Genomic DNA, 42,406 nt, shown 5'->3' with positions numbered 1-42,406 from the left:
GGCGCTGCCGCCAGATCCTCAGGTGCTCTGGCTTACTGAAGACCGCCCCAAGACAACCTCCCGCTGCACTGTGCCACACAGCTTAACCGGCCTCCGGCCGCCCCTGGCGGGGCGGCCGGAGGCAAGCCGGGCCTGCCTGGCTTACCCCACGGTGCAAGGTGATGTGCAGCATCTCTATCTCTCAGTGGCTCAGTGAGCGGTGCGTTTCGCCTCGCGTCACGCTTGGTGTAGCCATGTGTTATATCTGACACGAAGACAGCACGATCTCATCGTGCCCAACGGCTTGGCTCGTGCCACAATAGCTGAGCTTAAAACCTGGTGTGCATGCTGCAGGCGCTATCGTCTCGCAGTCATGCAGAAATCATCCCTGGCAGCGCAGCCTGCTGGAGGTGGCGGCGGCTGGCTGCCGCATTTTGCAATGGCGCTGCGACCTTCATTTTTTTATGCTTGCGACAACTCCGCCTTCTTCCCATTCCGATCGACTGGTACTGCTCGTTGAAGACGAGCCAGGTATTTCCAGCGTGCTGGATGCTTACATCCGGCGCGATGGCCTGCGTTGCGCGACGGCGGCAGACGGGCTGGAAGGATTGCGCCTGTTCCGCACCATGAGGCCGGATCTGGTGCTGCTGGATATTCATTTGCCAGGCATGGATGGTCTGGATCTGCTCAAGGAGATTCGCAGCGAAGGCCAGACACCGGTCATTATCGTGACGGCTTTGGCGGATGATGTCGATAAGCTGCTGGGCCTGCAGCTGGGGGCTGATGATTATGTCGTCAAGCCGTTCAACCCTGCGGAAGTCGTGGCCCGCATACGCGCCGTGCTGCGGCGGACCAGCGCCCAGCCGGAGCAGGCGCCTATCCGTGTCGGCAGTATAGAAATCGACGAGCAAGGGCATGTGGCCATGGTTCACCTGGATGAAGGGCGCGCGGTGCCGCTGCCGCTGACCCTGACGGAGTTCCGTTTGCTCGCTTGCCTGGCGGCGCAGCCCAGGCGTTGTTTTTCCCGCTCCTTTTTGATCGAGCATTGCCTGCCGGAAAGCGAAGCGCTGGAGCGGGTGATTGATTCCCATATTTCTAAGCTGCGGCGCAAGCTGCAAATCGCCGGGCAAGGGGATTTGATCGAAGCCGTGCGCGGTATCGGATATCGTCTATGGCGAGAAAGCTAGACCGCATCTGGGTTCGTTTCGGGCTGGCGATCGCTGTCACCATTGTGGTGAGCATGGCGGTGCTGGCCGGTATTCTGGTGCTGTTCTGGGAGCTGGACTACAACAGCTTCTATAACACCTTGCCTACGAATATCCGGACGGAGCTGGATGAACTGAATGCATTAGGCCTGGATGAAGGGCCGCGCGCCATGCAGATTTATGGCGAATACTGGGAAGGCGACCCGATTCGCGGAGAGATGCTGGCACTGATTTTCGCCATGCTGCTGGGTTTGCCCTTTGGCATGGGAATCGGGTTTTTTGTATCCCGGCTGGTGACCAGGCCATTGGGATCCATGGCTGAGGCCGCCAACCGTGTGGCCGTCGGGGATTTCACGGTGCGCGCTCATCCTGGCCATGCCAAGGGTGAAATGGCGGATATGCTCAACGACTTCAATCATATGATTGATTCGCTGGCCGCGCTGGACGAAGAACGCCGTCTGACGGTCGCATCACTGTCCCATGAACTGCGCACCCCTTTGGCTGTGCTGAGCGCGCGGCTGCATGGTATTTGTGATGGCGTCATTCCTGCGACTGACGAGGAAATGCATGGTCTGCTGGAGCAATCGCTGCATTTGGGCCGCTTGATCACGGATTTACATACGATTTCCTTGGCAACGACGGGCCGTTTGTCCTTGCAGTATGAGCAGCTGGACCTGGCGGTGCTGGTGCAGGATGAGATGGCGCAGTTCGCTGCGCGCTTGCAGGAGCAGGATTTCGAGCATACGGTGGTTCTGCCGAAGCCAGAAGATAGTGCATTGATCCTTGCTGATCCAGACAGGATGAGGCAAGTTGTGGCAAATTTGTTTGAGAACGCGCTGCGCCACGCCGCCAGCGGCCGCTGGATGGGTGTGGCGGTGCATAAAGAGCAGGACAGGATGCGGCTGGAAGTCAGCGATGCCGGGCCAGGTTTGCCCGAGAGCATGAAAGACAAGCCGTTTGAGCGTTTTCCGCATCGCAGTGTCGGCGCAGCATCAAGTTCCGGTCTGGGGCTCTCTATTGTGCATGCGCTGGTCGAGCAACAAGGCGGCTGGGTGTATGCCAAGGCGTCCGAGCGCGGCGGCGCCTGCATCGGGGTCAGCTTCCCGATTGCCGCCCAGGGCACCGACTAGGCCGCGGGGCGCCAGCGCTGTTGGCCTTCATTGTTGGCCCCCCCCGTTGGCCCCCCTCGTTGGCCTCCCTGGTTGGCTTTCCTAGCCCCTCTCCATCATTTCTCCATCATTCTTGCATGCCTGGTCAATGTTACAGGCGCATCGTGACAGCTTCTCCGTTTTGTCTGCGGCTGCGGGATTTTCCCCTGCGGCCTGAGAGCCGTGCGACCTGTGTTCCGGTATTCCGATGTGTCCGTTTTCAGCCGTCGTTGCTGCGTGGCGCTGGTGTCTGCCTCGCTGGCGGGGTGTCTGGCCGTGCAGGTGCCGGATTTGCCGGATCAAACACCGCTGTCCTGGTCGGAGCCGCCAGCGCCGCAACATGCGGAAGTCAGCCTGACCCATGGGTGGCAGGCATTTGACGACCCGCAACTGGATGCCTTGGTAGAGCAAGTCTTGCGGCAAAACCTGGATTTGCAGCAGGCGGCGCTGCGGTTGCGGGGTGAGCAGGCCGTGGCGGAGCGCTGGCAAGGCGCCTTCCTGCCCAATCTATCGGCCAATGCCAGGCCCTTGCAGGATGTCGCCGCGCAGGACTCCTACTTCCATGCCAGTATCGAAATGAGCTGGGAATTGGGCTTATTCGGCGCGGCAGAAAATGCAGAGCTGAAAGCGATGGCCGATGTCGGTTATGCCAAGTCCAGCTACGACGCGGTGATGGTGGCCGTGGTGGCGGATGTGGTGCGTAACTACCTGGATCTGGGCGTCGCGCGCGCCCAGATGGCCTTGCTGGCTCAGACTGAAGCGCTGGAACAGCAGGCCGTCCGCCTGGCGCGGATCCGGCAGCAATACCATCTTGGCGAGCAGGACGAATTAACGCAGCTGCTGCAGCAGCAACAACGCGCGCGGGCCGCCTATGCCGAGATGCGCGGAACGGCTGACCGGGCGGCGCGGGGCCTGGCGCTGCTGCTGGGGCAGGATACGCCCGACCCTGCCTGGCAGGCGATAGGGCAGGCGCCTGTGCTGGCGCCATTTTCCCTGGCGCAAGTGCCGGCAGACCTGCTGCGCACCCGGCCGGATATCCGTTCCGCCGAAGCAGAAGTCATGCACGCGGCGCCCAGCTGGAAACCCGTCTGGCCTTGGGGCTGGATAGTGACTTTGATCAGTTGGCCTGGCAGCGCGAAAAATTGGCGGGCCAGGGCGAGCTGCTATGGGCCGAAGCCGGGCGCTCACTGGCTTTCGTTGCCTTGTTCAAGGCGCTGGGCGGCGCGCCCTTATCGCCGCAGGAAACGCGCTGATGATTGCCTTGGCGCGCAAAACCCTGATCTATGAATGGCGCCGTTTCTTGCCGGTGCTGCTGGCCGTGTGCTTTTCCGGTGTGCTGCTGATGGTCCAGGCGGCTCTGGTGCTTGGAATTTTCGGCACGGCGGCCTTGTATGTCAAAGCGTCCTCGGCGGATCTTTGGGTGGGCTTTCCCGGCACGCAAAGTGTGAATTTCGGCCGCAAGATAGATGCCGATGTGGAAATGCGTTTGCGCATGGATCCCGCCGTCTTGCAGGTAGAACCTTATCAGTGGGTGGATGGCGACTGGAGTTCCGGCAAGACAGAGGCCGGCAGCGTGTCTATCTATTTATCGGGTATTTCGGTGCAGCCGGACGCCATGATGTTTTCCAAAGTGCTGCCGGACCGGCTGCGGCAGCTGCTGCGTGAACCTGGCGCAGTGATTGTGGATAGCGCGGATCTGGAAACTCTGGGTCTGACCGGCAAAGGCGGACGCGCCTGGATCAACACCCATCCGGTGCAGGTGGTGGCCGTTGCGTCGGGCTTGCGCGGGCTGGGCGGCGTCAATGTCCTGGCATCGCTGGATACGGCACGGCAGATTGCCGGCGCGGACGCGGAGGGTGGCAGTACCTATTATCTGGCCAGGCTGGAAACCCCGGCACAGATACCGGCAGTACGCGACAGGCTGAATGCGCAGGCCGGGCAGGCTGGCCCGATGGAGGCCTGGGGGGCCGGGGAGTTTGCCAGCCGTTCGCAGCGCTATTGGCTGCTGGATACCGGCGCGGGGATGGCTGTGCTTTTCATGGCAGTGATCGTCTGCCTGGTCGGGGCGGTGATTACCAATCAGTCGTTTGCGGCCGTGGTGGCTGGGTCAGCGCGCGAATATGCCACGCTCAATGCGCTGGGCGCCAGCCGTGGCGCGCTGGCGCGTGTCGTGGTCGAACAATCCTGTCTGGTCGGCGGCCTGGGAATGCTGCTGGCCGCGCTGGTCAGCGGAGCGTTGTTGTTGCTGGCGGGCGCCTACCGGGTGCCGGTCGCGATGACGCCATGGGCGGCCTTGGGATGCGTGGTGCTGGTCGCCTTGATGGCTTTGCTGTCCAGTGTCATGGCGGTGCGCGGCTTGTTGCGCACCGACCCGGCTTTGCTCTTGCGCTAAGGACGGGACAAGGAATGCAATCATGTTGAGCAATGACACCAGAGCTACGGAAGGCTGCGCTGCGCCACGGGACGAACGGCGGGCGCCCAGTCTGGTCGCCCGCAACCTGAGCAAGGCTTTTTTGAGCGGCGTGGTGCAGGTGCAGGTGCTGCGCGGTTTATCCCTGAGTGTTTATTGCGGTGAGTTGACGCTGGTTGCTGGGCCTTCCGGGTGCGGCAAAAGTACCTTATTGGCCTTGATGTCCGGCTTGCAGCAGCCGGACGAAGGCCAGGCTGGCGCCTTGGGGCAGGAATTGGGCGAAATGAGCCGGCGCGAACTGGAGAAATTCCGTTTGCGCCATACCGGTTTTGTCTTCCAGGGCTTCAATCTTTTTCCTGCCCTGACCGCATTGGAACAGGTGCAGCTGCCGCTGGGCTATCTGGGTATGCATAGGCGTGACAGTGAAGTGCTGGCGCGCCGCGCGCTGGAGGAAGTCGGGCTGGCCCACCGGGCCCACATGCGGCCTGCGCAACTGTCAGGCGGAGAAAAGCAGCGTGTGGCGATTGCCCGGGCGATCGCCAAGGAGCCGCCGCTGCTGTTTGCCGATGAACCCACCAGCGCGCTGGATGCGGAAAACGGGCAGCGGGTGGTGGATATCCTGCATCGCTTTGCCCGCCAGCATCAGGCAACAGTGCTGTGCGTGAGCCATGACCCTCGCCTGGTGCGCCATGCCGACCGGGTCGTCAGTATGGAAGATGGTGCGATACGCAGCGACCGGCGCGGAGAGGCGCATGAGAGGGAAATTCAGCATGGATGACAGGCAAGTGCGAAGAGATCAGCGCCGCCGGCAGGCGCGCGGCCTGGGCGGTGTTTGCCTGCTGGCGGCTGTGTTGCTGCTGGGCGGGTGTTCGGATGAGCGCGCGGCGGCATCAGGGGCAACATCAGGGGCGGCATCAGAGCCTGCATCTGGGTCATACCCCGGCGCGGCGCAAGCGGCCAGTGCGCCGACGCCGCGCTTGCAGAAGGTGGCTGTGGCCCGCGGCAAGATAGAAGTCGAAGGGGGGCTGATCGACATGGCGGCGGCCAGCAGCGGCACGGTCATGCAGCTGTCTGCGCATGAAGGGGAAACCGTGGCTGCCGGAACGGTATTGCTGCGCCTGGATGATGGCGTGGGTGAGCAGGCGGCAGGTGTTGCCGCGGCGGAAGTCAGGCTGGCACGCGAACGGGTTCGCGCCGCCGAGGGCCGTGTGCCGGAGCTGCGGGCCAGCGCTGCCCGCTATGCGCAGGCCGCGCGTGAGGGCGCGGCGCCACGGCAGCAGGCGGATGGGGCGCAGCAGCGGCTGGCGGATGCTCAGGCGGAAGCGGCGGTGGCCCAGGCCGAATTGGCCGTGGCGATACAACGCCTGGAGCTGGCCAGGGCCATGCAGGCGCAGCGGGTGTTGAAGGCGCCCGAGGCCGGGACCATCGTCCGCCTGATGACGCAGCGCGGCGCTTATGTGCAGGCTGGCGCGGCGGTGCTGACCCTGCTGCCCGAGCAGCCATTGATCGTGCGGGCCGAGCTGAATGCGGCCTATGTGGATGCCGTGAAAGTGGGCATGCAGGCAACGGTCGTGCCGGATATGGATGGTGATGATGACAGCCAGCGGCTGCCCAAGGCCAGGGTGATACGCATCAGCCCTATGTATGGCCAGGGGCGTTTGCAGGAAGAGGCGCAACGCGGCCCGGTGCGCGTCGTCGAATGCGTGCTGGCTTTCGAGCGTGAGCCTGCGGCGCGGGTCGGACAGAATGTGAGGGTGATTTTTCATGAGTGAAGGGCTGAGGCAGAAAGTGGAGCCGCCAGGCAGGCAAGCCGGTGCGCCTGCGTGGGTGATTCAGTGTGATTTCGATGGCACCATCAGCCGCCGGGATGTCATCGACAGCTTGCTGCTGCGCTATGGCAAGGACGGTTGGCGGGCGCTGGAGGAGGCCTGGGAGCGCGGCGAGATCGGTTCACGCGAATGTATGCAGCAACAGGTGGCCTTGCTGGATATGAGCCGCGAAGAATTGCATGCCAGTTTGGCGGAGATAGCGCTGGACCCCGGTTTTGCGCCGTTTGCCGCCGCCGCCCGCGCCGCCGGGATTCCTGTGCAAATTATCAGCGACGGCCTGGACTATGCCATTCAGGTCTTGCTGGGCCGTGAGGGCTTGCAGGATTTGCCTATTTTCGCCAACCATTTGCTGGAAGCGGGCACGCGCGGCTGGCGGCTGGAAAATCCCTGGCGGCAGCCGGGATGCGACAGCGGCAACTGCAAGTGCGGGCATTGGCAGGCGCAGGCGGCAGGCGGCGCGCGGGTGCTGTATATCGGCGATGGCCGTTCCGATTTCTGTGTGGCTGGGCGGGCGGATTTTGTGCTGGCCAAGGCTTCGCTGCTGGCGCATTGCCGCCAGCAGCGCCTGCCGCATGCGGCCTTTGAAGACTTCCATGAAGCCCTGGCGCTGCTGCCGGGCATTCTGGCGCCCGCCGCCAGGCCGGAGCTGGTGTCATGAGCACAGCCTGGATCCATCCGCGCAGTGACGCGCGGGAGGCGGTTGCCAGCCCGCCAGCCGCCGGGCGCCAGGCATCGCCAGCCAGTGCAGAAGAGCGCTTGCTGCCCCATGAATTCCTGCTCGAAGGAACGGGAGCGCCGGGGCGTACCGGGGTCTTGCTGATTCATGGCCTGACCGGGACGCCCAACGAAATGCGGGTGTTGGCCAAAGGCCTGCACCGCCGCGGGTTTACGGTCTATGCCGTGCAATTGGCGGGGCATTGCGGCACGCAGGACGATTTGCTTGCAACCCGCTGGCAGGATTGGCTCGATAGCGTTTGCCGCGGCGCGGAGCTGTTGGCGCGGCGTGTGGACCGCGTGGTTGCCGGCGGGCTTTCCATGGGGGCTGTGCTGGCCTTGGCGCTGGCGCAGGCCAGGCCGGATCTGGTGGCTGGCGTGGTGGCTTTGTCGCCCACCTTCCGGCATGACGGCTGGAGCATGCCGCGCTATACCCGTCTGGCGTTCCTCCTGCCGTGGCTGCGCGCCCTGGGGATAGGACGCCAGCGCATGTTTCTGGAACAACCGCCTTACGGCATCAAGGATGAAGCCTTGCGGGCGCGCGTGCTGGCCCAGATGAATGCCGGGGATAGCGCGGCTGCCGGTTTGCCGGGCAATCCCTGGTGGTCGGCGGCGGAAATGCATGCCTTGGCCGCCGGGGTGCGCGCCCGTCTGAAGCTGGTGGCGGCGCCGTGCCTGGTGATTCATGCGCGTCATGACGATATCGCGTCGGTATCCAACGCCTACGAGATTGTCCGTGGCGTGCGCCATGCGCCGGTGGAGCTGCTGTTGCTGGAAGACAGCTATCACATGGTGACCATAGACCGTGAGCGCCGCAAGGTGATTGCGCGGGTGGTGGGTTTTGTGGAAGCGCTGGCGGGCGTGGCCGGTTCCGGGGAGGATGAGCATGAGCAATGAGCTGATGTCGCCGCTGGTCATCGTGCTGTGGATACTGAATGTGCTGGTCGATAGCGGCGGGCAGCTGGCGTTCAAGGCGGCGGCTGCCGACCCGCGCGCGGGTGACGGCCTGGCGCGCTGGCGCTGGATGATGCGCCGGCCCTGGCTCTGGATAGGCGTGGGCTGCTATGTGGTGGAGTTCGTGCTGTGGCTGGCGTTTCTATCGCTGGTGCCGCTATCCAATGGCGTTTTGCTGGGTTCCATCAATATCGTGGCCGTCATGATCTTTGGGCGCATTCTTTTCAATGAGAAGCTGACGGGTCTGCGCGTGCTGGGCATTTTGCTGGTGTCGATTGGCGTCGGGATCGCGGGCTTGAAGGGGTAGAGATACGATGCGGCGCTTCTATCTAATTGGTTTTCTGGTGCTGACGGCTTTCGATACGGTGGCTCAGATCAGTTTCAAGCTGGCGGGCGAGCAGGCTTTGCCATTGGAGTTTTCGACAGCCTGGTTTGCCAGGGTTTTCGGGCAGCCCTGGATTTATGGCGCATTGCTGGGCTATGTGGGGACGTTTTTTACCTGGCTGACCTTGCTCAAGCATGCCCCTATCGGCCCTGCTTTTGCCGCGTCTTATTTGGAACTGGTCGTGGTGCTGATCGTGTCTGCGCTCTGGTTTGGCGAGACGGTCGGCTGGCCCCAGATATTGGGAACCGTGTTTATTCTCGCAGGCATCGCCTGCCTGGCAGTCAGTGAAGCCGCAGCGGCGCCAAAGCTCAACGAACGCGAGCCAGCTGCGCCAGCAGATATTGGTTGAACTCGGCCTGGCGTGCTTGCCAGGCTGGCAGTTCAGTACCGGCCTGGGCCGTGTCCTGGCCGTCGGCTGCGCTCAGCCAGCGCTTCCAGGCGTCGCGGTAACGCCAGACCGAGACTTCGCCGGTGACATCGCTGCCGATGATCTGCCCGCGCAGCGCGTCCAGCAAGGTTTCCAGATGAGCAGGCAGAAAGCGGCCCTGATCCCAATTGGTGCGTACGACCTCGGGGGCAAAGACGTCTTTATCTATGCTCAGATAGCAAGGAAACGGCTGTGAGGCCAAAGCCAGGCTGAGTGCCTGAACCAGAGCGTCAGGGCCGGGAAAAACATGGAACTGCTGGGAGAGCCCCAGCCAGGCGGCCCAGCGGGTATCGACACCCATGCACCAATAACTCAGTTTGCCGGCGCGCAGTGCCTGCAATTGATGTTCCCAGGCGTGCGCCAGCCCGACATCATGGGAGGTAATCCCGGCCACATGGACATGCGCCACTTGGGGGTGCATGGCCAGGCGGCCAACCCAGGACCCGCAGTGTATCCCCCACGGAAAGCGCATATTGTCGGGGTGGTTGTCCAGGACCAGGACACGAATGCGGCCCTGGCGCGCGGCCAGGCAGCGTTCGATGAGCGGCCAGCTCAGGTGATGGAAGTCGCCGCTGCCCATGAACAGGGTGCCATGCTTCGTGGCGGCGGGCATTTGCTGCATGGCTTGCTGCATCCGTTCACGAAAGACACGCAGGCGGCAGCCAAAGCGAACTGCCTCGCGCCAGTCCTGGGGCAGGGCCAGCCTGATTTCGCCCGGCAGGATGCCTACCGAGTCATCGGTGTCCAGAACCAGCGGCGGCAACTGGGCCGGCGGGCTGGCCGAGTTCAGGGCGGCCCTGCCGCTCGGGCCGTCAGAGGCGGGCAGGCAGCTCATGTCCGGGGCGGCGGGGAGGGCGCGGGAGGGTTGGCAGGGATCCACTCGCTATCCTTGACGAAATGATGGGACAGGCGGCGCGCCAGTGCGCGCAGCAGCGGCTGGCGGATGTAAACAGCATGCCGGGTCGGTGTGAAGCGGGCGCCCAGCAGCGCCTTGACGGCCGGATCCGTCCAGCCTGCGACATAGTGGCTCAGGCCCCGTTCCAGCGCGTATTCCAGATTTTCCATCCAGCTGACGAAATACAGGCCGGCCTCGCGGGCAGCGGGATAGGACAGGCCTATGTATTTATCCACCAGCCGTCCATTTTCCTCGAAACAGAGGTTCCAGCCCAGGAACTCACCCGTGGCGCGATGGTGGTATTCGAAGACGATACCGGGCATGGTGGCGTCGCGCAGCACGGCGGCGAAGAAGTCGCGGGTCAGGTGGTCGAAATGGATATCGCTTTGCGCATAGACCGCGGCATAGAGCGCGTAGTAGCGGTCCACAATCTGGTCGCAAGCATAGGCCGGGCCGGTCGCCTGGCGCCGGACTTCGATCTGCGCGCGGTCACGCAGGCGGCGCTTGATATAACGCCGTGCGTCTTTGGCCAGGCTTTGCAGATAGGCATCGCTGTTGGCCATGTCCAGCGGCAAATAGGCCAGCGCCTGTCCATCCATCACGATAAAGCCTTCTGCCTGGCAAGCCTGCGCCAGGCGGTCGGCATAGCGGTTGTCATCCGCAGACAGCAGCGGCGACTGGCAAGGCAGGTCTTTGATGATGGTCAGCGTGTGCCGGCGCCCCAGTTGCTGGCGCACCTGGCGGGCCAGCTGCGCGGGATCCAGCGTCTCTGGCAGCAGCGCATATTCACTGACGGTTGTACCGACGAAAGCCGTGCGCAGAGTCAGCCAGTTCGACCACCAGCGGTAGCCGGGCCAGGCCTGTATCCGCGCCTTGAAGGCATCGTCAGCCGTGGTCAGGAGATTGAAGGGCGCGATGAATGCGGGGGCCGGGCTGTCGTGGACACAACGAAAGCCCGTCGGAGGCTGCGCGGCAAAATGCAGCGGCAGCGCAGCCGGTTCCAGCGCATTGCGCAGCGGTTGGGCTGCTGTCATTACACCTGTTTGGCGCGGGTCAGCAGTTGATCCAGCAGCGCCATGGCTTCGTCGGTTTCAGCGCGGCTGATCATCAGCGAGGGCGCAAAGGTGATGACGTTTTTGTAGTACCCGCCAACATCCAGCACCAGGCCGCGTTTTTCGCCTTGGTAGCTGAGCTCGCCCGCCAGGCCGATATCGACCATTTTATCCAGCAGCGCCTTGTTGGGCGTGAAGCCGTCTTCCGTGCAGATTTCGGCGCGCAGCGCCAGGCCCAGGCCATCCACATCGCCAATTTCGCGGTGGCGTTTTTGCAGGTCGCGCAGGCCGTCGAGGAAATACGCGCCGGCTTCGCGTACCTGGCGGCCGAAGTCGATCTCATGCGTCATCTTCATGACTTCCAGGCCGACCGCCGTGCCCAGCGGGTTGGCGGCGAAGGTGGAATGGGTCGAGCCCGGCGGGAAGACTGTCGGGTTGATCAGTTCTTCCCTGGCCCACAGGCCGGACAGCGGGTTCAGGCCATTGGTGAGCGCCTTGGCAAAGACCAGAACGTCCGGTTTGACACCGAAGTTTTCGACAGACCACAGCGTGCCGGTACGCCAGAAACCCATCTGGATTTCATCGACCACCAGCAGGATGCCGTGCTCATCGAGGACACGCTTGAGGCCGGTGAAAAAGTTGGCGGGCGGAACGACATAGCCGCCAGTGCCCTGAATCGGTTCCACATAGAAAGCGGCGTATTCGCATTGGGATGTCTTGGGGTCCCAGATGGCGTGATATTCGTTTTCGAACTTGCGCTCGAATTCGCGCACGATGGAGTCCGAATATTCTTCCGCCGTCATGCCTTTGGGGCGGCGGAAGGGATAGGGGAAGGGGATGAACTGAGCGCGGTCACCGAAGTGGCCGAAACGGCGGCGGTAGCGGTAGCTGGAAGTAATGCTGGAGGCGCCCAGCGTGCGGCCATGGTAGCCGCCTTCAAAGGCGAACATGAGGCTCTTGCCCTGGCTGGCATTACGCACGACCTTGAGCGAGTCTTCGATCGCCTGAGCGCCGCCCACGTTGAAGTGCACACGGCCTGCGTGGCCCCATTTCTTTTCGGCGTCCTGGGCAATGAAGCGGGCCAGTTCGATTTTGCTGGGATGCAGGTACTGGCTGGCAATTTGCGGCAGGGTATCGAGCTGGCGGCGCATGGCATCTTCCAGGCGCTGATTGCGGTAGCCGAAGTTCACCGCTGAATACCACATCTGCAAATCAAGATAGGGCGTGTCGGCAGCGTCGAACATATAGCTGCCGTCGCAGCGGGTGAAGATCTTGGGCGGATTGACATAGTGCACCGTATCGCCGAAGGAGCAATAGCGGGCTTCGTCTGCCAGCAGGCTGGCGGTATCGAGAGACATGATTCAGGGGACTCCAACAGGGAAACACGGTTTTCAGGCAGTTTGCGCTGCCAAGGTGGACTCTGTGTTGATGGATTGTGTAGGGAGTGTGGAGCGCCTGGCCGGTATGCCGGGCGCTCCATCATTTCTCCATACAGCCGCGACGAAATACGCATGAAAGGACACGAGAATCCTGGCTCGGGCGGTGTTGTGTCTGGCGCTGCCGTTTCAAGAGAAGGTGGGTATGAAGATGAGTCGCATGGCGCGCTGGCAGTGGCTGGCGTTGATACTGATGGCGGGGATGCTGGCGGCATGCAGCCGGCAGGGAGAGGAACCGCAAGTGGCGGCGCTGCCCAAGGTGGCCGTGATGACGATGGCGCCGCAGGACGTGACGCTGGCGGATATTCTGCCGGGCCGCGTGACGGCAGTGCGCACGGCGGATATCCGGCCCCAGGTGACGGGCGTGGTGCAGCGGCGCTTGTTTGAACAGGGGGCGCGGGTCGAGGCGGGCCAGGTGCTGTATCAGATCAATGCTGCGCCGTTCCGGGCGGAGCAGGAAATGGCGCGGGCCGCGTTGCAGCGCGCGCAGGCGGTGCTGGCCCATGAGCAGGCGCAACTGGCGCGTTTGCAGCCTTTGATGCGGGCCGGGGCCGTCAGCCGCCAGGAATTCGATGATGCGGCGGCGCGCCGTACCCAGGCGGCGGCTGATGTGGAACAGGCGCGTGCCGTCTTGGCACGGCGTGAATTGGATGTGCAGTTTGCCAGCGTCGAGGCGCCCATTGGCGGGCGTATCGACCAGGCCATGGTGACGGAAGGGGCGCTGGTCAGCCCGGGCGATACCGCGCCGCTGGCGCGCATCCAGCAGATCGACCAGGTGTATGTCGATGTGCGCCAGCCGGCGGCGGCCCTGGCGGATTTGCGTGCCCATATGGCCGGGCAGGGCGAAGCTGCCAGGACGTTGCCGGCCGAAATCTTGCCGATCCAGGCGGGCGCTGCGGCCTTGCCCGGACAAGTCCTGTTTTCCGGTATCAGTGTGGATCCGGGCACGGGCGATGTCCTGCTGAGAATTCTGGCGGACAACCCGGCGCAACAGCTCTTGCCCGGCCTGTATGTGCGAGTCAAGGTGCCGCGCGGCCACTACCGCCAGGCCTTGATGCTGCCGCAAGAGGCTGTGGTGCGTCAGGGGGGCGGCACCAGCGTGTGGGTCGTTGACGAGGCCGGGCAGGCGCAGCGGGTGCCGGTGCGCCTGGGCGGTTTGCAGGAGCGCCAGTACCTGGTGCTGGATGGGCTGTCTGCCGGCCAGCGTGTGGTGATTGTCGGGCAGGAGCGTCTCGGTCTGGGCATGACGGTGGCGCCGCAGCCCTGGCAAGGGCCGGCTGCCCTGCCGGTGTCTGAGTTTTCTCGGGAGACCCGCTGAAGCGGGGATGTGTATGTCTCAGTTTTTCATCAGGCGCCCGGTGTTTGCCTGGGTGATCGCCCTATTCATTGCCTTGCTCGGGCTGCTGGCGATTCCGCAACTGCCGATTGCGCGTTATCCGTCAGTGGCGCCGCCCAGCGTCAGTTTGTATGCCAGCTATCCGGGGGCGACGCCGCAGACGCTGAATGACTCCGTGATCAGCCTGCTGGAGCGCGAACTGTCGGGCGTCAAGCATTTGCTGTATTTCGAGTCCAGCGTGGATACTTCCGGCTCGGCCCAGATCACTGTGACCTTCGAACCGGGCACCGACCCGGAAATGGCCCAGGTGGATGTGCAGAACCGGATCCGTGCCGTGGAGTCGCGCTTGCCGCAGGCGGTTCGCCAGAATGGCATACAGGTGGAGTCCGCATCGTCCAGTTTTCTGATGCTGGTGGGCCTGGTCTCGCCAGACGGCAGTTTTGACGAAGGGCAGCTCAATGACTACATGGCGCGCAGCGTGGTCGAAGATCTGCGCCGGATTGATGGCGTAGGCCGCGTGCAGCTGTATGGCGCGGAAAGCGCCATGCGGGTCTGGGTGTATCCGGCCAGCCTGCTGGCTTATGGCTTGGGCCTGAGCGACATTACCCGCGCGATCGAACAGCAGAATTTGCAGATCGCGCCGGGCCGGGTCGGGGATGCGCCTGCGGTGCCGGGGCAGCGCGTGTCGGTGCCGCTGACGGTACAGGGCCAATTGACGGATGTGGCGGCGTTCGAGCAAATCGTCCTGCGTGCCGGGGCGGATGGCGCGCGCGTGTTGCTGCGCGATGTCGCGCGGGTGGAGCTGGGGTCGCAGGATTACAGCTTTGGCACGCGGCAAAATGGCCGCTATGCCACGTTCGCGTCGATTCAGATGTCGCCAGGCGCTAATGCCGTCAGAACGGCCCAGTCGGTGCAGGACAGACTGGAAGAATTGCGCTCTACCTTGCCGCCAGGCATGGAACCGGCCATTGCTTTCAACACGGCGCCGTTCGTCAAAATATCCATCGAAAAAGTCGTGCAGACGCTGCTGGAAGCCATGGCCCTGGTGTTCCTGGTCATGCTGCTGTTCCTGCAGAATATCCGCTACACGCTGATCCCGGCGATAGTGGCGCCGATAGCCCTGCTGGGCACCTTTGCCGTCATGCTGGTGCTGGGCTATTCCATCAACGTGCTGACCATGTTCGGCATGGTGCTGGCGATCGGGATCATCGTGGATGATGCCATCGTGGTGGTGGAAAATGTCGAGCGGCTGATGGCGGAGGAGGGGCTGGCGCCGCCAGCAGCCACGGCCAAGGCCATGCGGGAGATCAGCGGCGCGGTGGTGGGAATTACGCTGGTGCTGACAGCCGTCTTCATCCCCATGGCTTTTGCCAGCGGGGCGGTCGGGGTGATCTATCGCCAGTTCACGGTGTCGATGGCAGTGTCCATCCTGTTTTCCGCGTTTCTGGCACTGAGCCTGACGCCGGCACTGTGCGCGACTCTGCTGCGTCCGGTCAGTTCGCGCCCGGACGAGCGCAAAGGGGTGTACGGCCTGTTCAATCGGGGCTTTGCGCGCATGACGGCTGGCTATGAGCGGGGAGTGAAACGATTGGTCCGGCGCAGCGGCCGGATCATGCTGCTATGGGGATTGCTGTGCGTGGGCGTGGTGCTGGCGTTCCGCGCCGTGCCGACCGCATTTCTGCCCGAAGAAGATCAGGGCTATTTCATGACATCCATACAGCTGCCTGCCGAGGCCACGCGCGAGCGCACGCTGGAAGTTGTGCAGCTGTATGAAGCGCATGTGGCGGCACGGCCGGGCGTCGAATCCAATTTGTCCATTCTGGGATTCAGTTTTTCCGGTTCGGGGCCGAATGCCGCGATGGCTTTTACCTCGCTGAAGGATTGGCGCGACCGGCCAGGCCTGCATGTGTATGAAGAGGTGCTGCGCGCCAAGGCCGCCATGGAAGAGGCGCCCGAGGGCATCATCATCAGCCTGATGCCGCCAGCCATTGACGAGCTGGGGACGTCATCCGGCTTTACCTTGAATCTGCAGGACCGGACGGGCCTGGGACAGCAGGCGCTTTATGCGGCGGAGCAGCAGTTGCTGGAGTTGGCGCGCCATAGCCCGTTGTTGCAGGAGGTGCATACCGAAGGGCAGCCGCCCGGCCAGAGCGTGCGCTTGGTGATAGACCGGCAAAAGGCCCAGGCGCTGGGGGTCGCCGTGACGGATATCAGCGATACCCTGTCAGTGGCCATGGGCTCGCTGTATGTGAACGATTTTCCTAATGCCGGGCGGATGCAGCAGGTGATTGTGCAGGCCGACGCCGAATCGCGCATGCAGGTGGATGATGTCTTGCGGCTGAATGTCCGTAACCTGGCCGGGGGCATGATGCCGCTGAGCGAAGTGGTGACGGTTGAATGGGTGGAGCAGGCCTTGCAGTTGCAGCGCTTTCAGGGCATGCCCGCCGTGCGGATTGCCGGTATGCCAGCCGCAGGCGTTTCCAGCGGTGATGCCATGGCGGAAATGGAACGGCTGGCGCGCAAACTGCCGCCCGGTTTTGCGCTGGCCTGGTCGGGGGAATCCTTGCAGCAATTGCAATCTGCTGCCGATGCGCCCGCCCTGATGCTGCTGTCCATGCTGGTGGTCTTTCTGGTGCTGGCCGCCTTGTACGAAAGCTGGACGGTTCCGCTGGCGGTGATGCTGGTGGTGCCGCTGGGGATCCTGGGCGCGCTGCTGGCCGTTCTGGGGCTGGGGATGAGCAATGATGTCTTTTTCAAGGTAGGGCTGATCACCATCATCGGCCTGTCGGCGAAGAATGCGATTCTGATCGTGGAGTTTGCGCGCCAGCTGCTGGAACAGGGGCATGCCCTGCGGGAGGCGGCGGTCATGGCGGCGCGGCTGCGCTTGCGCCCCATTTTGATGACCTCGCTGGCGTTTGCGCTGGGTGTGCTGCCGCTGGTGCTGGCCTCCGGGGCCAGCGCGGAAACGCAGCAGGCCATCGGCGTCGGGGTGCTGGGCGGGATGATCAGCGGCACGGTGCTGGCGGTATTGGGTGTGCCTGCCTTTTTCGTGTTTGTCGTGGGCAGCCAGCGCCGTTGGCGCGCTGCCCGGGCCCGCCGCGCCTGACGCTGGCCGCCGCCGGCCGCATCGCGGCTGGCGGCTGGCAATTCGCGATTAGCGATTAGCAGTTCGCAATTCGCGATTGGCAATTGCCGCCTGCCACTTGCCAGACGGACGATCAGCGTGAAAGGGGCAAGCTCAGGATATGGTCCCCGACCTCGTCGGATTCGCCGGTGTGCGTCCAGCCCAGGTGGCGGTAAAAACCGTAGGAGCGGACAGCCGGATCGCTGGAGCAGGCCAGGAACAGCTGCCGAAAGCCCAGCGCGGCAAACGTTTCAACGAGGCTGGCCAGCAGGCGGCGCCCCAGGCCCTGGCCTTCATATTGCGGCAGCAGCGCCAGAACCATGATTTCGCCGCTGTCACGATCGCCGAAACAGTAACCCGCCATGGTCTGGCCATCCCAGGCGATCTGCCCGATGAGTTCGCCGCTTTCAATGCCTGCGCGCCAGCTTTCCACGGTAATGCCCAGCGCCGCCAGTTCGTCGGCGCTGAAGGCGTTTTCACGCGTGAGCGCCCGGATGCGCAGGCATTCGGCAGCAGTATCCGGGGTGGCGGGGCGAAGCAGGATGGCAGACATGAGGCTGGGCTTTGAAAAGAAGGTAAGAATGGCGGTTCCGTCCCGCTGGCGGGAATTTTAGAATTGCCCGCCCAGCGCTTCGCTGATTTGGCGGGCCGCCAGCTGGACGACGGGGATGAGAGACTGCATGCGTTCATCATCCGTGTAGGGGGCGGTGCCGGTGACGCTGATAGCGGCAATGATGCGGTTGCTGATGTCGCGCACCGGTGCCGCCACACAGCGGATGCCCGCGGCATTTTCTTCGAGGTCCATGCTGTAGCCGCCTTGGGCATAGCGTTGCATCATGCGCATCCACGCTTCCAGCGGAATCTGGATGTCGCCCCGGCTGGCGTCATGTTCGTAGCGCAGCCGCCATTGCTCTTCGGTTTCGTCGAGGATCAATGATTTGCCGACACCAGTGCCGCAGATGGGCTTGCGCCCGCCGATGCGGGTGTTGACCTGCACCGGGCGCTGGCCGCCGATTTTGTCCAGATAAATGATGCCATTGCCATCCAGAGAGGCCAGGTGCACGGTGTCCTGTGTTTGCTCCGCGAGCCGTTCCAGATGCGGGCGGGCGCAACTGGTGAGGGTGGATTCACGGTAGGCGGCAAAGCCCAGTTCCAGCAGACGGTTGCCAAGACGGTAGCCGCGGCGCGGTTCGAAGTGCAGATAGCGCGCCTGCACCAGCGCAGAGGCCAGCCGGTGGGTGGTGCTGAAACTGACGCCGGTACGCGTTGCAATGGCCTGCACGGTGACGCAGCCATCGGCAACGGCATCAATGATGTCCAGGCCGCGAAACAGGGTTTGGCTGGCCAGGGAACGGGGGGCAGGGGCAGTCGTTGACATAGTGGGGGCTATTCTACCCGGGGGCGGGCAGCCTGAACGGGACGCGAAACGGAACATGAAAAAGCAAAAGCCGGTGCAGGGCGGCACCGGCTTTTTTGAGGCAGGCCGGGCGGCGCGCATGGCGCGCCGCGCAGTCTGTCTGGTGTGTCAGGCTCAGGCCGGCTGTTTCAGCAGATCCAGGGCCACGTCCACGATCATGTCTTCCTGGCCGCCGACCATGCGGCGCTTGCCCAGTTCGACCAGAATATCGACAGTGCTCAGGCCATACTTCTTGGCGGCAACCTCTGCGTGACGCAGGAAGCTGGAGTACACGCCAGCGTAGCCCAGCGCCAGGGTTTCGCGGTCCACGCGCACCGGGCGGTCCTGCAACGGGCGCACGATGTCGTCGGCCGCATCCATCAGGGTGTAGAGGTCGGTGCCGTGGTTCCAGCCCAGGCGCTCGGCCGCGGCGATGAAGACTTCCAGCGGCGCGTTGCCTGCGCCCGCGCCCATACCGGCCAGGCTGGCGTCAATGCGGTCGCAGCCTTCTTCCACGGCGACGATGGAGTTGGCGACACCCAGCGACAGATTGTGGTGGGCGTGCATGCCGGTCGTGGTTTCAGGCTTGAGGACAGCCTTCAGCGCGCGGAAACGGTCACGCACATCCTGCATGCCCAGCGCGCCGCCCGAGTCCACGACATAAATGGTGGTGGCGCCGTAGCTTTCCATCTTCTTGGCTTCGACCGCCAGGTTTTCCGGCGTGGTCATGTGGCTCATCATCAGGAAGCCGACCGTGTCCATGCCCAGTTCGCGGGCACGTTCGATGTGCTGCTTGGAAACATCGGCTTCCGTGCAGTGCGTGGCGACGCGGACAATGCTGGCGCCGGCCTTGTGGGCATTTTCCAGGTCATGGATGGTGCCAATGCCGGGCAGCAGCAGCGTGGCGATCTTCGAATGGCTCAGTTCGCCCGCGACCGCTTCTATCCATTCCAGATCGGTATGCGCGCCAAAGCCGTAGTTGAAGCTCGAACCTTGCAGGCCGTCGCCGTGCGCCACTTCGATGGAATCGACCTTGGCTTTGTCCAGGGCGCGCGCGATGTCCTTGACGTTCTGGATGGAGTACTGATGGCGGATCGCGTGGCTGCCGTCGCGCAGCGTCACGTCGGAAATATAGAGTTTCTTGCCGGGATTGAAGGTCATGATTGGTCTCCCCCTCAGGCGTTGATGATGGACTCAGCCATGCTTTCAGCAGTGGCCAGCGCGGCGGAGGTCATGATGTCCAGGTTGCCGGCGTAGGCGGGCAGGTAGTGCGCCGCGCCTTCGACTTCAAGGAACACCGAGGTCTTCAGACCGCTGAACTTGCCCAGGCCGGGGATATTCAGGGGCGCTTCCGGCGGGATGACGTCGAATTGCACTTTTTGCTTCAGGCGGTAGCCCGGCACATAGGCATGGACGGCAGCCGCCATGTCTTCGATGGATTTTTCCACCTTGGCCTGGTCAGCGGCTTCGCTCAGCACATAGACCGTGTCGCGCATGATGAGTGGCGGCTCGGCCGGATTCAGCACGATGATGGCCTTGCCCTTGGCAGCGCCGCCAACTTGTTCGATGGCGCGCGAAGTGGTTTCGGTGAATTCGTCGATATTGGCGCGGGTGCCGGGGCCGGCCGATTTGCTGGCGATGGAGGCCACGATTTCCGCATAGTGAACCTTGGCCACGCGGGAAACAGCAGCCACCATCGGGATGGTGGCCTGGCCGCCGCAGGTGACCATGTTCACATTGGCTTCATTGATGTGGTCGTTCAGGTTGACGACGGGCACGCAATAGGGGCCGATGGCGGCGGGCGTCAGGTCGATGACGCGGATGCCCGGCTTGGCTTCGCGCAGCCGCTTGTCGTTCTTGATATGGGCGCCAGCGCTGGTGGCGTCGAACACGAAGTCGATATCGGCAAAAACGGGCAGTTTGATGAGCCCTTCGACGCCTTCGTGCGTCGTGGCGACACCCAGGCGCGCGGCGCGCGCCAGGCCGTCAGAGGCAGGGTCGATGCCGACCATTGCGCCCATTTCCAGGTTCTTGCCATGCCGCAATATCTTGATCATCAGGTCCGTGCCGATATTGCCGGAACCGATGATCGCGGCCTTGAGTTTTTTCTCTGCCACGTCAGTCTCCATCACCAGGCCGCGCGGCGCGCGGGCCTTTTTATATGTTCCGCGGCTGCCCGGATGACGGCCGCTGTGTTGCGATCCCGCCGCCCACGGCGCCGGGAACAGGACAAAGATTAACGTGGCCGCCATGATTTATCAACATATAAGATGTGTTCTCACATATTGAGAATTATAGCGGGGTGGCGCAGGCGCCGGGCCAGCGGCTGGCCGCATCCGCCTGCCATGGCTTTGTCTGCCGCTGAGCGCAGAGAACCGCGGCAGACAGCAATGGCAAACCCGGGAATTCAAATGCATGAATTGGGATTTCTATATAAGGCCGGGTTATAGAAAACTGCAATATGAGATCCGCGCAATGGGACTGGCATATAAGGAAATAAATAAACAGTAGTGGTGCCGGTGCCGCAATTGCGGGTTCAATCAATTCTGAGTGCAGGGGGTATGCCGGCCTTGCCGTCAGGGCAAGGTACTTTGACGCGATTGGCAGGCGCGCAGCGCAATCGCTGCCCTGTTTGGCATCGCAGCGCAAACTGCCGCAATGTTTATTGCGGCAGGCATGGATTGAATCTATTTCAGGGGTCGCATCATGTTGAGTCATATCAAGCAGTTTTTGCTGGCCAGTGCCATCGCCATGGCGGTCATGCCCGCGCAATCGGCAGAAAAGCTGCGTATTGGCGTGGTGCCGGGGGCGTATGCCGATTCCATCAATGCTGCGGCCAAGGAAGCACGGGCCCAGGGAATAGAGGTGGAGGTTATCGAATTCACCGATTGGACAACGCCGAATGTGGCTGTCAATAATGGTGATATCGACATCAATTATTTCCAGCATCAGCCTTTTTTGAATAATGCGATTGCCAAGCAGGGATTCAAATTGCGCAGCGCTGATACCGGCATTCTGGCGAATGTTGGCTTGTATTCCCTCAAACATAATGATGTGAATGCTGTGCCGCTGAATGGCAAAGTGGGTATTGCTAATGATCCGGTGAATCAGGGGCGCGGCCTGTTGTTATTGCAGAAAGCCGGATTGATTAAATTGAAACCGGACGTCGGATATCTGGGAACCCTCGACGATATTGTTGAAAATCCCAGGAACCTGAGTTTTGTCGAGGTGGAAGGCCCGCAATTGGTGCGTATTACCGGGGATGTCGATATCGCCCAGGGATATCCGCATTTCATTGTGGCGGCTCAGGCATTCGATCCTTCCAGCGGCCTGGCGTATTCGGGCATTGAGGACGCGCAGTTCGCGATCCAGTTTGTCGTCAAGGAAGGCCGGGAACAGGATCCGCTCATCCGCCAGTTCATCGGCATCTATCAGCAATCCCCCGAGGTCAAGGCCGTGACGCGCCAGTCATTCAATAACGATGACCGTCTGTACACGCTGGCCTGGACACGCAAGTAAGAACCGCTGCGCGGCGCCTGGGAGGGCGTCCTTTATCAAGGAATCAATATGACGCTTACGACCGCCTTGCGGCGCAGTCTTTCTCAAGGGGATGTCTTCGATGGCGGTTACGCGGTCGGCAATGATGTCCTGCACGAGCCTTTGCCGGTAGCGGAGATCCGCGCACAAACCGTCGCGGCGGGCGCAGGCTCGGTCTCTTTCCGCCAGGTCGGCAAGACCTATCATTCATCGGCCGGAGCGGTCGCGGCGCTGGAGGATATCAATCTCGATATTCCGGCGGGCAGTATCTTCGGCATCATCGGCCGCAGCGGCGCCGGAAAGTCCAGCCTGTTGCGCACGATCAACCGCCTGGAGCAGCCGACCAGCGGGCAGGTGCTGGTGGATGGCGCGGATATCGGCCGCTTGAGTGAAAGCGGGCTGGTGCAATTGCGCCGCCGGATCGGCATGATTTTTCAGCACTTCAATCTGCTGTCGGCCAAAACCGTCTTTGACAATGTGGCCTTGCCGCTGACGGTTGCCGGTTTGCCGCGCGCGCAAATCAAGTCGCGCGTGCAGGAACTCTTGGCTTTGGTGGGCTTGCAGGATAAGCAGGACACTTACCCTGGCCGCCTGTCCGGCGGGCAGAAGCAGCGCGTCGGCATTGCGCGGGCGCTGGCGACGCACCCTGAAATTTTGCTTTGCGACGAGGCCACTTCCGCGCTGGACCCGGAAACGACGCACGCCATTCTGGCGCTGTTGCGCGATATCAACCGCCGCCTGGGCATTACCGTCATTCTGATCACGCATGAAATGAGCGTCATCCGCGAGATTGCCGATCAGGTGCTGGTGCTGGAACAGGGGCGCATCGTCGAGCAAGGGGAAGTCTGGAAAGTCTTTGGCGCGCCCAGGCATGCGGCGACGCGGGCCTTGCTCGCGCCCTTGCAGCATGGCCTGCCGGACGATTTGCAGGCCCGGCTGCTGCAGCGGCCGCCAGCCTCGGGCCGTTATGAACAAATCCTGGCGCTGGACTATAGCGGCGAAAGCGGCCTGGAACCGGATTTCCTGCGGATTGCCCAGGCGCTGCCTGGCGACCAGCGTCTGATCCATGGCGGTGTGGACCGCATTCAGGGCCATGCCCATGGCCGCCTGCTGCTGGCTCTGGACGGCAAGACGCTGTTGCCGGATCTTCATTCCCTGACGCGCGGCCCGGCGGCCATCGCTCATCACATCGAGGTTATCGGCTATGTCGCTGACGCTATCCATTCCCGCTGAACGCTACTGGCAAGCCTTGTCCGACACCTTGATGATGGTCGGGGTGTCGGGCGTCATTGCCCTGGCTGCCGGTGTGCCTTTGGCCATTTTGCTGATCGTGACGGCGCCTGGCGGTTTCCTGGCGTCACCCCGGGTGAACCGGGCCATTGGCAGCGTAGTCAATGGGTTCCGCGCAACGCCTTTCATTGTGCTGCTGGTCGCCTTGATTCCTTTTACCCGGCTGGTGGCGGGCACCACTATCGGCGTCTGGGCGGCCATTGTGCCGCTGGCCATCAGCGCCACGCCGTTTTTCGCCCGTATTGCCGAAGTCAGCCTGCGCGAGGTCGATCCCGGTTTGATTGAAGCGGCGCAGGCCATGGGCTGCAAAAAATGGAGCATCGTGCGCCATGTGTATTTGCCGGAGGCGCTGCCGGGCATCGTGGGGGGCTTCACCATCACCGTGGTCGCGCTGATCAGTTCTTCGGCCATGGCCGGGGCGGTCGGCGCCGGCGGCTTGGGGGATTTGGCCATCCGCTATGGCTATCAGCGCTTTGATACCCAGGTCATGCTGATCGTAATCGCCGTGCTGATCGCGCTGGTGTCCGTGGTGCAGGCTGGCGGAGATGCCTATGTGCGTTGGCTGCGCAGCCGTTGAATACGCTGGACTCAACCCTGGGACGGAGAGGCTGCCCATGAGCAAGCTTGAAAACAGTCAGGCCCGCCTGACCGCCGCATCATCGACGCTGGAACCGGCGCGTTTGCCGCTGCCGCCGCGTGCGCCGCACCGGATCGCCAGCGAAGCGCAAGCGCTGGAGGTTGCCGCGCGCCTGGCCGCATCGTTCCGCCAGACGGCGGCCCAGCGCGACAGGGAGCGCCGTCTGCCCTGGGATGAAATCGAAAGCTATACCGCCAGCGGCCTGGGCGCCATTACGATTCCCCGCGCCTACGGTGGCCTGGAAGCTTCCTATGAAACGCTGGCGCAGGTGTTTGCGACGCTCTGCGCGGCCGACCCCTCACTGGGCCAGATTCCGCAAAACCATTTTGCCCTGATCCAGAATCTGCGGGATACCGGCAGCGCTGCGCAGCAGGCGCGCTGGTTCCGCGCCGTGCTCGACGGGCACCGTTTCGGCAACGCCGGGCCGGAGCGCAAGGCCAGGGCGGCGCATCTGCATCAGGCGACTGCCCGCCTGCATCGTGATGCGCAAGGCGGGCTGCGGGTCAGCGGCACGCGTTTTTATTCGACGGGCGCGATTTTCGCGCACTGGATTCCTTTCCGGGCGGTCGATGAAGCAGAAAGGCCGGTGCAGGTCTGGGTGCGGCGCGATGCCCCGGGGGTGCATGTGATTGACGATTGGCGTTCGTTTGGCCAGCGCACCACGGCCAGCGGCAGCGTGGTATTTGATGCCGTCGCGGTCGCGCCCGATGATGTCGTGGCGCTGTGGCGTCATGCCGACACGCCCAATCTGTCCGGCCCGGTCTCGCAGTTGATTCAGGCGGCCATAGATGCTGGCATTGCGCAGGGCGCTCTGGCGGACGGGCTGGCATTCGTGCGCGAAAAAAGCCGGCCATGGATAGACGCCGGGGTCAGCCGCGCTGCCCTGGATCCCCACTTGATCCAGGAAGTGGGGCAGTTGCAGGTCGAGGTTGAAGCGGCCTACGCCGTATTGCTGGAAAGCGCCAGGACGTTGGATGAACTGGCCGCCCTGGCGGCTGTGGACGCCGCGGCTGCCGCGCGGGCCTCGGTAGCGGTGGCGGAGGCCAAAATCTTGACGACCGAGGCCGCGCTGGCGGCCAGCGAACAGTTGTTCGCGCTGGCAGGGTCATCGGCGACGCGCGCCGCGCATAACCTGGACCGTCATTGGCGTAATGCGCGTGTGCATACGTTGCATGACCCGGTGCGCTGGAAATATCACCTCCTGGGCAATTACTTGCTCAATGGCGTGCTGCCGCGGCGGCATCAATGGAATTAGGCGGACGGGCGGGGAGGACACCGGGATGACACGATATGAGGATGTGGCGCTGCCGCAGGACACTGACATACTGGCGGTAGCGGCGGCGCCCGCTGCGGCCCCGCCGGCGGCGGTTATCACCGATGCGGCGCAAGCGTTGCAGGTGGCCCGGCAGTTGGCGGAAACGCTGGCAGTAGAGGCCGTGCGCCGCGACCGCGAGCGTATATTGCCCTGGCGCGAAGTGGAGGCATTCAGCCGTAGCGGGCTTTGGGGCATTACGGTTCCCAAGGCCTATGGCGGCGCAGGGGTGTCTGCTGCGGTGCTGGCGCAAGTGGTGGCGCTGATTGCCGCTGCCGATGGCAATTTCGGCCATATCCCGCAAAACCATTTCTATGCGCTGGAAGTGCTGCGGGTGGGCGGTTCGGCGGAGCAGCAGGCTTTTTTCTATGACCGTGTGCTGCGTGGTGAACGGCTGGGCAACGCCCTGGCGGAAATCGGCCACAAGGATTTCAAGCGGCGCACGCGTTTAGTGCGCGAGCGCGATGGCTGGTATGTCGAAGGCAGCAAGTTCTATTGCACGGGCGCCATTTTCGCGCACTGGATACCGACGCTGGTGACGGCGCAGGATGCCGATGCGCAACGGCAATACCTGGTATTCGTGCCGCGGGCAGCCGCAGGCGTGGAAATCACCGATGACTGGGATGGTTTCGGCCAGCGCGTGACGGGCAGCGGCTCGGTCCGCTTGAACCGGGTGCGGGTGGACCCCGGCTGGGTGGTGCCATTTCAGACTTCATTTGAGACGCCGACGACCATAGGCCCGTTTGCGCAGATCATTCATGCCGCGCTGGATGCCGGCATTGGCCATGGCGCGCTGGCGGCCACCTTGCCCTTTGTGCGCGAGCAGGCGCGCCCGTGGATAGATGCAGGCGTTGAACGCGCCAGCGATGACCCTTTGCTTTTGCAGCAATTGGGTAATGTCCATGTGCGTCTGCGAGCGGCTGACGCCCTGATCGCCCGCGCAGCCCGGCTGGTCGATGCGGCGCAGGCGGCGCCGGATGAAGCCAGCGTGGCGCGCGCGTCGATTGCCGTGGCCCAGGCCAAGGCGCTGAGTACCAGCGCCAGCCTGCTGGCCGGCAGCAAACTGTTTGAACTGGCCGGAACCGGCGCCACGCTGGATGATCTGGGGCTGGACCGGTTCTGGCGTAACGCCAGAGTGCATACCCTGCATGATCCGGTGCGCTGGAAATACCACGCGATAGGCAACTATGCCCTCAATGGCATTTATCCGCCGCGCCACGGCGCGCTTTGATGGCACAGGATGCTGACCGACAAACACTCGCCAGCTGTGCGCGAGACCATCAGGACGTTCTATCAGAACGAGCCCAGGCTGTACTGCCTGGCTTGGCTGCAACCGTGAGCACCGTCATGCCGCAATCGAAAAAGCAGATTCACGTCAACGCTTTCAATATGAACTGCGTGGGCCATATTCACCATGGCCTGTGGACGCATCCGCGTGATCGCTCCACGGAGTACCACACCCTGAAATACTGGACGGATATCGCCAGAACGCTGGAGCAAGGCCTGTTTGACGGCCTCTTCATTGCTGATGTGGTGGGCTATTACGATGTCTATCAAGGCAATGCCGATCTGACTTTGCGCGAGGCCGTGCAACTGCCGGTGAACAATCCCTGGCTGCTGGTATCCGCGATGGCGGCTGTTACCGAGCATCTCGGTTTCGGCGTCACGGCCACGGTGGGGGCGCTCAATCCCTATACTTTCGCGCGCGATGTTTCCACGCTGGATCAGTTGAGCAATGGCCGCATCGGCTGGAATATTGTGACGGGCTATGTGGATAGCGGCGCCCGGGGATTGGGCCAGGATGGCCTGGCTGAGCATGATGCCCGCTATGACCGCGCCGATGATTTCCTGACGCTGGCCTATAAGCTCTGGGAGGGCAGCTGGGAAGATGGCGCAGTGATTGCCGACCGCGCCCGGCGGATTCATGCCCTGCCGGAGAAAGTGCATGCCGTCCGGCATGAGGGGCCGTTTTACCGCAGCCATGCGATTCATATGAGCGCGCCTTCACCGCAGCGCACGCCTGTGTTGTTCCAGGCGGGCGCTTCCTCTCGCGGGCGCAGGTTTGCCGGGCAGCATGCCGAAGGGATTTTCATCGGTGCGGCGACGCCTGCCGCGGCCCGCGAAACGTCGCGGCGCCTGCGTCAGGCGGCGGCGGAGGCTGGCCGCGACCCGGCGGCGCTCAAAATTTATGTGGGCGTGGCGGTCGTGGTGGGGCAGACCGAAGCCGAAGCCCAGGAAAAATATGCGGATTATCTGAGTCATGCCAGTGCGGAAGGCGGCCTGGCGCACTTTGCCGCCAGCACCGGGGTGGATTTTTCACGCTATGGCCTGGATGAACCGATTCAGTATGGCCAGAGCAATGCCATTCAGTCGGCGGCCCAGGCGGCTCAACAACAGGGCTGGACGACACGCCGCCAGCTGCTGGAACAGTTCGGGCTGGGCAGCCGCTATCAAACCATTGTTGGAGATGCGGTGCAGGTGGCCGATGCGCTGGAACGCTGGATGGACGAGGGGGAGATAGACGGCTTCAACCTGACGCGCATCGTGGTGCCCGAAACCTGGGAAGACTTTGCCCGTTTCGTTGTGCCCGAGCTGCAGAGCCGGGGACGTTACCGTACCGCTTATGCGCCGGGCACTTTGCGGCAGAAACTATTTGGCCAGGGCGACCGCTTGCCGGATCGCCATCCTGCGGCGCAATGGCGCGTGCAGCCTGGGCCTGGGCAAGCGCAGGCGGCGCAGGCTGCCGCGGCCGAGGCGCAGCCATGAAACCGACAGCGCAAAGCGCCACGTCCCAGCGGCCAGAGGGCGCGCGGCGCGGATGGCTGGGCAAGCCCGGCAGGGTTGGAAGGTTCGCCTGGTGTTTCAGGCTTGGCGGGCTTGGCGGTTTTTGCAGGTTTGGAATCCCCAGCAAATGGGCGGCAGGCCTGGCCGCGTCGCTGTGCTGCCTGGCCGCGGCCGGCGCGCAGCCGCTGAAAATCGGCGTGACGCCAGGCGCCTTGGCGGATTCGGCGCAGATAGCCGCGGATGAAGCCAAGGCGGCAGGGCTGGCGGTGCAGCTGATCGAGTTTACCGATTGGACCTTGCCCAATACCGCGCTGGTCAATGGCGACCTCGACCTGAACTACTACCAGCATCAGGCCTTCCTGGACACCTTCAATCGGGAAAACCGCCAGAGCCTGCGCAGCGCCGGGCCGGGCGTGCGCGGCAATATCGGCCTGTTTTCCAAACGTCATGCGTCGCTGGCAACGTTGCCCAAGGGCGCGCGCGTGGCGCTGGCCAATGACACCTCCAATCAGACCCGGGCCTTGGAAACCTTGCAGGACGCCGGGTTGATCCGCTTGCGGCCGGATGCGCCGAGGCTGGCGCAACTCGACGACATCGCCGAGAACCCGGGGCAACTGGTGTTTGTGGAGCTGGCCGGGCCGCAATTGCCGCGTGCCTTGGATGATGCGGATCTCGTGGTCGTTACGGCAGGCAGCCTGGTACAGGCGGGGCTGGCGGAGACGGCGCACCAGGGGCTGTTCTACAGCACGGGCACCGATCCGTTCTGGGGCATACAGTTCGTGACGCGGGCCGACAACGCAGACGATCCCCGCATCCGGCAGTTCATCGGGATTTACCAGTCATCCGGCGCCGTCCGGCAACGGATACATGATTCCTACGCTGGCGAGGCCAAGTTCTACAGCCTGACATGGCTGACGGAAGGGCAGGCCGCGCTAGCGCCCCAGGTTTCCGAAGTGAAGCAGAGAGAGTGATGATTCGACTAGCAAAGAAGACATTTTGGCTGGCGCTGAGCGCCGCAGGCCTGGCCATGAGCATGGCGGCGCAGGCCGCACCGCTGAAAATCGGGGTGTCCGCGGTCACCGCGCCGTCCCTGGAAACGGCGGCAGCAGAAGCAAAAAAGCAGGGGCTGGAAGTCGAGGTCATTGAGTTCAGCGATTGGACAGCGCCCAACGAAGCCCTGGCGGCCAAGGACCTGGACGCCAATTATTTTCAGCATCTGCCGTTTCTGGACAACGCTGCCAAAGCGCGCGGTTACCATTTCAAGGTGGCCGATGTCGGCTTTCTGATGAACGTTGGTTTGTTCTCCAGAACCATTCAGGCACTGGAGGCGGTGCCCGAAGGCGCGACGATATCCGTGTATGACGATGTGACCAATCAGGGGCGGCAGCTGCTGTTTTTGCAGAAGCTGGGTTTGATCCGGGTGAAAAACCCCGAGGCTGCATTCAGCACGGTGCATGACATCACTGAAAACCCCAGGAAGCTGAAGTTCGTGGAAGTGCCTGGCCCGCAGCTGGCGCGGGCGCTCGACGATGTGGACCTGGCGGTCGGCGCGCCGCTGTTTTTTGTGGCGGCAGGCCGCAGTGATGTGGCTTCCGGCGGCCTGGCCTATTCGGGCGCGGAGGATGAAAAATACGCCATCCATTTCGTCACGCGCGCGGGTGAACCGGAAGATCCGCGCTTGCGGCAATTGATCCGTCTGTATCATGAATCACCCGTGGTGCGGGCGCAGATCCATGAGTCGCTGGGCAAGGATGAAAAACTCTATACCTTGCCCTGGCTGGAGCGCCAGGCACGCTAAGGCTGGCACAGCGGGCAGGCTGGTGGCCTGCCGATTTTCAGGCTGATTGGCAGGGCTGGCCCCTCAAGGCGCCAGCCCAGTCGGAAGCCTCAGGCCGCGCCTAGCCCGAACAGGCGCGCGGCGTTGCCATACAGCAGGGATTCCAGCCTGTCATCACGGAAACCCAGTTGCAGGAAATCGTCGATGCTCTGGCGGATGGGCCGGAAGGTGTAGGACGAACCGAACAGCAACTGCTCTGACAGAAAGCTGTTGGCGGCCTGCACATACGCTTCGCTGCCTGGCTGGAACAGATACATATCCGGCACCAGATGAACGTTGGCATGGCGGAAGGCCAGCCCGATGGCTTGTTGCACATTGGGCCAATAACCGTGATACACCACCAGCGGCAGATCGGGAAAGGCCTGGGCCACCCGCGCCAGGCCAACCGGATCGTTGAAGCGCGGGTCCGGCGTGGTGGGGCCGCTCATCAGGAATACCGGCACGCCCAGGCGGCGCGCCAATTCGTAGATCGGCCAATAGACCGGGTCGTCGGGGTGGCGTGCCGGTTCGCCGAAGCCGGGTTCCAGGTCTATGCCCGCCAGGCCCAGCGTGCCGATGGCATGCTCGATATCTTCCAGCGCGGCGCGTTCGCCTTGCGAGACCGGATCCACACCGGCAATGCCCAGCAGTTCGCTGTGTCCGTGGACAATCTGGTGGATAGTTTCATTGGACAAGTGCTGCACCGGCGTGCGGCGACCGACAACGACAGCCTTGCTCAGGCCCGCATCACGGACTTCCTGCAGAAAACCTTGGTGCGTCAGGGATTTTTCAAAGTGCGTATCGCTGCCGCGTGTGCCCACGCGGCGGTTCAGCCAGCGCGCCGTTTCATGGGCGGGGGAACCTGGGGTGGCGCCGAAAAAATCATGCAGAAAAGCCGGGCGGCAACGCATGTCTATGATGTTCCGGCTCATGAGGTGGATTCCTTGAGTGTATGAATGGCGCGGGCATCGAAGGCGCCGCCGGTCTGGGCCTGGCCGCTCAGGGTGACGGGGCGTTTGCCCAGCAGGGGAAAGACAAGTTCGGCAAAGCGGATGGATTCTTCCAGGTGCGGGTAGCCCGACAGCACGAAGGTATCCGCGCCCAGGTCGGCATATTCCTTGAGCTTGGCGGCAACCGTGGCGGCGTCGCCCACCAGGGCCGTACCGGCGCCGCCCCTCACCAGGCCGACCCCGGCCCAAAGGTTGGGCGAGACTTCCAGGCGGTCCCGGCGGCCGCCGTGCAGGGCGGCCATGCGCGCCTGGCCGACAGAGTCCATGCGGGCGTAGTTCTTTTGTGCCTGCGCGATATCGTCGTCGGTCAGCTTGCTGATAAGGCGGTCGGCTTCGGCCCAGGCTTCTTCATTGGTTTCCCGCACGATGACATGCAGGCGCACGCCCAGCTTCAGCGTGCGGCCGTGGCGGGCGGCGCGCTCGCGGACATCGGCAAACTTTTCCGCGACAGCCGCCGGCGGTTCGCCCCAGGTGAGATAGGCATCCACCTGGCTGGCGGCCAGCTCGTGGGCAGCCGCCGAGGAACCGCCGAAATACAGCGGCGGGTAAGGCCGCTGCACTGGCGGGAAAAAATTCCGGCCTTGTTTGACCTTGAAATATTGGCCATCCACATCCACGGTTTCACCGGCCAGCAGACGGCGCCAGATCGTCAGGTATTCGGCCGCGTAGTCGTAGCGGGTGTCGTGGTCGAGGAATACACCATCGGCAGCCAGTTCCGTGGCATCGCCGCCAGGCACCACATTGAGCAGCAGGCGGCCATGCAAGGCCTGATCCAGCGTGGCCGCCTGCCGGGCGCTGGACACCGGCGCGCCCAGTGAGGTGCGCAAGGCCACCAGCAGCTTGATGCGCTGGGTGACGGGCACCAGGCTGGCGGCCACCACCCAGGGGTCCAGGCAGGAGCTGCCGGTGGGAATCAGCAGGCCGTCATAGCCCAGGTTCTCGCTGGTGGTGGCGATGCTGCGCAGGTATTCGTTACTGGGCGCGCGGCCGAAGTCCGAAGTGCCCAGGTAGCGGGTATCGCCGGAGGTGGGCAGAAACCAGAAGATGTCCGGCGGGATCTCGAAGATGGCGCTCATGCTGAAGGGGCCTGTGACAGAAGGGGAAGGGAGCGGATCAGCAGTATTCGGACGATGCCGCCAGAGGTAGGTAGCTTGGCGTCTGTCCTGGCGGCGGCCAACGAAATTTATGGCATTAGTTTATTGAGCGCGCCTGGCGAGGCCGTGGTGTTTGGCGCGCTGCGGCAAGCAAAACATATAATCCCCGCAGACTTATTCACGCATTCCTTTCCACTTTTTTCGCGTTCCGCGCTATCCGTCATGAGCTCTTCGCACTCTTCGTTTGCCCCCATGCCCGATGCCCAGGGCTTTTTCGGTCCTTTCGGCGGCCAGATCGTGCCCCCGGCTTTGAAACAGGTCATGGATGAGATTGACCAGGCCTATGAAACCATTCGCCAGCGCGAGGATTTCCAGCAGGAACTGGCGGATCTGTTTGCGGATTATGTGGGGCGGCCCAGCCCGATTTTCCATGCGCGGCGTTTGTCCGAGCAATTGGGCGGGGCGCAGATTTACCTCAAGCGGGAAGACCTCAACCACACTGGGGCGCATAAGATCAACCACTGCCTGGGCGAAGCGCTGCTGGCCCGTTTCATGGGCAAGAAAAAAGTCATTGCCGAAACCGGTGCTGGCCAGCATGGCGTGGCGCTGGCGACGGCTTGCGCCCTGGTGGGGATTCCCTGCGAAATCCATATGGGGCAAGTGGACATTGAGAAAGAGCATCCGAATGTCATCAAGATGCGTATCCTGGGCTGCACGCTGGTGCCGGTGACGCGTGGCGCGGCAACGCTCAAGGAAGCCGTGGACAGCGCTTTTGAGGAATACCTCAAGGATCCGCAGGCCTTCTTCTATGCCATCGGTTCCGTGGTCGGCCCGCACCCTTTCCCCAAGATGGTGCGTGACTTCCAGTCCATTATTGGCCGCGAGGCGCGCGAGCAGTTCCAGGCGCGCCATGGCCGCTTGCCGGATTATGTGGCGGCCTGCGTGGGCGGCGGCTCCAATGCCATTGGCATGTTCACGGCTTTCCTGAATGATGCGGGGGTGACGCTGGTCGGGGTTGAACCGTCGGGCGAGGGCCTGGACAAGCCGGGCCGCCATTCCGCGACACTCAGTATGGGCAAGCCGGGGCAGTTGCATGGCATGGCCTGCTATGTGCTGGAAGATGCGGCGGGCAATCCTGCCGCCGTGCATTCGATTGCTTCCGGTCTGGACTATCCGGGCGTGGGGCCGCAGCACAGCTACCTGAAGGAACAGGGCCGGGTGCATTATGAGACCGCCAGCGACAAGGAAACCCTGGACGCTTTCATGCGGCTCTCAAGGGTGGAAGGCATTATTCCGGCGCTCGAAAGCGCCCATGCGGTTGCCTGGGCAATCCGCCAGGCGCCGCAGCTGCGTCCTGAGCAGACCATTTTGGTGAATCTGTCGGGCCGTGGCGACAAGGATGCCGATTATGTCGCCAAAGTGCTGGGCCTCTAAGGGGTTGCGATGACGGCAGCAGGGGCAGACAAGGGTGTGGCGCTGCGCGCCGCGCAGGCGGCTGATGCCGCCGGGATCGCGGCGATTTACAACGATGCCGTGCGCCACTCGACGGCAATCTGGAACGATGCCGTGGTGGATGCCGAGAACCGGCTGGCCTGGCTGGCGGCGCGCGGGGAGGGCGGCTTTCCGGTGCTGGTGCTGGCGGACGCCGAGGGCGCCGTGCTGGCGTATGGCAGCTTCGGCCCCTGGCGCAATTTTGATGGCTACCGCCATACCGTGGAGCATTCCGTTTATGTGCGCCAAGACTGCCGCGGCATGGGGCTGGGCCGGCGCATGCTGGCGGCCCTGATCGACGCGGCGCGCGCGCAGGGCCGCCATGTCATGGTGGCGGCGATAGACGCATCCAATGAGGCATCTATCGCATTGCACCGGCAACTAGGCTTTGAAGACGCTGGTGTGGTGCGCCAGGCGGGTTTCAAGTTCGGGCGCTGGCTGGATTTGCAGTGCATGTCCTTGCAGCTCGATGAGCGGGGCGTGGCTGAACGCTGAAGCCTGGGCGCCGTGATGATGACTAGTCAAAAAACCGACACAACTATTCCCTAGAGTGCCGCCTGAACGTATCAGCACTTGAGGAGTGGCTCTTGGGAAGGTTTGAACAGCGGCGCGCCGCCCTGGCGGCAGCCGCGGCAGCGCAGCGGGGCCGGGCATGAACAGCGCGGCGCAGGATGGGACTTACGACCTGCTGGTCGTGGGGGCGGGTATCGTGGGGCTGGCAGCCGCTTACGCGGCGCGTTGCCAGGGCCTGCGGGTGGCCGTGGTGGAGCGCCAGGCGCGCAGCGTGGGCGCTTCGGTGCGCAACTTCGGGTTTGTGACCGTCACCGGCCAGCGTGCCGGTGATCATTGGCGCCGTGCCATGCGTTCCCGCGAAGTCTGGGGCGAGGTCGCGCCCCGTGCCGGGATTCAGGTGCTGCAGCATGGCCTGTGCGTGCTGGCCCAGCGCCCCGAAGCCATGGCGGTGCTGGAGGCTTTTGCCGCGACAGAAATGGGGCAGGCCTGCGAATTGCTGACGCAAGCGCAGACGGCGCAGCGCTATCCCTTCCTGGGGCAGGGCGCGGGGGCGCTGTATAGCCCGCACGAGTGCCGGGTGGAATCGCGGGAAGCCGTGGCGCAGCTGGCCCGCTGGCTGCAGCAGGAAATGGGCGTGGTATTTCACTGGAATACCAGCGTGCAGGGCATCGCCTTGCCGCATATCGACACCAGCCGGGGGCGCATGCGCGCCACACGCTGCATTGTTTGCCCAGGCCATGATCTGAATAGCCTCTATCCCGCCGTCATCGCCCAGGCGCGGGCGCGGCTGTGCACCTTGCAGATGCTGCGTGTCCGGCCGGCCCGCGCGCTGGATTTGCCCGCGCCGGTGATGTCGGACTTGAGCCTGGTGCGCTATGAAGGATATGCGGCCTTGCCGCAGGCACAGGCTTTGCGGGCGCGTTTGCAGCAGGAACAGGCCGAGCACTTGCGCCAGGGCGTGCACCTGATTGCTGTGCAATCCGCCGACGGCACGCTGGTGGTCGGCGATAGCCATGTCTATGACGGCGCTGAAACACCGTTCGCCCAGGAGGCGACCGATGCCTTGATTCTGCAGGAGCTGCAACGCGTGATGCCCTTGCCGGGTTTGCAGATTGTGGAACGCTGGACCGGGACGTACGCGTCGGCGGATGAGGTCGTGTTCAAGGCAGCGCCTGCCCCCGGTGTCGTGGTCGGAATAGTGACGGGCGGGACTGGGGCGTCAACTGCCTTCGCGTTTGCGGAAGAGCTTCTGGCCATGGCGCTGGATTGAGGCAGGCGCGGGCGGCCGGTTGGAGCGCAAGGGGAATATAAGGGTATGCTACAGGGGACTTGATCCTCCCCTGACTTCCTGGCATTTGCCCTTATGAACTCTCGATTGACTTCCCTCAGCGCGGCTGTTCTGGCCGCTTCGGCCGGCTTGGTGCTGGCAGCATGTTCCGCCACGGTCCCCTCTGCCGTGCCGGCCGCAGCACCGGCCGCAGAGGCGCCCGCGGCGGCGCCCGTTGCCAAAGTGGAGTTACCTGCATCGGGCTGGACGGATACCGCCACGCTGGCGCAGGCTATGCCGCAATACCGTTATGTCTTGCTGGGTGAGCAGCACGATAACGCCGAGGGCCACCGTTTGCGCCATGAGGCCTTGGAACAGGCCGTGGCGCAGGGCTGGCGCCCCGTCATCGCCATGGAGCAGTTTGACCAGGAACAGGCGGAAGATTTGCGCCGGGCCCAGGCGGAATGCGGGCAGGATGCCGATTGCGTGATTCAGCGTGCGGCACCCGCCAAATCGGGCTGGCAATGGGAGTTTTATCGTCCGGTCGTGGCCCTGGCCTTGCGTTATGACCTGCCGCTAGTGCCCGCGAATCTGTCGCGTGCCGAGGCCGGCAAGGTGTTGCGGCAGGGCGTGCCGGCGGTTTTCACGCCGGAAGAGCAACATGCGCTCAGGCTGGATGGCGATGTGCCGCCGCGTTTGCTGCCTTTGCACAATGAGATTTTTTCCAGCCTGCATGGCGGCCATGCGACCGCAGAACAGGTCGCGCCTTTTTCGCGGGCGCAGATGGCGCGTGATGCCGTGATGGCGCAAAGCCTGCGGCGCGCGGATGACAGGCCGGCGGTCTTGATCGCGGGCAATGGGCATGTCCGCGCCGATGTCGGCGTTGCGCAATGGCTGGATGCGGCAGAAGGCGGCGTCCTCGCCGTGGGGTTTGTCACTGACTTGAATGAGCCGGGCCAATATGACGCCAGGATACGGATTCCGGCAGTGCCGCGCGGTCAGTGATGCGGCGCTAGGGGAAGGGACGGGAGAAGCAAAAGGAGTGCGGGAATGAGTCGCTCAGGATCGGGCTATGAATTGCTGACGCCGGCAGAAATGACGGCGGCAGACCAGGCAGCCATGGCAGCAGGGGTGCCGGGCACGGTATTGATGCATGCCGCTGGCATGGCCGTGGCCGATGCCTTGGCCGGGCGCTGGCCGCGCGGAAGGCTGCTGGTGCTTTGCGGCCCGGGCAACAATGGCGGTGATGGTTTTGTGGCGGCGAGTATTCTGGCTGCCAGGGGCTGGCCGGTCAGGGTCGCGCTGCTGGGGGATCGTGCCGCCTTGCGCGGCGATGCGGCCTGGGCGGCTGCCCTGTGGTCCGGCCCGGTGCTGGCGGCAGAACAGGTGAGTTTTGCCGAAACGGATCTGGTGCTGGATGCATTATTCGGCGCCGGGCTGGCGCGTGGCCTGGAAGGCGACGCGGCGCGGCTGGTCGTGAGCCTGGCCGATAGCGGTTTGCCGGTTTGCGCCGTGGATGTGCCCAGCGGCCTGGATGGCGCCACGGGAAAGGTGCGTGGTGTGGCGGTCAGGGCCGATCTGACCGTTGCATTCGAACGGGGCAAGCCTGGGCATTGGCTGTACCCTGGGCGCGCCTTATGCGGCGAATTGCAACTGGCCGGTATCGGCATGCCGCAGGCGGTGCTGGCGGACATGCCTTTGCAGACCTGGCTGAATGATCCAGCCGTGTGGCGCCCGCTTTACCCTTGGCCGGATGTGCAAGGCCATAAATATGCCAGGGGGCATGCGCTGGTGCTGGGCGGCGCCTGCATGACTGGCGCGAGCCGCCTGTCGGCGCGCGCGGCCCAGCGGGTCGGGGCTGGGCTGGTCACGCTGGGGGCGCCCGCAGCGGTCTGGCCGGTGTACGCGGCGGCGCTGGAAAGTGTCATGGTGGCGGCGCTGGACGCCGAACATGGCTTCGCAGCGCTGCTGGCCGATGAACGGCGCAACACCTGCATCATCGGGCCGGGGGCGGGGGTGGAGCCCGGCACGCGGGAGGCTGTCCTGGCCGCTTTGCGGACGGGCCGGGCCTGCGTGCTGGATGCCGATGCCTTGACGGTGTTCCAGGACCAGCCGCAAGCATTGTTCGATGCCATACAGGGCCCCTGCCTGCTGACGCCGCATGAAGGCGAGTTTGCCCGGCTGTTTCAGGCTGGCGGCGGCAAGCTGGCGCGTGCGCGCGCGGCGGCGCGCAGCAGCGGTGCCGTGGTGTTGCTCAAAGGGCCGGATACCGTCATTGCCGCGCCGGATGGCCGCGCGGTGATTAATGCTTGCGCGCCGCCCTGGCTGGCCAGCGGCGGAACCGGAGATGTGCTGGCTGGCTTGGCGGGCGGCTTGATGGCCCAGGGCATGCCGGTGTTTGAAGCGGCCTGCGCGGCAGCCTGGCTGCATGGCCAGACGGCGCAGCGGACGGGCCCCGGGCTGATCGCCGAGGATTTGATCAGCGCCTTGCCTGCAGTGCTGGCGGCCTTGCGGGGGCCAGGTTAAAAGCCTGCGGGGCGGGGCCATGGCGCCGCTTGGGTGCCGGCGAATGACGGCAATGGACAAATCGTTGCAATGTTCATGCCCCCCTGGGTACCGCACACCTGCGGCGACTTGCGTTAGCATTGGGGCTTTACGGCCATTGTCGTTATCCCGCAGGGGAAAGACAGGCCGGATGGTTAGACCGGCTTTCCCTGGAATGCAATGAAACAATGGTTCAAACGCATTGTCATCGCACTGGCGTCACTGATTGTGATTGCCGTGGTTGGCATTGCGATTTTCCTTCTGACGTTTGATCCCAATGCTTATAAAGATAGATTGGCGCAGGCCGTGCATGAACGCTACGACCGCACGCTGACTGTCAATGGGCCTTTGGATTTTTCCCTGTTTCCGCGTATTGGCCTGACCTTGCGCGAAGTCTCGCTATCCGAACCGGATTCGGATGACGTCTTCGCGTCAGTGGAAAGCGCGCGGCTGGCCGTCGCCGTCTGGCCGCTGCTGTTCAACCGCCTGGTGGTCGATAATGTGGCGATTGACGGACTCAAGGCCAGGGTAGCGCGCGACGCCCAGGGTAATTTCAATTTTCAGGATTTGCTGGGGGATGCGCCGCATGAGGCCAATCCCGCCAATGCCCGCAAGGTATCCGCCGACGCTGCCATCGCTGGCGGTATGGCGGCGGGCGTGCAGGCAGCGGCGCAGGCAGTGAGCTCGGCAGATGCCGCAGCGCAGGGCCGCGACATGGATATCGACATTGCCGGGCTGACGCTCAAGGATGGCGAAATCCTGTTCAGCGATGCGGCTTCCGGCGCTGCCGTCCGCCTCTACCGTTTTGATATCAATACGGGGCGCGTGACGTTTGGCCAACCGTTCAATGTGGCCTGGTCGGCCAAAATGGCCGGTGCTGAGCCTGAGGTAGCGGCTGACCTGTCCGGTCAGGCCATGTTCAAGCTGGATCCGGTCAAGCGGCAATACGCGGCCCAAAAGCTGGACACCAAACTGACGGGGAAGCTGGGGCCGCTGCAAGCGGACAGTCTCAGCCTGCGCGGCAACAGCCTGGCTTTTGACGGCGCTCAGCGCACGCTGGATGTTGCTGGCCTGGAATTGATCTTCCAGGGCGATGTTGCCGGCAACCGGCCATTGACGGGTGTTGATACGAATATTCAGATCGCCAAGCTGGCGGCCTATCCGGCTTCCTGGCGCATGCAGCTGGAACGCATGGCGGTACGCGCCAAGGGTGCCCTGACGCAGCAGCCGTTTGAACTGGCGGTGGATGCGCCCGCGCTGGATGTGTCGCCTACCCAGGCTGGTGGTGAGCCGGTGACAGGGCGCTGGCGTTTGAGCGGCGAAGATGCTGTGGATATTTCCTTTGGCCTGGAAGGCCTGGAAGGCACGGCCGCCGATATGGACTTCAGCCAGCTGAAGCTGGATGCCGCTGTCCGGCAGGGCAGCCGGCTCGTGAAAACGCAATTGGCATCGCCAGTCGAACTGCGCCCCTTGCAGGAAGAAGTCGCCTTGACGGGGCTGAAGGGCGATATTGTGATTACGGACCCGGATTTGCCCAAGGGCGCCTTGTCCATACCTGTCATTGGCAGCATGTCCGCCGATTTTGCGAACAGCACGGGCAAGGCCAGCATCAATGCGGTGCTGGAAGGCGGCAAGTTCGATCTGGGCATGGAATATGATGCGCAGCCGGGCAAGGGAGTGACATTCTCGCTGGCGGCCGATATCCTGGATCTCGATAAATTGCTGCCAGGCGCTCAGGCCACGGCTGAAAATACCGAGCAGGAACGCAAGGGCGAAACCGAGCCCGAAACGCAAGAGAGCGAGCCGGAAGCGGATGCGGCAGCAGCCGAACCGGCACAAGCGGCGCCGCCAGCCCCGGAAGCGTCTTCCTGGCGCTGGTTGAGCAAAACCGCGGTGAAGGGCGATATTCGTATCGGTGACCTCGTGCTGCAAGGCCTGAAAGCCAAGAACGTGCGGGCGCAACTGGATGCAGGCGCGGGCAAGCTGCAATTGCGTGATGTGCATGCCGGGTTGTACGAAGGCCAGTTGAGCGGCAACGCCTCCTTGGCCGAGGAAGGCAAACAGGCCAAACTCAAACTGAATCTGAACGGCGTGGTGCTGGGGGCCATGCTGCAGGATGCCGGCGTGGCGCCCATGATCAGCGGCAAGGCGGATATCGCGCTCGACCTGTCGGCGCAGGGCGCCAAGGCGCAGGATTGGCTGGCCAGTCTTGGCGGTTCGGCGCGTCTGAAGGTCGTGGACGGGATGCTTGACGGCCTGGATGCGGAGCAATGGCTGGCCGATTTCAGCGAGGGGCTCAAGCGCGGCGTTGCTCCGGCAATCCAGCGTTCCGGCATGACCCGTTTTTCTTCACTGGATGTGCAGGCGGCGCTGGCCAAGGGCATCGCTACGCTGCGCCGCCTGAATCTGGACAGCACCTACATCAAGGTGTCGCAAAGCCAGCAAGGAACCGTGAACCTGCTCGATGGCCGTCTGAATCTGACGCTGCAGGCGCGCATGCAAGGCCTGCGCAGGCATGCCAATGCGCGTCAGCTGGGGATACTGGAAGGAATACGCGTGCCGGTACACATTACGGGGGACTGGTCAGATCCGCAATATGCCGTGCAGTTCGAAAAGATTGTGGGATCCGCGATCCGGGGCCAATTGCAGCGCATGATACGCGGGCTGTAAGCAGCCTGGCGTGAGCGCCAGCACTCCTGACGCAAACAGGCCTGAAACGGGAGCATCCGTTTCAGGCCTGTTGTTTTTTTATGCGTTCTTTGATGCCCGATGTCCTGTCACTCAGACACCTTGAAACAGACACTTTGAAACGGCATGGATTTTCTCATGCCGTGGACGGTGAGGCGCTCGCGGATTGGTTCGATGAACGGGAGGAGCGCGGCGGTCTGCCGCTGAGGGCACCGCCGGAACGGCCGCATCAGGCGGCTGTCGGATCTACCTTGACACGAGTCAGGCGATGGAATTTTTCCATCAAAGTTTCCTGGCTTTCCTGCCATTGAGGGTGAATTTCAATGCACTCGACCGGGCAAATGACTTGGCACTGTGGCTCGTCATAGTGGCCGATACATTCGGTGCAGGCGTCGGGATTGATCTCGTAGATTTCCGCGCCCATGTAAATGGCATCATTGGGACACTGCGGTTCGCAGACGTCGCAGTTGATGCATTCTTCAGTAATATGCAGCGCCATGGCAGTATCCGCCAGCGTTGGGGAATGCGGTTTCAGGAAACTGTATTGTAGCCCTCTGGCCAGGAATACAGCGGACAGCCCCGCTGGCGGCAGGGGTATCGGCGCAAAAAAGCCGCCATGGCGTGGGCCATGGCGGTCTGGCAGGCGCGGCGGACGGCGGCTTTAGCCGGCCGCGGCTTCGCGGCGCTTGCGAGCTTTTTCCTGCAGCCAGCGTTCCACGGAAGGGAACACGAATTGGCTGACATCTCCGCCTAACAAGGCGATTTCACGCACGAACGTGCCCGAAATGAACTGATATTGATCTGACGGCGTCATGAACAGCGTTTCGACTTCAGGCATCAGGTGGCGATTCATGCCGGCCATCTGGAACTCGTATTCGAAGTCGGACACGGCACGCAGGCCGCGCACAATCACACGGCCTTTCTGGTCGCGCACGAAATCCTTGAGCAGGCCGTCGAAGCTATGAATCTCGACGTTGTCATAATGCCCCAGCACTTCCTGGGCAATGGCCAGGCGTTCTTCGATGGTGAAGAACGGATTTTTGCCGCGGCTGTGGGCAATGCCGACCACCACCCGGTCAAAGATGGCGGCGGCGCGGCGGACGAGGTCTTCGTGGCCGCGGGTGAGGGGATCAAAAGTACCTGGGTATATAGCGGTAATCATGCAAGTCTCCATTTCCACTGTTCTCGCGCAAGGGCGGTTGGCGCGGCGGGGCTTCGCCCGGTGGGATATTTCTTACCGCTATTGCGGTGCAGCAAACTGTAGCAGATAGTAGTGGACTGCGCCTGCCTTGCCAGAACGAATCACCGTCGAATTTTCAGGCAGTTCGATGGCGCTTTCGGATTCTGCATAGACGTAAGCGCCGGGGTTGAGAATGCCCGGCAGGGCGGGCCAGATGCGTTCCAGCAGGCCCAGGCCGAAGGGCGGATCCAGCAGGACGAGATCGTAGCGCGTGGCATCCAGCCGTTCCAGCACCTGCCAGGCGTCTCCCTGGTGAATCCGCAGATTGGTGGCGCCGAGTTTGTCGCGCAGGCCGCGCAAGGCGGCTGCGGCGGCCCGGTGGTTTTCAATCATCAGGACATGGCCGGCGCCGCGTGACACGGCTTCCAGGCCCAGCGCGCCCGTGCCGGCGAACAGATCCAGCACCTGTTTGTCCTGCCAGGACTCGTCCCACAAGTGGTTGAGCCAATTGAATAGCGTTTCGCGCACCCGGTCGGGGGTCGGGCGCAGTCCGGGCGCGTCGATGACAGGAATCGGCGTGCGCTTGAATTGACCGCCTACAATGCGGATGCGATGTTTCTGCATGGTGATGGTTTGATGCCGTGAGCCGCGGCAAAATGCGCGGAAAATGCAAGAATAACGCCTGTGAAGAACTCTGGCCTAGGGGCGGGAGTGCTGACAGCATTCGGGGGAGCCGCTGGCTCCGACAATATTGCCGTGTCCGGCCCCTCGCTATGGCGGGGGGCCGGGCACCGCTTGATGCCGGTGGACGGCCGGGGAATTCATCCCTGGCGCGGGCCGCTGGCATCCATACGGGTACTTCCTGTATTTCACGACGGTTGATTATGTTCAGTTTCTTCAAGCGAAAAAAGAATGTGCCGGCCCCCGCGCCGGAAACTGCCAAGGACGCCGGC

38 protein-coding genes are annotated in these 42,406 nt (G+C 63.3%); 26 read left to right on the top strand and 12 right to left on the bottom strand.

Annotation, left to right across the window (positions count from 1 at the left end; genetic code table 11):
• Positions 1–443: 443 nt before the first annotated feature.
• The 10 genes from ACTJGZ_RS07215 to ACTJGZ_RS07170 all read left to right on the top strand — a co-directional run bounded on the left by ACTJGZ_RS07215 (position 444) and on the right by ACTJGZ_RS07170 (position 8,973).
• A complete protein-coding gene (locus ACTJGZ_RS07215; RefSeq protein ID WP_441662264.1) occupies positions 444–1,166 on the top strand; it encodes a response regulator in 723 nt (240 codons plus the stop codon).
• Positions 1,151–2,314 (top strand): sensor histidine kinase, encoded by a 1,164-nt coding sequence (locus ACTJGZ_RS07210; protein WP_441662263.1) that lies wholly within the window; start codon positions 1,151–1,153, stop codon positions 2,312–2,314. The genes ACTJGZ_RS07215 and ACTJGZ_RS07210 overlap by 16 nt, the downstream gene beginning before the upstream one ends.
• A gap of 201 nt (positions 2,315–2,515) precedes the next feature.
• Complete coding sequence (locus ACTJGZ_RS07205; RefSeq protein ID WP_441662262.1) at positions 2,516–3,619, top strand: TolC family protein; 1,104 nt, start codon at positions 2,516–2,518, stop codon at positions 3,617–3,619.
• The gene (locus ACTJGZ_RS07200; RefSeq protein WP_441662261.1) at positions 3,585–4,724 is read left to right on the top strand and encodes an ABC transporter permease; all 1,140 of its coding nucleotides are present in this window, start codon (positions 3,585–3,587) and stop codon (positions 4,722–4,724) included. The genes ACTJGZ_RS07205 and ACTJGZ_RS07200 overlap by 35 nt, the downstream gene beginning before the upstream one ends.
• Positions 4,725–4,746: 22 nt before the next feature.
• The gene (locus ACTJGZ_RS07195; RefSeq protein WP_441662260.1) at positions 4,747–5,520 is read left to right on the top strand and encodes an ABC transporter ATP-binding protein; all 774 of its coding nucleotides are present in this window, start codon (positions 4,747–4,749) and stop codon (positions 5,518–5,520) included.
• Complete coding sequence (locus tag ACTJGZ_RS07190) at positions 5,495–6,514, top strand: HlyD family secretion protein (protein ID WP_441662259.1); 1,020 nt, start codon at positions 5,495–5,497, stop codon at positions 6,512–6,514. Before ACTJGZ_RS07195 ends, ACTJGZ_RS07190 begins: the two co-directional genes overlap by 26 nt.
• A complete protein-coding gene (locus ACTJGZ_RS07185) occupies positions 6,507–7,229 on the top strand; it encodes an MtnX-like HAD-IB family phosphatase (RefSeq protein ID WP_441662258.1) in 723 nt (240 codons plus the stop codon). The genes ACTJGZ_RS07190 and ACTJGZ_RS07185 overlap by 8 nt, the downstream gene beginning before the upstream one ends.
• Complete coding sequence (locus ACTJGZ_RS07180; RefSeq protein ID WP_441662257.1) at positions 7,226–8,182, top strand: alpha/beta hydrolase; 957 nt, start codon at positions 7,226–7,228, stop codon at positions 8,180–8,182. Before ACTJGZ_RS07185 ends, ACTJGZ_RS07180 begins: the two co-directional genes overlap by 4 nt.
• The gene (locus ACTJGZ_RS07175) at positions 8,166–8,546 is read left to right on the top strand and encodes an EamA family transporter (RefSeq protein ID WP_441662256.1); all 381 of its coding nucleotides are present in this window, start codon (positions 8,166–8,168) and stop codon (positions 8,544–8,546) included. The genes ACTJGZ_RS07180 and ACTJGZ_RS07175 overlap by 17 nt, the downstream gene beginning before the upstream one ends.
• A 7-nt stretch (positions 8,547–8,553) precedes the next feature.
• On the top strand, positions 8,554–8,973 hold the full coding sequence (locus ACTJGZ_RS07170) for a DMT family transporter (protein WP_441662255.1): 420 nt from the start codon (positions 8,554–8,556) through the stop codon (positions 8,971–8,973).
• Here the strand turns inward: ACTJGZ_RS07170 and ACTJGZ_RS07165 are convergent.
• The 3 genes from ACTJGZ_RS07165 to ACTJGZ_RS07155 are packed head-to-tail and all read right to left on the bottom strand — an operon-like array spanning position 8,933 to position 12,356.
• The gene (locus ACTJGZ_RS07165) at positions 8,933–9,886 is read right to left on the bottom strand and encodes a hypothetical protein (RefSeq protein ID WP_441662254.1); all 954 of its coding nucleotides are present in this window, start codon (positions 9,884–9,886) and stop codon (positions 8,933–8,935) included. The two genes, ACTJGZ_RS07170 and ACTJGZ_RS07165, sit on opposite strands and share 41 nt — an antisense overlap.
• A complete protein-coding gene (locus tag ACTJGZ_RS07160; RefSeq protein ID WP_441662253.1) occupies positions 9,883–10,980 on the bottom strand; it encodes a GNAT family N-acetyltransferase in 1,098 nt (365 codons plus the stop codon). The genes ACTJGZ_RS07165 and ACTJGZ_RS07160 overlap by 4 nt, the downstream gene beginning before the upstream one ends.
• The gene (locus ACTJGZ_RS07155; protein ID WP_441662252.1) at positions 10,980–12,356 is read right to left on the bottom strand and encodes an aspartate aminotransferase family protein; all 1,377 of its coding nucleotides are present in this window, start codon (positions 12,354–12,356) and stop codon (positions 10,980–10,982) included. The genes ACTJGZ_RS07160 and ACTJGZ_RS07155 overlap by 1 nt, the downstream gene beginning before the upstream one ends.
• Positions 12,357–12,579: 223 nt before the next feature.
• On the opposite strand from ACTJGZ_RS07155, the gene ACTJGZ_RS07150 reads away from it, so the two are divergent.
• Positions 12,580–13,752 carry an efflux RND transporter periplasmic adaptor subunit gene (locus ACTJGZ_RS07150; protein ID WP_441662251.1) on the top strand — a complete coding sequence of 391 codons (1,173 nt, stop codon included), beginning with the start codon at positions 12,580–12,582 and terminating at the stop codon, positions 13,750–13,752.
• 13 nt (positions 13,753–13,765) lie between these two features.
• Positions 13,766–16,876 carry a multidrug efflux RND transporter permease subunit gene (locus ACTJGZ_RS07145; protein WP_441662250.1) on the top strand — a complete coding sequence of 1,037 codons (3,111 nt, stop codon included), beginning with the start codon at positions 13,766–13,768 and terminating at the stop codon, positions 16,874–16,876.
• A gap of 112 nt (positions 16,877–16,988) precedes the next feature.
• Here ACTJGZ_RS07145 and ACTJGZ_RS07140 read toward each other — a convergent pair whose 3' ends face one another.
• The 4 genes from ACTJGZ_RS07140 to ACTJGZ_RS07125 form a co-directional block, all read right to left on the bottom strand.
• Entirely contained in the window at positions 16,989–17,447 is a 459-nt protein-coding gene (locus ACTJGZ_RS07140; RefSeq protein ID WP_441662249.1) for a GNAT family N-acetyltransferase, read from the bottom strand.
• A 57-nt stretch (positions 17,448–17,504) separates the two neighbouring features.
• The gene (locus tag ACTJGZ_RS07135) at positions 17,505–18,272 is read right to left on the bottom strand and encodes an IclR family transcriptional regulator (RefSeq protein WP_441662248.1); all 768 of its coding nucleotides are present in this window, start codon (positions 18,270–18,272) and stop codon (positions 17,505–17,507) included.
• A 153-nt stretch (positions 18,273–18,425) separates the two neighbouring features.
• A complete protein-coding gene (gene dmpG, locus ACTJGZ_RS07130) occupies positions 18,426–19,451 on the bottom strand; it encodes a 4-hydroxy-2-oxovalerate aldolase (protein ID WP_441662247.1) in 1,026 nt (341 codons plus the stop codon).
• Between the two features lie 14 nt (positions 19,452–19,465).
• Positions 19,466–20,419 carry an acetaldehyde dehydrogenase (acetylating) gene (locus ACTJGZ_RS07125; RefSeq protein ID WP_441662246.1) on the bottom strand — a complete coding sequence of 318 codons (954 nt, stop codon included), beginning with the start codon at positions 20,417–20,419 and terminating at the stop codon, positions 19,466–19,468.
• 622 nt (positions 20,420–21,041) lie between these two features.
• Between ACTJGZ_RS07125 and ACTJGZ_RS07120 the strand changes: the two genes are divergently transcribed.
• The 8 genes from ACTJGZ_RS07120 to ACTJGZ_RS07085 all read left to right on the top strand — a co-directional run bounded on the left by ACTJGZ_RS07120 (position 21,042) and on the right by ACTJGZ_RS07085 (position 29,648).
• Entirely contained in the window at positions 21,042–21,809 is a 768-nt protein-coding gene (locus tag ACTJGZ_RS07120; RefSeq protein ID WP_441662265.1) for a MetQ/NlpA family ABC transporter substrate-binding protein, read from the top strand.
• A gap of 48 nt (positions 21,810–21,857) precedes the next feature.
• Positions 21,858–23,060 (top strand): methionine ABC transporter ATP-binding protein, encoded by a 1,203-nt coding sequence (locus ACTJGZ_RS07115; protein WP_441662245.1) that lies wholly within the window; start codon positions 21,858–21,860, stop codon positions 23,058–23,060.
• A complete protein-coding gene (locus ACTJGZ_RS07110; RefSeq protein ID WP_441662244.1) occupies positions 23,032–23,694 on the top strand; it encodes a methionine ABC transporter permease in 663 nt (220 codons plus the stop codon). Before ACTJGZ_RS07115 ends, ACTJGZ_RS07110 begins: the two co-directional genes overlap by 29 nt.
• 37 nt (positions 23,695–23,731) lie before the next feature.
• The gene (locus ACTJGZ_RS07105; RefSeq protein WP_441662243.1) at positions 23,732–25,009 is read left to right on the top strand and encodes an SfnB family sulfur acquisition oxidoreductase; all 1,278 of its coding nucleotides are present in this window, start codon (positions 23,732–23,734) and stop codon (positions 25,007–25,009) included.
• Between the two features lie 25 nt (positions 25,010–25,034).
• Positions 25,035–26,297, top strand: coding sequence for an SfnB family sulfur acquisition oxidoreductase (locus ACTJGZ_RS07100; protein WP_441662242.1), 1,263 nt, complete (start codon positions 25,035–25,037; stop codon positions 26,295–26,297).
• 116 nt (positions 26,298–26,413) lie between these two features.
• Complete coding sequence (locus tag ACTJGZ_RS07095; RefSeq protein ID WP_441662241.1) at positions 26,414–27,832, top strand: LLM class flavin-dependent oxidoreductase; 1,419 nt, start codon at positions 26,414–26,416, stop codon at positions 27,830–27,832.
• A gap of 215 nt (positions 27,833–28,047) precedes the next feature.
• Positions 28,048–28,821, top strand: coding sequence for a MetQ/NlpA family ABC transporter substrate-binding protein (locus ACTJGZ_RS07090; RefSeq protein ID WP_441662240.1), 774 nt, complete (start codon positions 28,048–28,050; stop codon positions 28,819–28,821).
• Positions 28,821–29,648: a MetQ/NlpA family ABC transporter substrate-binding protein gene (locus tag ACTJGZ_RS07085; protein ID WP_441662239.1), complete on the top strand. Its 828-nt coding sequence runs from the start codon at positions 28,821–28,823 to the stop codon at positions 29,646–29,648. Before ACTJGZ_RS07090 ends, ACTJGZ_RS07085 begins: the two co-directional genes overlap by 1 nt.
• An 89-nt stretch (positions 29,649–29,737) precedes the next feature.
• On the opposite strand, the gene ACTJGZ_RS07080 is transcribed toward ACTJGZ_RS07085, so the two are convergent.
• Positions 29,738–30,598 carry an amidohydrolase family protein gene (locus ACTJGZ_RS07080; RefSeq protein WP_441662238.1) on the bottom strand — a complete coding sequence of 287 codons (861 nt, stop codon included), beginning with the start codon at positions 30,596–30,598 and terminating at the stop codon, positions 29,738–29,740.
• Positions 30,595–31,752 (bottom strand): FMNH2-dependent alkanesulfonate monooxygenase, encoded by a 1,158-nt coding sequence (ssuD, locus tag ACTJGZ_RS07075; protein ID WP_441662237.1) that lies wholly within the window; start codon positions 31,750–31,752, stop codon positions 30,595–30,597. The genes ACTJGZ_RS07080 and ssuD overlap by 4 nt, the downstream gene beginning before the upstream one ends.
• 240 nt (positions 31,753–31,992) lie before the next feature.
• Here ssuD and trpB point away from each other — a divergent pair, with 240 nt between their 5' ends.
• The 6 genes from trpB (at position 31,993) to ACTJGZ_RS07045 (ending at position 40,255) form a co-directional block, all read left to right on the top strand.
• Positions 31,993–33,204, top strand: a complete 1,212-nt coding sequence (gene trpB / locus ACTJGZ_RS07070) for a tryptophan synthase subunit beta (RefSeq protein ID WP_441662236.1) — start codon at positions 31,993–31,995, stop codon at positions 33,202–33,204.
• Positions 33,205–33,213: 9 nt separating this feature from the next.
• Complete coding sequence (locus ACTJGZ_RS07065; protein WP_441662235.1) at positions 33,214–33,756, top strand: GNAT family N-acetyltransferase; 543 nt, start codon at positions 33,214–33,216, stop codon at positions 33,754–33,756.
• A 157-nt stretch (positions 33,757–33,913) separates the two neighbouring features.
• Complete coding sequence (locus tag ACTJGZ_RS07060) at positions 33,914–35,044, top strand: TIGR03364 family FAD-dependent oxidoreductase (RefSeq protein WP_441662234.1); 1,131 nt, start codon at positions 33,914–33,916, stop codon at positions 35,042–35,044.
• Between the two features lie 93 nt (positions 35,045–35,137).
• Entirely contained in the window at positions 35,138–36,046 is a 909-nt protein-coding gene (locus tag ACTJGZ_RS07055; protein WP_441662233.1) for a ChaN family lipoprotein, read from the top strand.
• 45 nt (positions 36,047–36,091) lie between these two features.
• Positions 36,092–37,567: an NAD(P)H-hydrate dehydratase gene (locus ACTJGZ_RS07050; RefSeq protein WP_441662232.1), complete on the top strand. Its 1,476-nt coding sequence runs from the start codon at positions 36,092–36,094 to the stop codon at positions 37,565–37,567.
• A gap of 198 nt (positions 37,568–37,765) precedes the next feature.
• Entirely contained in the window at positions 37,766–40,255 is a 2,490-nt protein-coding gene (locus ACTJGZ_RS07045) for an AsmA family protein (protein WP_441662231.1), read from the top strand.
• Positions 40,256–40,502: 247 nt separating this feature from the next.
• Here ACTJGZ_RS07045 and ACTJGZ_RS07040 read toward each other — a convergent pair whose 3' ends face one another.
• The 3 genes from ACTJGZ_RS07040 to rsmD all read right to left on the bottom strand — a co-directional run bounded on the left by ACTJGZ_RS07040 (position 40,503) and on the right by rsmD (position 42,077).
• Positions 40,503–40,772 (bottom strand): YfhL family 4Fe-4S dicluster ferredoxin, encoded by a 270-nt coding sequence (locus ACTJGZ_RS07040; RefSeq protein ID WP_441662230.1) that lies wholly within the window; start codon positions 40,770–40,772, stop codon positions 40,503–40,505.
• Between the two features lie 162 nt (positions 40,773–40,934).
• Positions 40,935–41,435 (bottom strand): pantetheine-phosphate adenylyltransferase, encoded by a 501-nt coding sequence (gene coaD, locus ACTJGZ_RS07035; protein WP_441662229.1) that lies wholly within the window; start codon positions 41,433–41,435, stop codon positions 40,935–40,937.
• A gap of 78 nt (positions 41,436–41,513) precedes the next feature.
• Positions 41,514–42,077, bottom strand: a complete 564-nt coding sequence (gene rsmD / locus ACTJGZ_RS07030) for a 16S rRNA (guanine(966)-N(2))-methyltransferase RsmD (protein ID WP_441662228.1) — start codon at positions 42,075–42,077, stop codon at positions 41,514–41,516.
• Positions 42,078–42,406: the final 329 nt, after the last annotated feature.

Source organism: Kerstersia sp. (assembly GCF_052103615.1).
In the GTDB taxonomy this organism is placed as follows: Bacteria; Pseudomonadota; Gammaproteobacteria; order Burkholderiales; family Burkholderiaceae_B; genus Kerstersia.
The sequence above is the reverse complement of the archived record's forward strand: the minus strand, read 5'-3'. Positions and strand labels throughout refer to the sequence as shown.

Excerpts from the sequence above, each read along its gene's own strand:
- ACTJGZ_RS07210 (WP_441662263.1), top strand. The coding sequence starts at position 1,151 with ATGGCGAGAAAGCTAGACCGCATCTGGGTTCGTTTCGGGCTGGCGATC.
- rsmD (WP_441662228.1), bottom strand. The coding sequence starts at position 42,077 with ATGCAGAAACATCGCATCCGCATTGTAGGCGGTCAATTCAAGCGCACG.
- trpB (WP_441662236.1), top strand. The coding sequence starts at position 31,993 with ATGAGCTCTTCGCACTCTTCGTTTGCCCCCATGCCCGATGCCCAGGGC.
- ACTJGZ_RS07060 (WP_441662234.1), top strand. The coding sequence starts at position 33,914 with ATGAACAGCGCGGCGCAGGATGGGACTTACGACCTGCTGGTCGTGGGG.
- ACTJGZ_RS07065 (WP_441662235.1), top strand. The coding sequence starts at position 33,214 with ATGACGGCAGCAGGGGCAGACAAGGGTGTGGCGCTGCGCGCCGCGCAG.
- ACTJGZ_RS07135 (WP_441662248.1), bottom strand. The coding sequence starts at position 18,272 with ATGTCAACGACTGCCCCTGCCCCCCGTTCCCTGGCCAGCCAAACCCTG.
- ACTJGZ_RS07085 (WP_441662239.1), top strand. The coding sequence starts at position 28,821 with ATGATTCGACTAGCAAAGAAGACATTTTGGCTGGCGCTGAGCGCCGCA.
- ACTJGZ_RS07055 (WP_441662233.1), top strand. The coding sequence starts at position 35,138 with ATGAACTCTCGATTGACTTCCCTCAGCGCGGCTGTTCTGGCCGCTTCG.
- ACTJGZ_RS07120 (WP_441662265.1), top strand. The coding sequence starts at position 21,042 with ATGGCGGTCATGCCCGCGCAATCGGCAGAAAAGCTGCGTATTGGCGTG.
- coaD (WP_441662229.1), bottom strand. The coding sequence starts at position 41,435 with ATGATTACCGCTATATACCCAGGTACTTTTGATCCCCTCACCCGCGGC.
- ACTJGZ_RS07100 (WP_441662242.1), top strand. The coding sequence starts at position 25,035 with ATGACACGATATGAGGATGTGGCGCTGCCGCAGGACACTGACATACTG.
- ACTJGZ_RS07105 (WP_441662243.1), top strand. The coding sequence starts at position 23,732 with ATGAGCAAGCTTGAAAACAGTCAGGCCCGCCTGACCGCCGCATCATCG.
- ACTJGZ_RS07195 (WP_441662260.1), top strand. The coding sequence starts at position 4,747 with ATGTTGAGCAATGACACCAGAGCTACGGAAGGCTGCGCTGCGCCACGG.
- ACTJGZ_RS07040 (WP_441662230.1), bottom strand. The coding sequence starts at position 40,772 with ATGGCGCTGCATATTACTGAAGAATGCATCAACTGCGACGTCTGCGAA.
- ACTJGZ_RS07095 (WP_441662241.1), top strand. The coding sequence starts at position 26,414 with ATGCCGCAATCGAAAAAGCAGATTCACGTCAACGCTTTCAATATGAAC.
- ACTJGZ_RS07190 (WP_441662259.1), top strand. The coding sequence starts at position 5,495 with ATGAGAGGGAAATTCAGCATGGATGACAGGCAAGTGCGAAGAGATCAG.
- ACTJGZ_RS07125 (WP_441662246.1), bottom strand. The coding sequence starts at position 20,419 with ATGGAGACTGACGTGGCAGAGAAAAAACTCAAGGCCGCGATCATCGGT.
- ACTJGZ_RS07180 (WP_441662257.1), top strand. The coding sequence starts at position 7,226 with ATGAGCACAGCCTGGATCCATCCGCGCAGTGACGCGCGGGAGGCGGTT.
- ACTJGZ_RS07215 (WP_441662264.1), top strand. The coding sequence starts at position 444 with ATGCTTGCGACAACTCCGCCTTCTTCCCATTCCGATCGACTGGTACTG.
- ACTJGZ_RS07050 (WP_441662232.1), top strand. The coding sequence starts at position 36,092 with ATGAGTCGCTCAGGATCGGGCTATGAATTGCTGACGCCGGCAGAAATG.
- ACTJGZ_RS07175 (WP_441662256.1), top strand. The coding sequence starts at position 8,166 with ATGAGCATGAGCAATGAGCTGATGTCGCCGCTGGTCATCGTGCTGTGG.
- ACTJGZ_RS07165 (WP_441662254.1), bottom strand. The coding sequence starts at position 9,886 with ATGAGCTGCCTGCCCGCCTCTGACGGCCCGAGCGGCAGGGCCGCCCTG.
- ACTJGZ_RS07140 (WP_441662249.1), bottom strand. The coding sequence starts at position 17,447 with ATGTCTGCCATCCTGCTTCGCCCCGCCACCCCGGATACTGCTGCCGAA.
- dmpG (WP_441662247.1), bottom strand. The coding sequence starts at position 19,451 with ATGACCTTCAATCCCGGCAAGAAACTCTATATTTCCGACGTGACGCTG.
- ACTJGZ_RS07150 (WP_441662251.1), top strand. The coding sequence starts at position 12,580 with ATGAAGATGAGTCGCATGGCGCGCTGGCAGTGGCTGGCGTTGATACTG.
- ACTJGZ_RS07115 (WP_441662245.1), top strand. The coding sequence starts at position 21,858 with ATGACGCTTACGACCGCCTTGCGGCGCAGTCTTTCTCAAGGGGATGTC.
- ACTJGZ_RS07110 (WP_441662244.1), top strand. The coding sequence starts at position 23,032 with ATGTCGCTGACGCTATCCATTCCCGCTGAACGCTACTGGCAAGCCTTG.
- ACTJGZ_RS07170 (WP_441662255.1), top strand. The coding sequence starts at position 8,554 with ATGCGGCGCTTCTATCTAATTGGTTTTCTGGTGCTGACGGCTTTCGAT.
- ACTJGZ_RS07045 (WP_441662231.1), top strand. The coding sequence starts at position 37,766 with ATGAAACAATGGTTCAAACGCATTGTCATCGCACTGGCGTCACTGATT.
- ACTJGZ_RS07080 (WP_441662238.1), bottom strand. The coding sequence starts at position 30,598 with ATGAGCCGGAACATCATAGACATGCGTTGCCGCCCGGCTTTTCTGCAT.
- ACTJGZ_RS07160 (WP_441662253.1), bottom strand. The coding sequence starts at position 10,980 with ATGACAGCAGCCCAACCGCTGCGCAATGCGCTGGAACCGGCTGCGCTG.
- ssuD (WP_441662237.1), bottom strand. The coding sequence starts at position 31,752 with ATGAGCGCCATCTTCGAGATCCCGCCGGACATCTTCTGGTTTCTGCCC.
- ACTJGZ_RS07155 (WP_441662252.1), bottom strand. The coding sequence starts at position 12,356 with ATGTCTCTCGATACCGCCAGCCTGCTGGCAGACGAAGCCCGCTATTGC.
- ACTJGZ_RS07200 (WP_441662261.1), top strand. The coding sequence starts at position 3,585 with ATGATTGCCTTGGCGCGCAAAACCCTGATCTATGAATGGCGCCGTTTC.
- ACTJGZ_RS07145 (WP_441662250.1), top strand. The coding sequence starts at position 13,766 with ATGTCTCAGTTTTTCATCAGGCGCCCGGTGTTTGCCTGGGTGATCGCC.
- ACTJGZ_RS07185 (WP_441662258.1), top strand. The coding sequence starts at position 6,507 with ATGAGTGAAGGGCTGAGGCAGAAAGTGGAGCCGCCAGGCAGGCAAGCC.